This is a genomic window from uncultured Corynebacterium sp. (assembly GCF_902489365.1).
In the GTDB taxonomy this organism is placed as follows: Bacteria; Actinomycetota; Actinomycetes; order Mycobacteriales; family Mycobacteriaceae; genus Corynebacterium.
Genome location: NZ_CABTZR010000004.1, coordinates 1 through 54852, shown reverse-complemented (window position 1 = coordinate 54852; position 54852 = coordinate 1). Strand labels below are relative to the sequence as shown.

The 54852-nt window shown below is 62.4% G+C and carries 62 protein-coding genes and 1 pseudogene (1 of these 63 only partly in view); 49 read left to right on the top strand and 14 right to left on the bottom strand.

Annotation, left to right across the window (positions count from 1 at the left end):
- On the bottom strand, positions 1-568 hold the 5' portion of the coding sequence (locus tag RDN59_RS01395; RefSeq protein WP_308606232.1) for a class C sortase. Its footprint begins 335 nt before the window's first position; 568 of the gene's 903 nt are visible here — the first part of the coding sequence; its start codon is at positions 566-568; the stop codon falls past the left edge of the window.
- A 63-nt stretch (positions 569-631) separates the two neighbouring features.
- The gene (locus tag RDN59_RS01390) at positions 632-2290 is read right to left on the bottom strand and encodes a SpaH/EbpB family LPXTG-anchored major pilin (protein ID WP_308606231.1); all 1659 of its coding nucleotides are present in this window, start codon (positions 2288-2290) and stop codon (positions 632-634) included.
- Between RDN59_RS01390 and RDN59_RS01385 the strand changes: the two genes are divergently transcribed.
- From RDN59_RS01385 to RDN59_RS01365, 5 genes are all read left to right on the top strand, one after another.
- Positions 2291-2614, top strand: a complete 324-nt coding sequence (locus RDN59_RS01385) for a hypothetical protein (protein ID WP_308606230.1) — start codon at positions 2291-2293, stop codon at positions 2612-2614.
- Between the two features lie 181 nt (positions 2615-2795).
- Positions 2796-3164, top strand: coding sequence for a 50S ribosomal protein L14 (gene rplN / locus RDN59_RS01380; protein WP_070527799.1), 369 nt, complete (start codon positions 2796-2798; stop codon positions 3162-3164).
- Between the two features lie 4 nt (positions 3165-3168).
- Positions 3169-3483, top strand: a complete 315-nt coding sequence (gene rplX / locus RDN59_RS01375) for a 50S ribosomal protein L24 (protein ID WP_005527724.1) — start codon at positions 3169-3171, stop codon at positions 3481-3483.
- 1 nt (position 3484) lies between these two features.
- On the top strand, positions 3485-4036 hold the full coding sequence (rplE, locus tag RDN59_RS01370) for a 50S ribosomal protein L5 (RefSeq protein ID WP_046648471.1): 552 nt from the start codon (positions 3485-3487) through the stop codon (positions 4034-4036).
- A gap of 164 nt (positions 4037-4200) precedes the next feature.
- Positions 4201-4986 carry a formate/nitrite transporter family protein gene (locus RDN59_RS01365; protein WP_308606229.1) on the top strand — a complete coding sequence of 262 codons (786 nt, stop codon included), beginning with the start codon at positions 4201-4203 and terminating at the stop codon, positions 4984-4986.
- On the opposite strand, the gene fdhD is transcribed toward RDN59_RS01365, so the two are convergent.
- Together fdhD and RDN59_RS01355 are read right to left on the bottom strand one after the other, a co-directional pair.
- Complete coding sequence (gene fdhD / locus RDN59_RS01360; protein ID WP_308606228.1) at positions 4955-5806, bottom strand: formate dehydrogenase accessory sulfurtransferase FdhD; 852 nt, start codon at positions 5804-5806, stop codon at positions 4955-4957. The genes RDN59_RS01365 and fdhD overlap by 32 nt on opposite strands.
- Positions 5803-6051, bottom strand: a complete 249-nt coding sequence (locus RDN59_RS01355) for a DUF6457 domain-containing protein (RefSeq protein WP_308606227.1) — start codon at positions 6049-6051, stop codon at positions 5803-5805. The genes fdhD and RDN59_RS01355 overlap by 4 nt, the downstream gene beginning before the upstream one ends.
- A gap of 310 nt (positions 6052-6361) precedes the next feature.
- Here RDN59_RS01355 and rpsH point away from each other — a divergent pair, with 310 nt between their 5' ends.
- The 6 genes from rpsH to rplO are packed head-to-tail and all read left to right on the top strand — an operon-like array spanning position 6362 to position 9010.
- Positions 6362-6745: a 30S ribosomal protein S8 gene (gene rpsH / locus RDN59_RS01350; protein WP_049157329.1), complete on the top strand. Its 384-nt coding sequence runs from the start codon at positions 6362-6364 to the stop codon at positions 6743-6745.
- A 14-nt stretch (positions 6746-6759) separates the two neighbouring features.
- Positions 6760-7296: a 50S ribosomal protein L6 gene (gene rplF / locus RDN59_RS01345; protein WP_049157327.1), complete on the top strand. Its 537-nt coding sequence runs from the start codon at positions 6760-6762 to the stop codon at positions 7294-7296.
- Between the two features lie 3 nt (positions 7297-7299).
- Positions 7300-7701, top strand: a complete 402-nt coding sequence (rplR, locus tag RDN59_RS01340) for a 50S ribosomal protein L18 (protein WP_046648465.1) — start codon at positions 7300-7302, stop codon at positions 7699-7701.
- Between the two features lie 40 nt (positions 7702-7741).
- Positions 7742-8368, top strand: coding sequence for a 30S ribosomal protein S5 (gene rpsE, locus RDN59_RS01335; protein WP_158397055.1), 627 nt, complete (start codon positions 7742-7744; stop codon positions 8366-8368).
- 3 nt (positions 8369-8371) lie between these two features.
- Positions 8372-8557 (top strand): 50S ribosomal protein L30, encoded by a 186-nt coding sequence (gene rpmD / locus RDN59_RS01330; RefSeq protein WP_010189565.1) that lies wholly within the window; start codon positions 8372-8374, stop codon positions 8555-8557.
- Between the two features lie 3 nt (positions 8558-8560).
- Entirely contained in the window at positions 8561-9010 is a 450-nt protein-coding gene (rplO, locus tag RDN59_RS01325; RefSeq protein WP_308606225.1) for a 50S ribosomal protein L15, read from the top strand.
- 170 nt (positions 9011-9180) lie between these two features.
- Here the strand turns inward: rplO and RDN59_RS01320 are convergent, their stop codons facing one another.
- On the bottom strand, positions 9181-10662 hold the full coding sequence (locus RDN59_RS01320) for an FAD-binding oxidoreductase (protein ID WP_308606224.1): 1482 nt from the start codon (positions 10660-10662) through the stop codon (positions 9181-9183).
- A gap of 16 nt (positions 10663-10678) precedes the next feature.
- Positions 10679-11986, bottom strand: a complete 1308-nt coding sequence (locus RDN59_RS01315) for a class I SAM-dependent methyltransferase (RefSeq protein WP_308606223.1) — start codon at positions 11984-11986, stop codon at positions 10679-10681.
- A 381-nt stretch (positions 11987-12367) separates the two neighbouring features.
- Here RDN59_RS01315 and secY point away from each other — a divergent pair, with 381 nt between their 5' ends.
- From secY to eccB, 12 genes are all read left to right on the top strand, one after another.
- Positions 12368-13693: a preprotein translocase subunit SecY gene (secY, locus tag RDN59_RS01310; RefSeq protein WP_071410146.1), complete on the top strand. Its 1326-nt coding sequence runs from the start codon at positions 12368-12370 to the stop codon at positions 13691-13693.
- Complete coding sequence (locus RDN59_RS01305; protein WP_046648459.1) at positions 13693-14238, top strand: adenylate kinase; 546 nt, start codon at positions 13693-13695, stop codon at positions 14236-14238. The genes secY and RDN59_RS01305 overlap by 1 nt, the downstream gene beginning before the upstream one ends.
- A 16-nt stretch (positions 14239-14254) precedes the next feature.
- Positions 14255-15049: a type I methionyl aminopeptidase gene (map, locus tag RDN59_RS01300; RefSeq protein ID WP_308606222.1), complete on the top strand. Its 795-nt coding sequence runs from the start codon at positions 14255-14257 to the stop codon at positions 15047-15049.
- 51 nt (positions 15050-15100) lie between these two features.
- Positions 15101-15892, top strand: coding sequence for a L,D-transpeptidase (locus RDN59_RS01295; protein ID WP_308606221.1), 792 nt, complete (start codon positions 15101-15103; stop codon positions 15890-15892).
- A gap of 276 nt (positions 15893-16168) precedes the next feature.
- On the top strand, positions 16169-16387 hold the full coding sequence (gene infA, locus RDN59_RS01290; RefSeq protein WP_003854422.1) for a translation initiation factor IF-1: 219 nt from the start codon (positions 16169-16171) through the stop codon (positions 16385-16387).
- 188 nt (positions 16388-16575) lie between these two features.
- Positions 16576-16944: a 30S ribosomal protein S13 gene (gene rpsM, locus RDN59_RS01285; protein ID WP_039673764.1), complete on the top strand. Its 369-nt coding sequence runs from the start codon at positions 16576-16578 to the stop codon at positions 16942-16944.
- 3 nt (positions 16945-16947) lie between these two features.
- The gene (rpsK, locus tag RDN59_RS01280) at positions 16948-17352 is read left to right on the top strand and encodes a 30S ribosomal protein S11 (RefSeq protein WP_010189540.1); all 405 of its coding nucleotides are present in this window, start codon (positions 16948-16950) and stop codon (positions 17350-17352) included.
- Positions 17353-17373: 21 nt separating this feature from the next.
- The gene (gene rpsD / locus RDN59_RS01275) at positions 17374-17979 is read left to right on the top strand and encodes a 30S ribosomal protein S4 (RefSeq protein ID WP_010189536.1); all 606 of its coding nucleotides are present in this window, start codon (positions 17374-17376) and stop codon (positions 17977-17979) included.
- Between the two features lie 69 nt (positions 17980-18048).
- Positions 18049-19059: a DNA-directed RNA polymerase subunit alpha gene (locus RDN59_RS01270; protein ID WP_010189530.1), complete on the top strand. Its 1011-nt coding sequence runs from the start codon at positions 18049-18051 to the stop codon at positions 19057-19059.
- A 78-nt stretch (positions 19060-19137) separates the two neighbouring features.
- Positions 19138-19617 carry a 50S ribosomal protein L17 gene (gene rplQ / locus RDN59_RS01265; protein ID WP_308606220.1) on the top strand — a complete coding sequence of 160 codons (480 nt, stop codon included), beginning with the start codon at positions 19138-19140 and terminating at the stop codon, positions 19615-19617.
- A 217-nt stretch (positions 19618-19834) separates the two neighbouring features.
- Positions 19835-20695 carry a tRNA pseudouridine(38-40) synthase TruA gene (gene truA / locus RDN59_RS01260; RefSeq protein ID WP_308606219.1) on the top strand — a complete coding sequence of 287 codons (861 nt, stop codon included), beginning with the start codon at positions 19835-19837 and terminating at the stop codon, positions 20693-20695.
- Positions 20696-20748: 53 nt separating this feature from the next.
- Positions 20749-22008 (top strand): type VII secretion protein EccB, encoded by a 1260-nt coding sequence (gene eccB / locus RDN59_RS01255; RefSeq protein ID WP_308606217.1) that lies wholly within the window; start codon positions 20749-20751, stop codon positions 22006-22008.
- Positions 22009-22192: 184 nt separating this feature from the next.
- On the opposite strand, the pseudogene RDN59_RS01250 reads toward eccB, so the two are convergent.
- Both RDN59_RS01250 and eccD read right to left on the bottom strand, forming a co-directional pair.
- Positions 22193-23161 (bottom strand): annotated as a pseudogene (locus tag RDN59_RS01250) (S8 family serine peptidase); the annotation flags it as partial.
- Complete coding sequence (gene eccD, locus RDN59_RS01245) at positions 23158-24489, bottom strand: type VII secretion integral membrane protein EccD (protein WP_308606216.1); 1332 nt, start codon at positions 24487-24489, stop codon at positions 23158-23160. The gene eccD and the pseudogene RDN59_RS01250, both read right to left, overlap by 4 nt.
- A 129-nt stretch (positions 24490-24618) precedes the next feature.
- Here eccD and eccCa point away from each other — a divergent pair, with 129 nt between their 5' ends.
- From eccCa to RDN59_RS01205, 8 genes are all read left to right on the top strand, one after another.
- Positions 24619-28341, top strand: coding sequence for a type VII secretion protein EccCa (gene eccCa / locus RDN59_RS01240; RefSeq protein ID WP_308606215.1), 3723 nt, complete (start codon positions 24619-24621; stop codon positions 28339-28341).
- Positions 28338-29450, top strand: coding sequence for a type VII secretion-associated protein (locus RDN59_RS01235; RefSeq protein WP_308606214.1), 1113 nt, complete (start codon positions 28338-28340; stop codon positions 29448-29450). The genes eccCa and RDN59_RS01235 overlap by 4 nt, the downstream gene beginning before the upstream one ends.
- Before the next feature lie 174 nt (positions 29451-29624).
- A complete protein-coding gene (locus RDN59_RS01230) occupies positions 29625-29942 on the top strand; it encodes a WXG100 family type VII secretion target (RefSeq protein ID WP_046648440.1) in 318 nt (105 codons plus the stop codon).
- Positions 29943-30013: 71 nt separating this feature from the next.
- Positions 30014-30301 (top strand): WXG100 family type VII secretion target, encoded by a 288-nt coding sequence (locus RDN59_RS01225; protein WP_071407385.1) that lies wholly within the window; start codon positions 30014-30016, stop codon positions 30299-30301.
- Between the two features lie 436 nt (positions 30302-30737).
- Positions 30738-31181, top strand: a complete 444-nt coding sequence (rplM, locus tag RDN59_RS01220; protein ID WP_308606246.1) for a 50S ribosomal protein L13 — start codon at positions 30738-30740, stop codon at positions 31179-31181.
- Positions 31181-31717, top strand: coding sequence for a 30S ribosomal protein S9 (rpsI, locus tag RDN59_RS01215; RefSeq protein WP_308606213.1), 537 nt, complete (start codon positions 31181-31183; stop codon positions 31715-31717). The genes rplM and rpsI overlap by 1 nt, the downstream gene beginning before the upstream one ends.
- A 109-nt stretch (positions 31718-31826) precedes the next feature.
- Entirely contained in the window at positions 31827-33245 is a 1419-nt protein-coding gene (locus RDN59_RS01210) for a hypothetical protein (RefSeq protein ID WP_308606212.1), read from the top strand.
- A 9-nt stretch (positions 33246-33254) separates the two neighbouring features.
- Positions 33255-33923, top strand: a complete 669-nt coding sequence (locus RDN59_RS01205) for a hypothetical protein (protein ID WP_308606211.1) — start codon at positions 33255-33257, stop codon at positions 33921-33923.
- Here the strand turns inward: RDN59_RS01205 and RDN59_RS01200 are convergent.
- Genes RDN59_RS01200 through RDN59_RS01190 form a run of 3 tightly spaced genes read right to left on the bottom strand, consistent with a single transcriptional unit; the run spans position 33920 to position 35651 of the window.
- The gene (locus tag RDN59_RS01200) at positions 33920-34600 is read right to left on the bottom strand and encodes a hypothetical protein (protein ID WP_308606210.1); all 681 of its coding nucleotides are present in this window, start codon (positions 34598-34600) and stop codon (positions 33920-33922) included. The two genes, RDN59_RS01205 and RDN59_RS01200, sit on opposite strands and share 4 nt — an antisense overlap.
- Complete coding sequence (locus RDN59_RS01195; RefSeq protein WP_308606209.1) at positions 34597-35151, bottom strand: hypothetical protein; 555 nt, start codon at positions 35149-35151, stop codon at positions 34597-34599. The genes RDN59_RS01200 and RDN59_RS01195 overlap by 4 nt, the downstream gene beginning before the upstream one ends.
- A complete protein-coding gene (locus RDN59_RS01190; protein WP_308606208.1) occupies positions 35148-35651 on the bottom strand; it encodes a hypothetical protein in 504 nt (167 codons plus the stop codon). Before RDN59_RS01190 ends, RDN59_RS01195 begins: the two co-directional genes overlap by 4 nt.
- Positions 35652-35850: 199 nt before the next feature.
- Here RDN59_RS01190 and glmM point away from each other — a divergent pair, with 199 nt between their 5' ends.
- The 5 genes from glmM (at position 35851) to RDN59_RS01165 (ending at position 39973) form a co-directional block, all read left to right on the top strand.
- The gene (gene glmM / locus RDN59_RS01185; RefSeq protein WP_308606207.1) at positions 35851-37194 is read left to right on the top strand and encodes a phosphoglucosamine mutase; all 1344 of its coding nucleotides are present in this window, start codon (positions 35851-35853) and stop codon (positions 37192-37194) included.
- A gap of 139 nt (positions 37195-37333) precedes the next feature.
- Positions 37334-37645 (top strand): hypothetical protein, encoded by a 312-nt coding sequence (locus tag RDN59_RS01180; RefSeq protein WP_308606206.1) that lies wholly within the window; start codon positions 37334-37336, stop codon positions 37643-37645.
- Positions 37645-39378, top strand: a complete 1734-nt coding sequence (locus tag RDN59_RS01175) for a zinc metalloprotease (protein ID WP_308606205.1) — start codon at positions 37645-37647, stop codon at positions 39376-39378. The genes RDN59_RS01180 and RDN59_RS01175 overlap by 1 nt, the downstream gene beginning before the upstream one ends.
- A complete protein-coding gene (locus RDN59_RS01170) occupies positions 39378-39650 on the top strand; it encodes a hypothetical protein (RefSeq protein ID WP_308606204.1) in 273 nt (90 codons plus the stop codon). Before RDN59_RS01175 ends, RDN59_RS01170 begins: the two co-directional genes overlap by 1 nt.
- A gap of 98 nt (positions 39651-39748) precedes the next feature.
- Complete coding sequence (locus RDN59_RS01165; RefSeq protein WP_308606203.1) at positions 39749-39973, top strand: hypothetical protein; 225 nt, start codon at positions 39749-39751, stop codon at positions 39971-39973.
- Between the two features lie 55 nt (positions 39974-40028).
- Here RDN59_RS01165 and RDN59_RS01160 read toward each other — a convergent pair whose 3' ends face one another.
- Positions 40029-40862: a dienelactone hydrolase family protein gene (locus tag RDN59_RS01160; protein WP_308606202.1), complete on the bottom strand. Its 834-nt coding sequence runs from the start codon at positions 40860-40862 to the stop codon at positions 40029-40031.
- Positions 40863-40983: 121 nt separating this feature from the next.
- On the opposite strand from RDN59_RS01160, the gene glmS reads away from it, so the two are divergent.
- The 9 genes from glmS to RDN59_RS01115 all read left to right on the top strand — a co-directional run bounded on the left by glmS (position 40984) and on the right by RDN59_RS01115 (position 49453).
- Positions 40984-42855 carry a glutamine--fructose-6-phosphate transaminase (isomerizing) gene (glmS, locus tag RDN59_RS01155; RefSeq protein ID WP_308606201.1) on the top strand — a complete coding sequence of 624 codons (1872 nt, stop codon included), beginning with the start codon at positions 40984-40986 and terminating at the stop codon, positions 42853-42855.
- A gap of 25 nt (positions 42856-42880) precedes the next feature.
- On the top strand, positions 42881-43984 hold the full coding sequence (gene alr / locus RDN59_RS01150) for an alanine racemase (RefSeq protein ID WP_308606245.1): 1104 nt from the start codon (positions 42881-42883) through the stop codon (positions 43982-43984).
- Positions 43974-44438: a tRNA (adenosine(37)-N6)-threonylcarbamoyltransferase complex ATPase subunit type 1 TsaE gene (gene tsaE / locus RDN59_RS01145; protein ID WP_308606200.1), complete on the top strand. Its 465-nt coding sequence runs from the start codon at positions 43974-43976 to the stop codon at positions 44436-44438. The genes alr and tsaE overlap by 11 nt, the downstream gene beginning before the upstream one ends.
- 1 nt (position 44439) lies before the next feature.
- Entirely contained in the window at positions 44440-46032 is a 1593-nt protein-coding gene (locus RDN59_RS01140; RefSeq protein WP_308606199.1) for an aspartate:alanine exchanger family transporter, read from the top strand.
- 97 nt (positions 46033-46129) lie between these two features.
- The gene (locus RDN59_RS01135) at positions 46130-46675 is read left to right on the top strand and encodes a hypothetical protein (protein ID WP_070517436.1); all 546 of its coding nucleotides are present in this window, start codon (positions 46130-46132) and stop codon (positions 46673-46675) included.
- Positions 46675-47367, top strand: a complete 693-nt coding sequence (tsaB, locus tag RDN59_RS01130; protein WP_308606198.1) for a tRNA (adenosine(37)-N6)-threonylcarbamoyltransferase complex dimerization subunit type 1 TsaB — start codon at positions 46675-46677, stop codon at positions 47365-47367. The genes RDN59_RS01135 and tsaB overlap by 1 nt, the downstream gene beginning before the upstream one ends.
- Positions 47364-47900: a GNAT family N-acetyltransferase gene (locus RDN59_RS01125; RefSeq protein WP_308606197.1), complete on the top strand. Its 537-nt coding sequence runs from the start codon at positions 47364-47366 to the stop codon at positions 47898-47900. The genes tsaB and RDN59_RS01125 overlap by 4 nt, the downstream gene beginning before the upstream one ends.
- Positions 47894-48946 carry a tRNA (adenosine(37)-N6)-threonylcarbamoyltransferase complex transferase subunit TsaD gene (tsaD, locus tag RDN59_RS01120; RefSeq protein WP_308606196.1) on the top strand — a complete coding sequence of 351 codons (1053 nt, stop codon included), beginning with the start codon at positions 47894-47896 and terminating at the stop codon, positions 48944-48946. The genes RDN59_RS01125 and tsaD overlap by 7 nt, the downstream gene beginning before the upstream one ends.
- A gap of 78 nt (positions 48947-49024) precedes the next feature.
- Positions 49025-49453, top strand: coding sequence for a hypothetical protein (locus RDN59_RS01115; protein WP_101735840.1), 429 nt, complete (start codon positions 49025-49027; stop codon positions 49451-49453).
- A gap of 34 nt (positions 49454-49487) precedes the next feature.
- On the opposite strand, the gene RDN59_RS01110 is transcribed toward RDN59_RS01115, so the two are convergent.
- Positions 49488-50123, bottom strand: a complete 636-nt coding sequence (locus RDN59_RS01110; RefSeq protein WP_308606195.1) for a response regulator transcription factor — start codon at positions 50121-50123, stop codon at positions 49488-49490.
- Positions 50120-51250 (bottom strand): histidine kinase, encoded by a 1131-nt coding sequence (locus RDN59_RS01105; RefSeq protein WP_308606194.1) that lies wholly within the window; start codon positions 51248-51250, stop codon positions 50120-50122. The genes RDN59_RS01110 and RDN59_RS01105 overlap by 4 nt, the downstream gene beginning before the upstream one ends.
- Before the next feature lie 112 nt (positions 51251-51362).
- Here RDN59_RS01105 and RDN59_RS01100 point away from each other — a divergent pair, with 112 nt between their 5' ends.
- From RDN59_RS01100 to groEL, 4 genes are all read left to right on the top strand, one after another.
- On the top strand, positions 51363-51968 hold the full coding sequence (locus RDN59_RS01100; protein ID WP_308606193.1) for an ABC transporter ATP-binding protein: 606 nt from the start codon (positions 51363-51365) through the stop codon (positions 51966-51968).
- Positions 51952-53226 carry an FtsX-like permease family protein gene (locus RDN59_RS01095; RefSeq protein ID WP_308606192.1) on the top strand — a complete coding sequence of 425 codons (1275 nt, stop codon included), beginning with the start codon at positions 51952-51954 and terminating at the stop codon, positions 53224-53226. The genes RDN59_RS01100 and RDN59_RS01095 overlap by 17 nt, the downstream gene beginning before the upstream one ends.
- Positions 53227-53365: 139 nt before the next feature.
- On the top strand, positions 53366-53665 hold the full coding sequence (groES, locus tag RDN59_RS01090) for a co-chaperone GroES (protein ID WP_167595557.1): 300 nt from the start codon (positions 53366-53368) through the stop codon (positions 53663-53665).
- 18 nt (positions 53666-53683) lie between these two features.
- Positions 53684-54852 (top strand): chaperonin GroEL (gene groEL, locus RDN59_RS01085; RefSeq protein WP_308606191.1); only part of this gene is annotated, 1169 nt, incomplete at its 3' end.

Genomic DNA, 54852 nt, shown 5'->3' with positions numbered 1-54852 from the left:
TGAGGTAGACGCGATCGCCTTCGATGACTTCATCCAGGTCGTCGAAAAGCGTGGCGTGTGCCAGTCCCGTGTGGGCGGTGAGCACCGAATGCATGCCCTCGCCACCGACTGGTAACGGAGAGCCGTAGAGGTGCCCAATGCCTCGCTCCAGCACCTCCGGCTCCGTGCCGTGATAGACGGGGAGCTTGACATTGATGCTGGGGATAGCAATAACGCCCATGGGATCTTTCGGATTACCGGTGACGTTGAGTTGCTCTAGATAGTCCTGGTAGGGGCGGTTATCTTTAGCCACGCGGGCCAGCCAGGGGTCAAGGATTGGTGCACCGGCGTTTTGCTTGTTGTAGGCGTGTGCCGCCTCGATGAGCTCGGTGAAATCCCTGTCCTTGACCGTCGAGTTGCGGTAGGCATCCGCGACGTTGGCCTGCCTCTCATTCTGGTAGTAAGTGGTGACCACCGGATAGAGCAGCACAAGCAGGCTGGCGATGAGAAATAGGACGGAGAGGATCGAGCGGCCACGGCCGCGCGATGTCTCCGCGGGGGAGGATCCGGCATCAGGTGCGCTGCTCAAGGGCAAATCCCCTCCCTTTCCTTCCTATGTTTTCGTCACGTCGCGCGAACCGCGCGAAGTCGCTTAGGCCTTCTTGCGCGACAGGGCGATGCTGATGGCAGCCAGTGCGAGGCCAAGAGCGATGATGAGCCAGATGCCCATGCCACCGGTCAGCGGTAGGCGATCAAGGATGCCGCTGGTCTTCGCGTTCTGGATGTCGGCGGTGGCGTTGTAGCGAACCTCGTTCACCGGGGTTTCGGTGTCATCGGCTTCAACGGGAGCGGTGAAGGTCAGGAGCACAGGTGCGGAGGAAAGCGCGTATCCAGCGGGGGCCTTGGTTTCCACCAAGCAGAACTGGGTGGTGTTCTCGAAGCCCTTAATGCTGGTCCAAATGTCATCCTCGGTGCCTGCGGAATCCACGCGGTTGTAGGTGAGATCCTTGATGAGCAGGGAGCCCTGATCGCTGGTGGTCCAGGTGTCCGTAGCGTCATCCCCAGTGCCGAGCGTGAGGGCGTCGCCCACTACCTTGCCGTCGGCATCGCAGCGGTGCAGCTGGAACTCGGCACCGGCCAGCTTGGTCTGCTCATCGGCGGCATCGAGCTTGTTGACAGCAATGTCCGCGAAATTCAGGGTGGCCGGAACGGTGTCGTTGTCGCCACCGGTGGACGTACCCGGGTTGGAACCATCGCCGGGGTTCTCAGGGTCCCAGGGCTCGGAATCCGGAATCTGGTCCGGCACGGCCCAAGCAACGTTGTCGAGGGACTCTGGAATCTGATTGACGGGCGCGTCAAAAGTAACGGAAAGCTGCTTCGCCTCAACGGGATTGGTGCCGTTCAGCTCGGCCGGGTTGACCTGCACGCGCAGTACCCAGCGGCCATCGACCTGGTAGGCCTTGGTGGTGAACTGGGTGTCCTGAAGGTCGGCACCGCCGAAACTCACCTTAATGTTGGTGGGCTCGCCCAGCGCTGCGGGCAACTTATCGGTGATGGTGAAGGCCTTAGGCAGACCGGTCCCGGGCTGTGACTTGCCTTCCTCGTCCTGGGAGGGCGCGGAGACGACCGGGACGGTCGAGTCAACCTGGTACTGGATGGAATCACCCACGTGCAGGCCGGGGCCGGTGTTGTTGTCGATGATCTGGTTGATCTTCTTGGTGGGGGCTTCCGTTACCTGGTTCTTGGGGTAGACGTGCACCGTATCGAGCCAGCCATTGCCCTCTGGATGGGTCATGGGAACTGTTACCAGGAAGGGAGCGGACGGGGTCACGGCCTTGCCGTTCGAATCCACCTGGTTGGAAGGCTCCTCTACCAGGTAGAGACCCGCAGGCAGGTCGGAAAAGGTAGCGGTGCCATCGCTGCTAGTGGTCTCGGTCGTGGTCGTGCCCTTGGTGAAACCTTCAGGAAGGGCACCGTTGTCCTGGAGCTGGACGCCGGAGATGGCTGCCCAACCTGCTTGCTTCGTCAGGTCGATCGGATCGTTGCCCTTGCTCACACGCGAGACGTTGAAGGTGATGCCCACGCCCGGATCACCACCGACGGTCTTCTCGGTACCGTCGGCCTGGGTATCCTGCGGGAGGCCGAGGATCTTGTGGATCTGCAGGTTACCGGTTGCGGGAATGCCCTGGCTAACGGAGTTTGTCGGCGATACCGGCTGAGAGAGTGCAACAGGGGCGGCGCTGACGCCGCCGATGAGAAGCGACGTTGCGGCAACAGATGCGATGAGGGAACGGATGGCACGTGTGGTCATGTGACTCAGCTTTCGGGGAGAATGCGCGGTGCGCGAGAGAACTCTTGGTTTCTGTCGTCTGCATTGTATTCAAATGGCATCAGCCTGGCAATACTTAAGCACAGCTTAAAAACCACCCCTGCCAGCGTGTTATTTTCTGAAATCAGCCTGAAGAAGCGATCGACCCTTAGGGATCTGCAGGAAAATATGCAGTCTGGTGCATTAATTCACGCCGTGGGTGGCTATGAACATCTCCTTGGGGGTGAGCTGCCGCCGATCGGTGGTGCAAGCCGGTGGTGGAAGATTGACGCGACGATTTGGGGTCAAGGGAAGAGGCATGCTTGAATGTATGGGTTGCATATGGCCGGTCGGTGCAGCGCGATGCGTTTCCGAATCGCCGCACCGAGACCCTTCGACCGCTGTGAACAGCGAGTTCGTCGCACAGCCTGTGCCACGTAAGCAAGTAGACCAGGTGTGTCAAGGACGGAAATCTTGACGCACGTTAATCCAGGTCAGGAGACCCATAGTGATTCAGCAAGAATCGCGTCTGCGCGTCGCCGACAACTCCGGTGCACGAGAGATCCTCGTTATCCGCGTTCTCGGCGGCTCCGTTCGACGTTTCGCTGGCATTGGTGACATCGTCGTCGCCACTGTCAAGGAAGCCATCCCGGGTGGCAACGTAAAGGAAGGCGACATCGTCAAGGCCGTCATCGTGCGCGCCAAGAAGGAGACCCGTCGTCCGGACGGCTCCTACATCGCATTCGATGAAAACGCCGCAGTTATTCTCAAGGGTGACAACGAGCCGCGCGGTACCCGCATCTTCGGCCCGGTTGCTCGCGAACTTCGTGACAAGCGCTTCATGAAGATCGTTTCTCTCGCACCGGAGGTGATCTAGTCTTATGAAGATTCATAAGGGCGATATGGTGATCGTTATTTCGGGCCCGGACAAGGGCGCGAAGGGCAAGGTCATCGAGGCATACCCGAAGCGCGACAAGGTCCTCGTTGAGGGCGTCAACCGCGTCAAGAAGCACGTTGCTAACTCCGCTACCGAGCGTGGCGCCGAGTCCGGCGGAATCGTGACCCAGGAAGCTCCGATCCACGTGTCCAACGTTGCGATCGTTGACTCCGAGGGCAACCCGACCCGCGTGGGCTACCGTTTCGACGAAAACGGCAAGAAGGTCCGCATCGCACGTAGCAACGGGAAGGACATCTAACATGAGCGAGAACTACACTCCGCGTCTGAAGACCCGCTACCGCGAGGAAATCAAGAAGGCTCTGAACGAAGAGTTCAAGTACGACAATGTGATGCAGATTCCGGGCGTCACTAAGGTCGTTGTCAACATGGGTGTGGGCGACGCTGCCCGCGACTCCAAGATGATCAACGGCGCTCTCGAGGACCTTACCGCTATCACCGGCCAGAAGCCGCAGGTGCGTCGCGCTAAGAAGTCCATCGCTAACTTCAAGCTCCGTGAGGGCATGCCCATCGGTGCACGCGTTACCCTGCGCGGCGACCGCATGTGGGAGTTCTTGGACCGCCTGCTGACCATCGCGCTGCCGCGTATTCGCGACTTCCGCGGTCTCTCCGACCAGCAGTTCGACGGCCACGGCAACTACACCTTCGGCCTCACCGAGCAGACTATGTTCTACGAGATCGACATCGACAAGGTGGACCGCCCGCGTGGTATGGACATCACCGTCGTGACCTCCGCTACCAACGACGAGGAGGGCCGCAAGCTCCTGCGCGAGCTCGGCTTCCCGTTCAAGTAAATAGCGCTTGAATAATTCCCTCGGGACTCCGTGAAGGAGCTCCGGGGGAATTTTTGCGTCTGCGCCCTTTTTGGGGTGTCGTCTCCCCTGAGCAATGGGTATGTCTGACGTGGGGAGTAGACTACGAGCGTCTGAAAAGTCTGTGTTCCCCAGTGAGGTAAGAGATGTCCCTGAATGATGCTGCTGCGGCGGCCGTGACGAAGAAGGTCACGTTGCTCGATGAGTCCTTCGCCCGTTTCGCCGTGCGCTCCACCCTGGCGGGCGTGTACCTCGCTATCGGTACGGCTTTTGCTGCGGTGATGGGGATGGGCGTCGAAAAGCATGCGGAAGGACTAGGCTCGTTGGTCTTTGCCAGCCTCTTCGGCCTAGGCCTTTTTGCCATCGTTATCTTGGGTGCAGACTTGGCGACGGGCAACATGATGTTCATGATCTATGGCGCCGTAAAGAAACAGGTGGGGTGGGGCAAGGCGCTGTGGCTGCTGGTGGTCACGACGCTCTTTAACCTCGTTGGCGCGGTACTCTTCGCAGCGGCTATGGGCATGTCCGCCAAGTTGGGCGGCATCGACCCGAGTCACCTCATCGTTAACCTGGCGATGGGCAAGCTCACTAAGGATCCCGGCGGAATGCTGGTTGAAGCGATCTTGGCTAACTTCGTGGTCAACATGGCCATCGTCGGCGCTATCTTTGCCAAAGATATGGTGTCGAAGTTCTTCGTCATCGTGCCGATTATTGCCTGTTTTGTCGGCCTGGGGCTTGAGCACGTCATCGCGAATTTCTGCCTGATGACCTTGACCTTTTTCTGTGCCAGCCCGCTGCCCGAGGGCTTTACCCTTGGCGCAGTGCTGGCCAACTGGTCCATCGTGTGGGTGGGAAACCTCATTGGCGGCGGCTTCCTGATTGGCGGCGTGTACGCCTGGCTTAACTCCGGCCCGGAGGCGTATCGCGACTAAGTTCTCCCGAATAGAGGTTGAAGCGATCCCCTCGGGCAAAGCCCACGAGCGCCATTCCGGTCTCCCGGGCGGTTTCCACGGCCAGGGAGGAGGCGGCGGAGACTGCGACGAGCATGCCGAAGCCGGCCATAGCGGCCTTGTTGACCAGCTCGAAGCTTGCGCGCGAGCTCATCACCAGGATGAGGTCGCTGGCAGGCAGCGTGCCTTCCATGAGCAGGTGGCCAATGACCTTGTCCGCCGCGTTGTGTCTTCCGACGTCCTCGCGCACCACGACGGGCGCGCCGTCGAGAGTAAAGGCCCCAGCGGCGTGAATGCCGCCGGTCTTGCGGAACTGCTTCTGCTCCCGCTTGAGGGCCTCGGGCAGCTTGGCGACGACCCCGGGATCCACCGGCACCCGCGGAATCTCGTAGCGGCTCTGCTTCATGAGCACCTCGATGGACGAGGTGCCGCACACACCGCAGGCAGACGTGGTAGCCGTCAATCGCAGATCGGCAAGCGTGATCGCGTTGGGGTTAGCCAGCTCCACGTCGAGCAGATTATAGGGGTTGCGCCCATCCACCGAGGCGCCGGCGCAGTAGCGAGCCTCCCGGACGTCACTGACCTTCTCGATGTGTCCTTCGGAATGAAGAAAACCATGCGCCAGCTCGACGTCGTGGCCGGGCGTGCGCATGGTCGTCGTAAGCGTCTGGCCGCCGACGCGGATCTCCAGCGGCTCTTCGCCGGCGACGGTATCGCCACGGGTATCGACTTGGGTGACGTGGCCTTCCTCATCGAGGCGCACCTTGGTCACAGCGAAGGTGGCGTTGACGCGCCCGCTCATCGGTTGAGGGCCTCCTTCAAGGTGGCAATGTGCGCGCGGGCCTCATCGGTGTCCTTGGACGCGAGCCCCACCAGGTAAGCGGTTAGGGGAGCGGCCGGACGGGATTGGGTATGGGCCACGTCTTTGGTGAGGTCAAGCAGCTCTGTGACGAGGGCGGTGGCGTCGGCCGGGGACACGTCGATAAGCTCGGCGGCCTCTTGGAGCCACTGGTGTGCCGTGCGGATGGGGTCTTGTTCTTCACTCATAACCAACTATGCTAACGCGTTTTGGAAAACAGCATGTCAACGGGTAGAGTAAGCCGACGGACTTGCATTTTTCCACTCCTGCGCCGCGAAAACAGCACAGGAGGTGCGGAAACGTGCCAAGCCGGAAGAATTGAACACATCTACTTTGTTGTAGGCCCCTCGCCGTAGATAGCGGACCGTTGTCTGTATCAAAGGGTGGCGAGCGCCTCGCGGTATTGACCGCGGGGAGCGTGAGTAGCCCGAAATCACACGGAAAACGCTTTGGTGAGCATTACGGGAACCGCAACGAGAAAGGTTACAGGTCACTCATATGACTATGACTGATCCTATTGCCGACATGCTGTCGCGCGTGCGCAACGCATCTAATGCGCACCACGACGTCGTGTCGATGCCGACCTCCAAGATCAAGGCGAACATCGCTGAGATCTTGAAGCAGGAAGGCTACATCGCTGACTACTCCGTCGAGGGCCACGAGCTGACCCTCGAGCTTAAGTACAACAACCGTGAGCGTTCCCTCTCGGGTCTGCGTCGCGTGTCTAAGCCGGGTCTGCGTGTGTACGCAAAGTCCACCGAACTGCCGCAGGTTCTGGGCGGCCTGGGCGTGGCCATCATCTCCACGTCTCAGGGTCTGCTTACCGACCGTCAGGCTCAGGAGAAGGGTGTAGGCGGAGAAGTTCTCGCCTACGTCTGGTAAGGGAGGATTGACACATGTCTCGTATCGGTCTAGCACCTATCGCCGTCCCGAAGGGCGTCGAGATCACCATCAACGGCCAGGTTGTCAACGTCAAGGGTTCCAAGGGCACCCTCGAGGTTGAGCTGCCGGAGCCGATCACCGCAGCCGTCGAGGACGACGAGATCAAGGTCTCCCGTCCGGATGACGACCGCAAGAACCGCGCCCTGCACGGTCTATCCCGCTCCCTGGTCAACAACGCCGTTGTTGGCGTGACCGAGGGCTACACCAAGAAGATGGAAATCTTCGGTGTCGGTTACCGTGTCCAGCAGAAGGGTAAGGACCTGGAGTTCTCTCTGGGCTACTCCCACCCGATCCTCATCGAGGCTCCGGAGGGCATCACCTTCGCTGTGGATGGCGCAACCAAGCTCTCCGTATCTGGTATTGACAAGCAACTGGTTGGACAGGTCGCTGCGTACATTCGCCGCCTGCGTAAGGACGATCCTTACAAGGGCAAGGGTATTCGCTACGACGGCGAGCAGGTCCGCCGCAAGGTCGGAAAGACGGGTAAGTAAGCAATGGCTAACACTGAAAACGCAAAGCGCACCCCGGTTGGCAAGGACATTTCCTCGCGTCGTCGTGAAGCACGCGCGCGCCGCCACTTCCGCATCCGTAAGACCCTCCGCGGCACCCCTGAGGCACCGCGTCTGGTCGTTCACCGCTCCTCCCGCCACATGCACGTTCAGGTCATCGACGACCTGGCCGGCCACACCCTGGCTGCAGCTTCCTCCATGGAAGCCGACGTGCGTGCACTCGAGGGCGATAAGAAGGCCAAGGCTGCCAAGGTAGGCCAGCTCATCGCTGAGCGCGCCAAGGCCGCTGGCATCGAGCAGGTCGTCTTCGACCGTGCAGGCTACAAGTACCACGGCCGCGTTGCTGCGCTGGCCGACGCCGCTCGCGAAGGTGGTCTGCAGTTCTAATGATTAAGGCATACGGAAACATCAACGGAAGGAACGCCTAATGTCGGACCGTGAACAGCGTGACGGCGGACGCTCCGCCGAGAACAACAACGACCGTAAGGGTCGCAACAACGGCCGTCGTAACGACCGCCGCAACCACCAGGACAACGAGCGCGATAAGTACATCGAGCGCGTTGTGACCATCAACCGCGTCGCTAAGACCGTTAAGGGTGGCCGCAACATGTCCTTCACCGCTCTCGTCGTCGTCGGCGACGGCCAGGGCATGGTGGGCGTCGGCTACGGCAAAGCCAAGGAAGTCCCGGCCGCAATCCAGAAGGGTGCAGAAGAGGCTCGCAAGAACTTCTTCCGCGTTCCGATGATTGCTGGCACCATTACCCACCCGGTTGAGGGTCGCGACGCAGCTGGCATCGTCATGATGAAGCCGGCCGCTCCGGGTACCGGTGTCATCGCCGGCGGTGCTGCTCGTCCGGTGCTTGAGTGCGCTGGTGTGCAGGACATTCTGTCGAAGTCCCTGGGCTCCGACAACGCTCTCAATGTCGTCCGCGCTACCGTGGACGGCCTCAAGCAGCTGGTTCGTCCGGAGGAAGTTGCTGCACGTCGTGGCAAGTCCCTCGAGGACGTCGCACCGGCCCAGATGCTGCGCAAGCGCGCAGGTCAGGAGGCATAAGCAATGGCTCTGAAGATTACTCAGGTAAAGGGCCTTGTGGGCACCAAGCCGAACCACCGCGCAAACATGGAGTCGCTTGGTCTCAAGCGCATCGGTCACTCTGTAGTTAAGCAGGACACCCCGATCATCCGCGGTATGGTTCACAAGGTGCGTCACCTGGTCACCGTCGAAGAAGTGGCAGGGGAGTAAACCATGGCTGATATCATCAAGCTCCACGACCTGCGCCCGGCCGCAGGATCCAACAAGCCCAAGACCCGCGTCGGCCGCGGTGAGGCATCCAAGGGTAAGACCGCTGGTCGCGGTACCAAGGGCACCGGAGCTCGTAAGCAGGTACCAGCTGCTTTCGAGGGTGGCCAGATGCCGATTCACATGCGTCTGCCGAAGCTTAAGGGCTTCAAGAACCCGAACCACGTTGAGTACCAGGTAGTCAACGTTGCAGACCTCGCAGAGGCTTTCGCTGACGGTGGCGACGTCACCGTTGCAGACATCGTCGCTGCTGGCCTGGTTCGCAAGAACCAGCCGGTCAAGGTTCTGGGCAACGGCGACATCAACGTTAAGTTGAACGTCACCGCTGACAAGTTCTCCAAGTCTGCTGTCGAGAAGATCGAGGCTGCTGGCGGCACCGCCACCGCAACCAAGTAATTCTCTTACAGGCTCTGTGAGAGCCACCGCCCTCCCGCGGCGCCACCTTTCGGTGGCCTTCGGTAGGGCTTTGGCGTGTTCGGGGCAGCCCCGGGCCGCAAAAGGCATCTCTCAAAAGGTATTAATGCCTTTTGGGAGAAACCTTATGGCATGGAAAGTATGTGGGGCCGTTAGGCGTCGTTGACCGTCTTCTCGTAGAGACCCGGGAAGCGGTCGTCGGGGTCGGTCACGGCTTTGATGCGCTCTGGCAGGTCACCGCCGTAGAGCTCGGCGAATTGCTCGGGGGAGTAGAAGGCCTCTGAGTACAACGACTTGTGCCCACCTAACTCGCTGACTTTAGCCTCGATGACGCGGTTAAAGGCACCATTGCCCGGGGCAGAAGGGTCGACGTGATCGCCTTCCACGCCCGACCAAAAGCCCACGTTGATCCAGGTCTGTCCTGGGCGGAGGGGGTATAGCGGCCACGGGGCAGGGGAATCGGCGGCGAGCGAGCCAGTACCGATGAGGTCTTCGACGCCCTCGCGCAGCCGAATCGGGCACAGCCACACCGGTTGGATGTCGGAGGCGTGGAAAAACCAATCCAAGAACTCCGGCAGATTGTCCGGTGTGACCTCGATGTCCTGCACCACGCGCTCGCCGCGGGGCAGGCCCTTCGGCTTCTTGATGAAGTTGTACTCCAACTCGTACTTGCGGTCCAAACGCACGAGCTTCCAGTAGAAGGAGCTGCGACGCAGCTGTCGCGGCCACACCCTGCGCACACCTGGGTTCTGCGCGCCGAACGCGCGCGAGCACCAGAACCAATCCGTGTCCCAGCGCCAGATGTAGTCTCGCACCGTGAGACGGTCGCGTCGGATGCCACGGGCGTGCTGAAGGCTGCGGTAGAAAATCTTCTCCCGCGTGTAGTCCGAGGTTGGTCCCTCCTCGTCGGTGAAACGGGCCATGACGAGGTATGACTCCTCCGGTGAGAAGACCACGCCATCGAGGCCGTGGACCTCGACGTCGTCGTAGGTGCGGGTGCGGGAGACGTCGTCAAGCGTGCGCGCCAAAGACTCGAAGTCGCGGAAGCGCACCTCCCGCAGCTCCACATAGGGTTTCACCGCGCGCAGCTCAATTTTGAGGCGCACCGCATAGCCCAAGGAACCATAGGAGTTGGGGAAGAGGCGAAAGAGATCGACGTTTTCCTCGCGCGAGCACGTGAGAATCTCGCCCGTGCCGGTCAGGATATCCATCTCCAGGACGGATTCATGCGGGAGTCCATCGCGAAAGCTGGTGGACTCCACCCCCATGCCCGTCACGGCGCCGCCCAGCGTAATGGTCTTGAGCTGTGGCACAACAAAGGGCATGAGGCCGTGCGGCAGAGTGGCGTCGACGAGGTCCTCGTAGGTGCACATCCCCTGGACCTCGGCGGTCTGCGCGATGGGATCGACCTCAATCACACCACCCAGCCCGGACACGTCGAGGCCCGCCTGCTGCCCGCTACGCCCGCGGAACAGGTTCGAGGTCTTCTTCGCCAAACGTACGCGCTTATCTTTCGGCACCGTGTGGAAGCTACGCAGGAGCTTGTCGACGCCCTCCTCATGCGCCTTCCAGCCCACCGGCGGGACCTCTATTGCGTCGACGTTGCGATGATTGCGGATGAAATCGATCAACATAGAACTCCTTTGAGAATTAGAAGCGCGAATCTTCCCACCAGCGGCGCTCGGGCACGCCGGCGCGGGAGCCGGCATTTCCCAGTTTGACGCCCAAGAAGTGGTACAGGTTGATGATGTTGTGCTCGAAGCCCCACTCGGAGCCGGCCATGTAGATGGCCCACAGGCGGGCAGTGGGAAGGCCCACTAGCGAGCAGGCCTCCTCCCAGTTCTCCTTGAGGTTTTGGCACCAATCATGCAGCGTGCGCATGTAGTCGAAGCGGAGGGATTCCGTGTGGACGACCTCGAAGCCGGCATCCTGCATGGACTTGGTAATGGTGCCGGATCCGGAAAGCTCGCCATCGGGGAAGATGTAGCGGTCGATGAACCCGCCCTTCGGCGTCTTGTGGTTATCCGGGTAGGTGATGCAGTGGTTGAGCATGAGGCCGCCCGGCTTGAGCTTGCCGTGGAGGAAGCTGAAGAAGTCCGGGTAGTTCTTGACTCCGATGTGCTCCAGCAGTCCAATGGCGGAGATGGCGTCGAAGCCTACCTCGGTGACGTCGCGGTAGTCCAGGAAGCGGATCTCTGCGAGGTCTTCTAGGCCCTCTTGCTTGATCTTGGCCTGGCCCCACTCTGCCTGTTCCTTGGACAAGGTCACACCGAGTGACTTCACACCGCGTTTGGCGGCGTAGCGCACCATGCCGCCCCAGCCACAGCCGACGTCCAAGTGGCGGTCGCCTTCCTTGAGCCGCAGCTTGTCGAAGATGAGGCGGTACTTGTTTTCCTGGGCCCCATCCAGCGTGGCGTCGGGGGAGGGGTAGTAGGCGCAGGTATATGTCATCGAGTCGCCGAGGAAGAGCTCGTAGAAGTCGTTGCCCACGTCATAGTGGTCGGAGATGACCTCGGCGTCGCGCTCCTTGGAGTGTTTGGACAGACCCTCGTGGAGTTTGCGGCGCAGCCACGAGGCGCGCTCGACGTCGGGGACCGGCTGGATTTGAAAAGCACCCATCGAAGCCAAGGAACGCGCGACGCGAGCAAGGGTTTTCGCGTCTGGGCGGCAGAACTTGTCATACATGGCGTGCAGCGCATCGAAGATGCCGTAGGGGTGTGCCGGGTGTTCCCCCTCGACGGTGATCCCGTCGGTGACATAGGCGCGGGCAAAGCCAACATCGCCCGGGTGTGTGGCAATGTAGGCTAGGCCCTGCAGGTTATTAATTTTGACGGTGAACTGCGCGTCGGCTGGGCCGGTTGCGGAACCGTCGAAAGCTTCCCAGCGGAAGGGGTTGGGGCTGGGAACGAAGGTATCGATGATCTCAGCCACGGTCATTGGGGAGAATCGCTTACTCATAAAACTACATACTACTTTCGGATCAAGGTTAGGCAGATAGAAGACGGCCTTGCTCTGAGACGCCCCGGGACGCCGCTTGAGAGGTCGAAAAGACGTAGAAATCTTGTAAGGACATTGCCTTAGGGCAACACGGGCCATGGTAGGCCCAATGCGTTGATGGCGCTAAGGAGGAAACTAATCCGACAAGGATAAGCCTGGTTTTCGCGGGGCCAATGTGGCGAAAGGGGGTGGGACTGGTAGGGTAATGGGGTCGAAACTGTCCAACCGTTCCTATGAAGGACCTTAAGAGGGTTCTTATCTATTAGGAACAGATGAGATCCACCCCCGTGCGCGGCGAATTCGAACCGCACAGCAAGCGCGGTAGGCCAGGAGGATTGAGTAGTGTCCGCCATTTTGCAGGCTTTCAAAGATGCCGACCTGCGGAAGAAGATCATCTTCACTCTCGTGATGATTATTCTCTACCGCGTTGGCGCGCAGATCCCGTCGCCGGGCGTTGATTACGCCACCATCGCCGGCCGTCTTCGTGACCTCACGGAGGAGTCCGGCAACCTGTACTCGGTGATCAACCTGTTCTCCGGTGGTGCGCTGCTGCAGCTATCTATCTTCGCCATCGGCATCATGCCGTACATTACGGCGTCCATTATCGTGCAGCTGCTCACCGTGGTTATTCCACACTTCGAGCAGTTGAAGAAGGAGGGTCAGTCCGGTCAGGCGAAGATGACGCAATACACGCGTTACCTCACCCTTGCGCTGGCCCTGCTGCAGTCCGCAGGCATCGTGGCCTTGGCGGACCGCGAGCAGCTTCTGGGCCAGGGCGTGCGCGTCTTGGCGGAGGACCGCAACTTCTTCACCCTCGTCGTGCTCGTTATCACCATGACCTCTGGTGCGGTCCTGGTGATGTGGATGGGTGAGCTGATTACGGAGAAGGGAATCGGCAACGGTATGTCGCTGCTGATTTTCGCCGGTATTGCCACGCGCCTTCCTACCGACGGTGTCAACATCTTCCAGAACAATGGCGGTCTGGTCTTCGCCATGGTTCTCACGGGCCTCATCGTTCTCGTCGCGGGCATTACCTTCATCGAGCAGGGTCAGCGCCGTATCCCGGTGCAGTACGCCAAGCGCATGGTGGGCCGCCGTCAGTACGGTGGTTCTTCAACCTACCTGCCGCTGAAGGTCAACCAGGCCGGCGTTATCCCTGTCATCTTCGCCTCCTCGCTGATCTACATGCCGGTGCTCATCACCCAGATTGTCAACTCCGGCTCCCCGGGAGTCTCCGATAACTGGTGGCAGCGCAACGTCATTGCTCACCTGCAATCACCGAGTTCCTGGCAGTACATCGTTCTCTACTTTGTGCTCACCATCTTCTTCTCCTACTTCTACGTGTCGGTTCAGTACGACCCTGCGGAACAGGCCGACAACATGAAGAAGTATGGTGGATTCATCCCGGGTATCCGCCCGGGGCGACCGACCGCCGAGTACCTAGGCTTCGTGATGAACCGCCTGCTGTTCGTCGGTTCGATCTACCTCGCGGTTATCGCCGTCCTTCCGAATATCCTCCTGGATCTCGGAGTGGGCACTGCAGGTGCCAGCGGCACCTCCGCCTTCGGTGGTACCGCCATCCTCATTATGGTCTCGGTTGCCCTGACCACGGTCAAGCAAATCGAGTCCCAGCTTCTACAATCCAACTACGAAGGACTGCTTAAGTAATGCGTTACGTACTCCTTGGCCCTCCCGGTGCCGGCAAGGGCACCCAAGCCGCCCTCCTCAGCGAGAAGCTCGGCGTTCCGCACATCTCCACCGGTGACCTCTTCCGCGCCAACATTGGTGAGGGCACCCCGCTCGGTGTAGAGGCCAAGTCCTACATCGACGCTGGCAAGCTGGTGCCGACCGACGTCACCGCCCGCATGGTAGAGGACCGCCTTAACCAGGATGATGCCAAGGAAGGTTTCCTCCTCGACGGCTTCCCACGCACCGTGGAGCAGGCCGACATCCTAGCGAAGCTCCTCGACGACAAGGGCCTGAAGCTCGATGGCGTGCTGAACTTTGAGGTGTCTGAGGACGTCGTTGTCGAGCGTATGCTCGCCCGCGGCCGCGCAGACGACACCGAGGAGACCATCCGCACCCGCCTGGGCGTCTACCGCGAGGAGACCTTCCCGCTTATTGAGCACTACGGCGACGCCATCATCTCCGTGAAGGCTGAGGGGTCCGTTGAGGAGATCAACGAGCGCACCCTGAAGGCCATGGGCAAGTAATCTGCCTTTTTAAGCCATGGCTTTTCGACGACGCACTAAAATCATCCCCGCCCGCACCCCAGGAGAGCTCGATGCCATGCAGGCGGCCGGCGAGATCGTCGGCCGCGCCTTGCAGGCGGTACGCGCCGCCGCCGCGGTGGGCGTGAGCACGCTGGAACTCGATGAGGTGGCCGAGCAGACCATCCGCGATGCCGGTGCCGTGCCCACCTTCAAGGGCTACGGCGGGTTCCCCGGTTCCATCTGCGCCTCCGTGAACGACGTCATCGTCCACGGCATCCCGAGTAAGGAAATGCTGCTGGCTGAGGGGGACCTTGTTTCCATCGACTGTGGTGCCACGCTCGACGGCTGGGTGGGGGATAGTGCGTGGACGTTTGGCGTCGGCAAGCCCAGCGCCGAAGCGCAGGCGCTGAGCGACGCCACCGAATGGGTCCTCCACGAGGGGCTTAAAGCGATGGTTCCGGGCAACCGGCTGACCGACGTCTCCGCTGCCCTCGAGCAGGCGACCTACCGTGCCGAGGATAAATTCGGCGTCGAGCTCTTTATCGTCGATGGCTACGGCGGCCACGGCATCGGCCGAGAGATGCACGAGGAGCCCTACTTGGCCAACGAAGGCAAGGCAGGGCGCGGTCCCCTCATTCAGGAAGGTTCTGTGTTGGCCATTGAGCCGATGCTGACCCTGGGTACTGAGGACAGCGAGGTCCTCGAGGATGACTGGACCGTGGTAACCCTCGATGGCTCGTGGTCGGCGCACTGGGAACACACCGTCGCGGCGACGGAGAATGGTCCCCGAATCCTGACCCCGCGCTACTAAAATACGTCTCTCGGGTAGGAAATCATGGTCGAAAGGTTTATACTTCTTGCCATGTCTAAAATTCGCTCCCGCGCTGGTGCTCGTTCCCTACGCCGAGCCACCGCAATCGGCCTTCTGACCGCTACTCTCTCGGTCGCTCCGGCCGCACATGCACAGACGGTCCCCTCTATTGATTCCCTGTCCTCCAACGTCCAGTCCCAGCTTGATGAGTTCGCAGGCCAGACCCGTGAGAACGCGTGGGCTAGCCGCAACCAAATGCTGGAAGCACTGCAGAATGTTAACCCGCAGGCAGCCGATGCTCTTCGCCCAGTAATCGACGGCGCTATTGAGCTCGTCTTCCCCGGCCTCATCGAGCAGAAGAACGCGGAGATCCGCGCCGCCCGCGAAGCTGAAGAGCGCGCCCACGCTGAACAGGTCGCTCGCGAAAAGGCCGCTGCTGAGGAAGCAGCCCGTAAGGCTGAGGCGGAGCGTCAAGCGCAGAAGTTCAATACAGGCCCGTGCCCGGCGGATGCCCGCGTGTGCGTGGACCGCGACGGTCGCCGCACCTGGCTGCAGGACGGCAACGGCAATGTCACCTACGTTGCTCAGGGCATGTCCACCGGTAAGCCGGGGGAGGAAACCCCGGCCGGCACGTACTACATCAACCGTAAGGTGAAGGACGAGATCTCGTGGGAATTCGGTAACGCACCGATGCCGTACGCAATGTACTTCACGAACAATGGTCACGCCTTCCACGAGGGCTCCCCGGCCTACCAGTCCAATGGCTGCGTGCGCCTGACCCACCAGGATGCCGTGCGCTACTGGAACGATGTTCCGGTTGGTTCCAAGGTCTTCATCTACTAGAACGTAGCGGTGGGTGAGCCACCGCTACAGGCCTTCTACCTCCCGCGCTTGACAGTGACGGGAGGTTACTGCGTTTTCGCGGCGTGTCTTCGAGCGAAAACCTGCTGTGCTGCACTAACCGTATTTGGAAAACGGGTGCTTGCAGCGTATGCTTTAGTGCTGGTGTCTGTACGTAGCCGGATTGGCTGCTGAGGGCACCAGGCAGTAGACACCAAACATGCAGGTGGAGACGTCGCCAAGCGCGGCGTAAAGAACTCCATCAGAAAAGTAGAGGTTATGGCTAAGGAAGGCGCAATCGAGGTTGAGGGTCGCATTGTCGAACCCCTGCCCAACGCAATGTTCCGCGTCGAGCTCGACAACGGGCACAAGGTTCTTGCCCACATCTCGGGCAAGATGCGTCAGCACTACATCCGCATCCTCCCAGAGGATCGCGTTGTTGTGGAGCTGTCTCCTTATGACCTGACCCGCGGACGAATCGTCTACCGCTACAAGTAAAGACAGTAAGCCTCCTCACCCACGGGACGCGCCCTTGGTGCGTCCTTTTTTACCTCAGGCTGCGATGGCCTGAGCCCACGCTGCTAAGCATGCCCACAGTTTCCCCGGCACGGCCCGGGGCGAAGCGTATGCGTGGCGGGGGACGGATGAGGAGAAAACCATCGTAACAACCCGAAAGGACTAGCCATATGGCACGTCTAGCTGGTGTTGACCTCCCGCGCAACAAGCGCATGGAGGTTGCTCTCACCTACATCTATGGCATCGGGCCGTCCCGTGCCAAGGAACTGCTGGAAAAGACCGGCATTTCTCCCGACCTGCGCACCGACAACCTCGACGACGATCAGCTGTCGGCGCTGCGTGACGTCATTGAAGCTACCTGGAAGGTCGAGGGTGACCTCCGCCGCCAGGTTCAGGCTGACATCCGTCGCAAGATTGAAATCGGTTGCTACCAGGGCATCCGCCACCGTCGTGGCCTGCCTGTTCGTGGTCAGCGCACCAAGACCAACGCTCGTACGCGCAAGGGTCCGAAGAAGACGATCGCAGGAAAGAAGAAGTAAAACATGCCACCCAAGACTCGTTCCGGCGCGCGCCGTGGTGGTCGTCGCGTCGTAAAGAAGAACGTGGCCGCTGGCCACGCATACATCAAGTCCACCTTCAACAACACCATCGTGTCCATCACGGACCCGCACGGTGCTGTCATCTCCTGGGCATCCTCCGGCCACGTCGGCTTCAAGGGTTCCCGTAAGTCCACCCCGTTCGCAGCGCAGATGGCTGCTGAGAACGCGGCCCGCAAGGCCATGGACCACGGTATGAAGAAGGTTGACGTTTTCGTCAAGGGTCCGGGCTCCGGCCGCGAGACCGCCATCCGTTCCCTGCAGGCTGCAGGCCTCGAGGTTTCCTCGATCACGGATGCCACCCCACAGCCGCACAACGGCTGCCGTCCGACCAAGCGCCGCAAGGTTTAAGGGAAAGGAAGAGGTAAGAAAATGGCTCGTTATACTGGCCCCGCTACCCGCGTATCCCGCCGTCTGCGCGTCGACCTGGTCGGCGGCGACATGGCATTTGAGCGTCGCCCGTACCCTCCGGGACAGGCTGGCCGCAACCGCATCAAGGAATCTGAGTACCTGCTGCAGCTCCAGGAGAAGCAGAAGGCAAAGTACACCTACGGTGTGCTGGAGCGTCAGTTCCGCCGCTACTACGCCGAGGCTAACCGTCTCCCGGGCAAGACCGGTGACAACCTCGTCGTTCTGCTCGAGTCCCGTCTCGACAACGTGATCTACCGCGCAGGTCTGGCCAACACCCGCCGCCAGGCTCGCCAGCTTGTCTCCCACGGTCACTTCACCGTGAACGGCAAGAAGATCAACGTTCCGTCCTTCCGCGTTACGCAGTATGACATCATTGATGTTCGTGAGCGTTCCCAGAAGATGGAATGGTTCGAAGAGGCTCAGGACCGCCTGGTTGACGCCAACGTTCCGGCGTGGCTGCAGGTCGTTCCGGACACCCTGCGCATCCTCGTGCACCAGCTGCCCGAGCGCGCTCAGATCGACGTTCCGCTGCAGGAGCAGCTCATCGTCGAGCTTTACTCGAAGTAATCCTTCGACGCTTTTATCTTTACCACTTCTACCGGCGTCAAATAGCGGGCGCCGACAAGGAGAAACTCCATGCTTATTTCCCAGCGTCCTCAGCTCACCGAGGAATTCATCGACTCGTCTCGCTCTAAGTTCGTCATCGAGCCGCTCGAGCCGGGCTTCGGTTACACCCTCGGTAACTCGCTTCGTCGCACGCTGCTTTCGTCTATCCCGGGCGCGGCAGTAACCTCCATCAAGATTGACGGTGTGCTCCACGAGTTCACCACCATCAATGGTGTGAAGGAAGACGTTTCCGAAATCATCCTTAACGTCAAGGGCCTGGTTCTGTCCTCCGACTCCGATGAGCCGGTGGTCATGTACCTGAGCAAGGAAGGCCCGGGTGAGGTCACTGCAGGCGATATCCAGCCGCCGGCTGGCGTGGAGATCCACAACTCGGATCTGCACATTGCATCGCTGAATGAGTCCGCCAAGCTGGAGATGGAACTCGTCGTCGAGCGCGGCCGTGGCTACGTTCCGGCCGCCGCCACCTCGGGAGAAATCGGCCGCATTCCGGTCGACCAGATTTACTCCCCGGTGCTGAAGGTCTCTTACAAGGTCGAAGCTACTCGTGTTGAACAGCGCACTGACTTTGACAAGCTGATCATTGACGTCGAGACCAAGAACTCGATTTCCGCACGCGACGCCCTGGCTTCCGCCGGTGGCACCCTGGTCGAGCTTTTCGGCCTGGCACGCGAGCTGAACACCGCCGCTGAGGGCATTGAGATTGGCCCGTCCCCGCAGGAGACGGAGTACATCGCCGCCTACAGCATGCCGATCGAGGATCTGAACTTCTCCGTCCGCTCCTACAACTGCCTGAAGCGCCAGGAGATCCACACCGTCGGTGAGCTCGCTGAGTGCACCGAGTCGGACCTGCTGGACATCCGCAACTTCGGTCAGAAGTCGATAAACGAGGTAAAGATCAAGCTGGCTAACCTGGGCCTGGCCCTCAAGGACACCCCTGAGGACTTCGACCCGACCCAGCTTGAAGGCTACGACGCAGAGACCGGCGACTTCAAGGACCCGGCTTCCGACGATTCCGAGTAAAGAATTCCACTGAATCGTGACGGCGCGGCAACCGCGCCCCGTCGCGCGCTCAATTAATCCGCACACGAGGAGTACATAATGCCTACCCCCAAGAAGGGTCCGCGTCTCGGCGGCTCCGCCAGCCAGCAGAAGCACCTGCTGAGCAACATGGCAGCGAGCCTGTTCGAGCACGGCGCAATCAAGACCACCGACGCTAAGGCGAAGCTGCTTCGTCCTTACGCTGAGAAGATCATCACCAAGGCGAAGGCCGGCACCGTTGCTGACCGTCGCGCAGTTCTCAAGCTCATCCCGCACAAGGATGTTGTTGCCTACCTCTTCGACGAGCTGGCACCGAAGTTCGAGAACCGTGAGGGTGGTTACACCCGCATCATCAAGCTGGACAACCGCTCCGGCGACAACGCCCCGATGTCCCAGATCTCCCTCGTTCTCGAGGAGACCGTGACCTCCGAGGCTAACCGCGCTACCCGCGCTGCTGCCTCCAAGCAGGCTGAGGAAGCTAAGGCTGAAGAGGCTGAGGCTACCGAGGCTGAGGCTGAGGAGACCACCGAGGAGAAGTAACTTTTCTGAGGTCTAAGCAAGGCCCGCGCTCACCACTGTGGTGGGGCGTGGGCCTTTGTCGTTTTGCGTGCCCGAGCAAAGCGGGGAGCCGTGCTGGGGGATGTACCGTTTTAACAAATAGAGGCCTGAAAACTGCGATTTTTGGACCCTTATTTGTTAAAATGGACCACGGACGCAGTCCCCACGGCACGTCGAGCACACGGTATCATCAACCCCCATGAGTGAAAGCGTTCGCCTGCGACTGGACTTGGCCTATGACGGCACTGACTTCCACGGGTGGGCCCGTCAAAAGGACGGCCTTCGCACCGTGCAGCAGACCGTAGAAGAAAAGCTGAGCATGGTGCTGCGCCACCCAGTGGAGCTCACCGTGGCCGGGCGCACCGACGCGGGCGTGCATGCCAGCGGCCAGGTCGCGCACTTGGACACCACCCGTGCCGCACTGAGCCAGCGCAGCATTGATGGCGATCCCACCAAACTGGTCCGGCGCTTGGCCAAGCTGCTGCCCGTCGACGTCCGCGTGCACGCCTGCACCGAGGTGTCGCCAGACTTCGACGGACGTTTTTCCGCGCTGCGCCGCCATTACGTCTACCGCATCACTACGCATCCGCGCGGTGCGCTTCCCACCCGTGCCCGGGACACCGCGACGTGGCTCAAGCCAGTGGACTTGGAGCTGATGCAGGCCGCAGCCGACCAGTTGGTGGGGCTCAACGATTTCGTGGCTTTCTGTAAGGCCAAGCCACACGCCACGACCATCCGCGAGTTGCTCGCCTTCGAGTGGAAGGACGTCTCAACGCCCGCAGAACCGCAGCTCTATGAGGCACACGTTAGCGCCGATGCGTTTTGCTGGTCCATGGTGCGCTGCCTCGTGGGGTGCTGTCTGCGGGTAGGCGAAGGTTCCCGCGAGGTGGAGTTTGCGGCCCAGATGCTTCAGGAAACCAGCAGATCCTCCCAGATTCCCCTCGCCCCGGCCGCGGGGCTGAGCCTGGTTGGCGTGGACTATCCCGACGCAGACCAATTGGCTGCACGCGCGAAGATGACCCGCAGCCGTCGCGCTGCGGAGGACACGGAGTTGGGTTAATCTAGACCCCACTGCACCAGGGAGGGTGGTGCACTGATTCGGGGAGGATTTTCATGGCACGCGCGTTGCCTACTACCAAGGCCCAGGTATCGGGCCACAAGTTCTTGTTGCGCCGGCTCGAGCACGGCCTCGTTTTCGGTGATATCAGGATGATCCATGATCCGCTGAAGCGGCGAAGGCGTGCACTGCTCGGTGGAGTAGCCGCAGTCGCATTCCTTAGCCTCGGCTCTGGACTCATTGCGTGGATGCAACCGGATCCGCAACCCGGGGATGCGCCCGTGGTCCGTTCTGCAGAGGGACAGCTTTTAGCGCTGGTCAATGGCACCTACCACCCGGTGGCAAACCTGGCGTCGGCCCGGCTCATTGCCAACGAAGCGGTGGAGCCACATGCGGCCGGGGATAGCTTTCTAGACCAGATAAGCTTAGGCACCCCGCTGGGGATTGCGGATGCCCCGAACCTCCTTGCCGCTGCGACGGGGGAGGAGCCAAGCTGGTCAGCCTGCTTGGAGGAATCCACCGAAGGGGAGAACTGGCAGTCCAGCAGTCGCGTTGGCACCGTGACCGTGGTGGCGCACCACGCCGTTCCCGGCTTCGACGAAGAGCACGCCGCCGTGGCGGAATCCGAGGGCACTCAGTGGTTGCTCACCGGCCAAGGGCGCGTCGTGTTGCCCGAGGCCACGAGCACGCAAGGCAGGGTACTGCGCCGCGCCTTGGGGATGACCGCGGAGACGGCGGTGTGGAGCGTGCCGGCGGAGCTACTCAATGCCTTCGCCGAACTGGAGCCGCTGAGTTTCCCAGCCGTGCCACCTGAGATTCTGGATACCGGCGAACAGCTGTGGGCGCGAACCGAGCAGGGCGTTTTCTCCATAACCCCCACGCAAGCGGAGATGCTCGTCGGCATGGGCGCGCAGCGTCTGCCGGCACAGTCGCAGGAGGTTGCCGCGCTTGGCGACGTTCCACCGACCTTCAACCTCCCGGCTACCCGGATGGACTTCCTGTCTCCGGAGCGCGGCTGGTTGTGCGCGACGCACCAGCATGGAGCCGGTACGACTCGCCCGGTGTCAGCCACCGTGGACTTGCCGGGTGATTCGGCGGCGCAGCGTTTCGCCGGTCTACAGGCGGGCGTGGGCGTGGACAGCGGGCATGGCTACCATGTGGTCTCTGCCACCGGCAGGCGCCACGAGCTGGCTAGCGCCGGGGAGCTAAACGCGCTGGGCCTGGGGGAACCGGAGCGGGTGCCGTGGGAGATTCTGCGTCTGCTGCCGGAAGGTTCTGCCTTGAGCCGTGCGGCGGCCTTAAAGAATGAGCACTGATAACAGCTACAAGGACGAGGAACCCCAAGGCCCCGAGGAGTAGGCGCACCATAGGCCAGCCTTGGGCGGCCGGTGCCGCCAGTGGTGTCACCGCAAAGGAACGCTCCTCGCGGGTTTCGGCCGCAGGCCGAAAGGTCACCGCGGTGAGGGGATCGACTACCCCGTGGCCGGGCTCGGCGGAATCGATGATGCGTTGGCGCAGCTGCGCCGGGGACTCGTCGGGGTAGCGCTGCACCAACAGAGCGAGCGTTCCGCTGACCAGCGGCGCGGCGAAGGACGTGCCCTGAAACAGGGTATCCCCCTTGGCACTGGCCCAGCCGCCGCCGGGTTCCAAGGCGAGGGGAACGTTACCCTCTGCGCTGAGAGGTGCAGCGATGGAGTAATCCGCAAGGTCGTACGGCGTGGCTAGGGCGCCAACCGCGAGGACAGTATCCGCTACGGCGGGGAAGACCACATCACCTTGTTCACAGCCACCGGATGTCGCGTTTCCCGACGCCGCCACCACCACCGCCCCAGCGTCTTCTGCGCGCTGCAGCGCTGCGTCCAAGCCCGATCGATCCACCCGTGAGGCGGCATCCGGCGGGACGCAGGACACGACGGAGACGTTGATGACCTGGGCTCCCGCGTTCACGGCATCCTCGATGGCGGCAGCCAGGCTGGCCAGCGTTCCGGAACCGTGGTCTGCCTCCGCTGAACCATCGGGCCTTGCCGAGTTATCCGGCGCCGGTTGCCTGAAATGCGAACTGGTCTGCCGGATGGCGTAGATCTCCGCATCCGGGGCCACGCCGAGCTCTTTTCCCGCAATGACCCCGGCCACCACCGTTCCGTGCAGGTCACAGTCCCGCAGCGGGTCGGGCTCGTCTGGGGTCACGAAGTCCGCTCCCGGTGTCACGCGCAGCTGGGGGTGCGCGGCCACTCCGGTGTCGATGACCGCGACCTTCACCCCGGCCCCCGTGGCAAAAGAGTGCAGCCGCGCGCGATAGTCCGAGTATTGCGCGGAAGGCTGTGGCCCTTCCGCGGCGAGGGTAGCCTCCGCGCACGCGGTGTTTGGCTCGCGGGCAGCAGCTACCGGCCCGGGCAACACGCAGGACCCCCATGCCAGACCAGCGCCAAGAGCAGCGCTGGCGGCGCCGACTCTGGTCAGAGCTATCATGCGCCCAACCCCCTAATGAACTCGAAGAGCCCCGCTAGGTGCGCGGCGAGCGGCAGGCACGCGGCCAGTGCGAGGGCTTCGGCGCGCTCGAACCACACGATGGTGGTCGGTTCAATCTGCCGTAGCTTGCCTGCCCACACAGGTACTGAAAGCATGGCCACAACGATGAGCCCCGCGACGACGCTGAGCACCCATGTTTCCGTGGTTGGCGCAGAAAGCAGCTGCCACTCGCGCAATGGCACAGCCACCGCGGCACTAGCAGCGGCGAGGCCATAGATCCCCAGTGCCCACGCAGCAATGGGCCGAGCATGGCGTGCTGCATGCACGACGACCCCGCCAGCGATACTCACACACAGCGCTTGGGAGGCTCCCTGGGTTGCCGCCGCGTTGGCGTTCAATGCAGCGAGGAGCAGGGCAGGGATGCCCGCCACCGCGCAGCCCACCGCGATGCCCTCGTAGGCCTGCCCAGCGCGCCGGGCAGTAAGCGCGTTATCGGTGGGTACCTCGTCCGAGATGCTTAAGTCTTGCCCGGCGGTGGGAAGCTGCGGCACGCGCAGACCCGCCAGCCGCGTGGTCAGCAGGGGAGCGCCCGCCAACAGGCCCACGGTGGCGGCGAGGAGCGGAGCGGGGCCGAGGAGACCGACGAGCACGAGCAGGCACCACGTCGCGGCAGTAGCCCGGTACCGCAGCCCACCGATGCGTACCAGGTGGGAGAGCACCGCTGTCGTACCGACGGCGGTTGCGGCCCCCACGACGGGTGCCGCCGACACCGCGGTACCTGCAGGTCCAGCGACAAAAGCTGTGCCAGTGGCTAACCCGCCTGCCAGCCCCGCGGCGACGTGCGCGGCGGCGAGCAGAGATCCTCGCCGCGTCCATACCGCAAGAACGAGGGCGAGGAGCGCAGTGGCGGCGCAGCCGACCGTGGGGGACAGTGTTGCGGCAAGGAGCCCACCGCCCGCGATGAGGCCCGCCACACCCCACAGCCCAGCCAGGCCAGAAAGCTGTGTGGCGGAGACATCGGCGGCAAGTGCTTCCGCGGCATCGCGCACGATGGGCGCCGGCGCCGGTGCATCCGGGCTAAGCACCAGCACGGAGCCTTCTTCCACGCTGGTGCGATCCAGCGGGGTGGTCATCGATATGGTCTTGCCAGCCGCGGTAGTGGCGCGCCACAGGATGGGGGCTGGGGGAACGTCGACAAGCACGAGCAGCTCCCCCAGCACCTCCCCGAGACTAGAAGAAAGTGGCAGTGAGATATCCGCTTCTTTGCGGGTCTGGCCTGCGTGTATACGGACGGTGACGCGGACAGAATGCGCGAGTGCGCGAGTCATGGAAAATACCTCCCCCGAGAAAAATTTCTGGGCAACCCCTTGCCCATTGCCTCACATTGTGGCTTACTGGTGGCACGCTGTCCACCGCTTAAGGAGGCGGTGGAGTACTTCGGGGGGAAGGACTTTGACATGCGCGTACCTACACGCGTCGTTGACACCGGGTTGTCGTCATATCGGGAACCAGCGCCACCGCTGCCGCAGGGCAGCATTGATGCCGAGGCCGTGCCGGAGGCGGCCCGTGCCCAACCCGTTCCGTTGGTACGCCTGCTTATGCCGCTGGTGATGATCGCGGCCATGGTGGGCATGGTGGCGCTCATGGTTCTCGGCGCGGGCGATGCGCGCCGGATGAGCCCCATGAGCCTCATGTTCCCGCTCATGATGCTGGCCAGCATGGCCATGATGTTCAACCCGCAGGGAGGCGGGCAGGATCCGGACGAAACCCGCCGGACGTACCTGCGTCACCTCAAGGCGCTGCGCGAGGAGGCGCTGGAGCGCGGGGCGGCGCAACGCGCGCATGAGGAACACCGCAATCCTGAGCCTGGGCAGGTTGGCGCGTTGATTCCGACGTCGCGCCTCTGGGAGCGGGATGCGGATGCCCCGGATGCACTGGAGGTGCGGGTGGGAACTGGGCCAATGGCTCTGTGCACGCCGATCAATGTCCCAGATTCGGGTGCCGCGGAAGACCTCGACCCGGTGTGTGCGGTGAGCCTGCGCCAGACCGTGCGCGCGGTGGGAACGCTGGCGGATATGCCGGTGGTCATCCAGCTCCAAGCCTTCCCCATCGTGGGGCTTGCCGGTGCGGATGCGCACGGTATGGCCCGCGCGCTGCTGTTGCACCTAGCGGTGCTGCATGGCCCGGAAACCGTGGGCATTGAGTACCACGGGGAGAGCTGGGAATGGTTGAAGTGGCTGCCGCACTCGAGAGAACCAGAGAGCGCTCAGTTTCGTATCCGCGTCGTGGAGGAGGATCACCGGCATAGCGGTGTACTGGACAGAGAGGGAGCGCCGGGAGACGCCCCGACGACCACCATCGCCGTGGGGGTCACACCTCATTCGCCGCTTGGCCGCCGTGCGGAGGAAGAAGGCATTTACCTGCGGGCGGAAGGCGCGCTGTCCGTGGTCACCGCTGCGGGGGAGGAGGAACTGGGCAGCTGCGCGCTTGTCGACGTTCCCACGGCCCTCCTCCACGCCCGTACCCTTGCGCCCTATCACCGCCCCTTCGGCGGCGATGCTACGGCAACGCCACGGCACGGTCGCGATGCGGACCTCCCTGTGCTGCTGGGCCACCGGGATGTGGATGCGCTGCAGGCCTCCGGCATGTGGCATGGCCGCAGCCCGGCCGAACGCCTGCGCGTGCCCATCGGCGTAGACGAGTCCGGCCAATCGGTGGTGCTCGACCTGAAGGAGTCGGCGCAGGGTGGCATGGGCCCGCATGGACTGTGCATCGGTGCTACGGGCAGCGGAAAATCGGAGCTGCTCAGGACGCTCGTCGTGGCCCTAGCCGCCACACATAGCCCGGAGGAGCTCAACCTCGTGCTCGTGGACTTCAAAGGCGGCGCGACCTTTCTCGGCTGCGAGGAGCTACCGCACACCTCCGCCGTGATTACCAACTTGGAGGAGGAATCTACCCTGGTGGAGCGCATGTACGATGCCATCTCCGGGGAGATGAACCGCCGCCAAGAGCTGTTGCGCAAGGCCGGCAACTTTGCCAATGTGGGCGAGTTCAACGCCTCCGCTGCCGCGGTGGCGGAGCACGGGCCGCTGCCGGCGCTGGTCATCGTGGTGGACGAGTTCTCGGAACTGTTGGGCCAGCACCCGGACTTCGCCGAGCTCTTTGTCGCAGTGGGAAGGCTCGGCCGCTCACTGCACGTGCACCTGCTGCTGGCCTCCCAGCGCTTAGAAGAAGGGCGCCTACGGGGATTGGATTCGCACCTGTCCTACCGCATTGGCCTGAAGACATTCTCCGCCGGGGAGTCCCGCCAGGTCCTCGGTGTGCCCGACGCCTACCACCTCCCCGCCCAGCCGGGAGCCGGCTACCTCAAGACCGATGCCGATGCCCCCACGCGGCTCCAGGCCTCCTATGTGTCCGGCCCGGTGACGCGCCGGGTAGCCCTAGAAGATGATGCTTCCGCACAGCACACGGCGCGCCTGGAGCTTTTCACCGGGCACCGCGCTGCGGTAGAGGACGTGGACTATGCGGTACTCGTGGATTCCTCGAGCACCCTCCTGGACACCGTGGTGGCTGCTGCCCGGGACGAAGCCGCCGGGCGTGGCCAGTCAGCGCGGCGAATCTGGTTGCCGCCCTTGCCGGCCGTGGTGGAGCTGTCCAGTGTCGCCGCTGTGCAGGTAGAACCGCCCGGCGCGGGTGGCGAGCTGCGCGCCGAGGTGGGGCTTATCGACCGCCCCTACCACCAGCGCCAAGACCCGCTCACCGTGGACTTCACGACGGGTGGCGGGCACCTGGCGCTGTGCGGTGGGCCGCAGTCGGGCAAGTCAATGGCGCTGCGCAGTATCGCCTCCGGGATGGCCCTGCGGCACTCGCCGGATCAGGTGCGCTTTTATGTCATTGACTTGGGCGGCGGGCAACTGCAGGTTCTGGAACGGCTGCCCCACGTGGCCGGGGTGGCCGGCCGTGAGGAACCAGAGAAGGTACGGCGCATCGTCGACGAAGTCGCTGGTCTCGTGCGCCGTCCGGAATCCCGCCACACCTTCCTGATTGTGGATGGCTGGCACCACATTGGCACCTCCGGGGCGGATTTTGAAGATCTCGCCGAGCCGATTACTCAGCTGGTTGCAGATGGTGCGTCTTCCCACGTTCACGTCCTCATCGCAGCGGCGCGGTGGACCAGCCTGCGGCCGTCAATCCGGGACCTTATCGCGGCGCGCCTCGAGCTGCGCTTGGGCGAAGCCATGGATTCCCTCATTGACCGCAAAGCACAACAGAAACTCCCGGCAGCGCCCGGTCGGGGCATCACGCTGGCGGGGGAGAACCTGCTTTTCGCTGCGACGTCCCCGCAGGATATCGCTCATATCTGCGGAGTGCATGCGGACGCCCAGCCGGTCCCGCCGTTGAAGATGCTGCCCGCCTTGCTTACCGAGCTTCCACAACCGGTAGGCAGCCCACCGGCCGGGGTGGCCTGGGGAATTGGCGGGCCGGACCTGGACCTTCTGACGTGGGAGCCGACCACGCAGCCCCACCTGGTGTGTATTGGTTCTCAAGGTTCCGGTAAGTCGCAGTTCCTCAGCGTGATTCTCGCCGGTATCAGCCAGCTGAACCGGGAGGAAGCCCGCCTGGTGGTTATCGATGAGCGCCGGGCACATTTGGGGACGCTGGATGAGGAGATGGTGGCGGTATATGGGGCGTCGGCAAGCGCGGCCACCCAGGCCATCCTCGATACCGTCCGCACCTTAGAGCAGCGCCTTCCCGGCCCCGAGGTCACTCCCGCGCAGTTGGCCGCGCGGAGCTGGTGGGAGGGGCCGGATATTTACCTTGTCATCGATGATCTCGACTTGGTCAGCGACATTGCCCTGGCACCACTTGTGGAGATTCTCCCGCACGCCCGCGATGTGGGCCTGCACCTAGTACTCGCGCGCAAATCAGGAGGAATTGGGCGCGCGCTGTTTGGTCAGTTCCTCTCGGCAGTGCGCGACCTACAGCCGGCACTGCTGCTTCTCGACGCCGACCGCGACGAAGGCGCCATCTTCGGCATCAAACCGGTAGCGCTGCCGCCCGGACGCGGCCAATGGGTCGTGCGTGGGGCGCCCCAAGGCCTGGCACAGGTGTATGTGCCGGACCCCGACGCACCAGAAGAACCAACACACACCACATCCAGCAAGGGAGATAACCAATGACCGCGACTCATGCACTGCGCACACCGTCGACTACGCCAGAGACCACACTCGTTATCACGGTGCTCGACGCCGCCACGATCTATGAGGGGCCGGAGACGATCTACCGCTATGACCTACCCGGCACTGGCATCGTCGAAGGCTGGGCGCTCGACGCCGTCCTTGACCAGGCAGAAAAGGTCTGTGGGGCGGATTGGCCGGAGGTAAGCGCTGAGGTGGTAGCGGATCCATCCGGAACGGACATCACTGACGAGGCAGTGAGCATCCTGCGCCGCCAACTGACCGGCGCAGGCGCGACGGTAGTGGAACCAGAACCATCGCCGCCGGTGGTGAAACAAACACCGGCTCTTACCCGGGCGGTTGTGGATGGGAACGGCGAGGACCATGCAGACACCGTGACCGCTGAGCGGCCGCGAGCCACGTGCGCGCGACGCTCCCACCGCGCGGCACCGCACCGCCTTTCCGCGCTCGTGGGAGGCATCGACCCTTTCTATATCGCCATCGTGGTCATGGTGCTCGTCGTGGCCGGGGTGTCCTGGTGGGCCGTGGGACGCAAAGACGCAGCCCTAGCAGCCGCGACACCACACCAGACGGCGGTGAGTACCTCCAGTGCTGCCCATTCGCCGGGTACGGCCCCGACCCAGAGCTCGGATGCGCAGCCTGAGGAGGGCGCGGCGCACGCTTCGCCCGGGGATACCGGAAGCGCGCAGTTGCGTCCGGGCCAACAAGCCATCGACGTGGAAGGGATGTCCTTGGTCTTGCCCCAGGGTTTCCGTACCAGCGTGGAAGATGGGCTCGTTACCGCGGCCGGTGAGGATCCCAACCTGCGGATCCTTGTGGCTGCGGATCCGCTTTTCAACGTGCCCGTTGACGTCCTCTTCACGGAGATCAAGGAACAGATTGAATCCGATCCCGCCCTCCGCGACCCGGTGGAGGAGTCCGGGCGGCTGACCTATACCGAAGACCCCGGCGATGGCTCGCGGGTGACCTGGATGATGTGGGAGGACAAAGGCCACCAGATGTCCGTGGGCTGCCACACCAAGTTTGAACCCAACGTGGTGCAGAAGGCAGCGTGCCGAATGGCAGTGGAATCGCTGGTCAAGAAGGACTAAGCAGCGGGAAACCAGAAAAATTAAAAACTTTGAAACCGGTGGGAACCGATACGCCACTAACTCAGTCCAATAAGGGTGAGAAGGACACAGGGTGCTTCTCGGGGGGAAGAAACACACATCAGGCCCTTAGTAAGGGGCATGCCCCAGGTAGGGAACAAAGAAAGGGAGAGAACAATGACTCAAACGTTCCGCACAGAAGCCGACGTAATGGTGGCCACCGCCGGCCGCGTCGACTCCACCAATGACGAGGTACAGGGTGAGCTCACCCGTCTGCAGGGGGTTGTGGACTCCGTCCGCGCCAGCTGGGCAGGCCGCGCGCAGGTTTCCTTTGACAACCTGATGCAGCGCTACAACTCCTCCGCACAGCAACTGCGTGAGGCACTGACCGCCATCAGCGACAACATCAGGGACAATGCCCGCAACTTTGATTCGGTCGAGGCGGATAATGCCCAGTCCTTCGACAACGTCGGCGGCGCGGGCCTGGCCCTGTAAACAGAGCCGCAGCCTCCTACAGCCGCACGCACTGAAACACACACGAGCACACAGAAGATAAGGAACACGCAATGTCTGGAATTAAGTATCAGTTCGGCGCCATCGCCGGTGCCGCCGCCGACATCAACTCCACCTCCGGCCGCATCAACGGGCTCCTCGGTGACCTTAAGGCCACCCTGCAGCCGATGGTATCGAGCTGGGAGGGAGAGAGCGCTGCCGCATATAACGCGGCGCAGGCCAAGTGGGATAAAGCTGCCGCCGAGCTCAACACGGTGCTAGCTACCATCTCCACCACGGTGTCTCAAGGCAATGACAATATGAGCGACGTCAACCGCCGCGCCGCCGCTAGCTGGGGCTAAACCGTTCCAGCTGCGGGTCTTTCGCTAGGAGTGTGGGCGCAGTCTTCCATCACCATTCACAACCATGAGCGGTGGGTGGCGTGGAGGAAGGCGTGAAGGGCGAAGAGAGGGGTGTAGTGAATGGAAGGGCTGGACGCACCGCCTCACAGTCAGCACTTTCCGCCCACCTAGTGAAAGGCGCCGGTATCGCTTCTCATCAACGTTTCTGTCTCTACCCCCACCCCGAAGTATCTGGGGATGGAGGCGTTGGTGAGGGGCGATATCGGCGTTTTGGGTTTTCAAACAGCCTCATACTAGAGTGAAACACCTATGTGTCCGCACCCTCGTCTACGTGGGTGCGCGCGTGCTGCAGGTCTCCACCGGCCGCTGTATGTACCGCGTAGGGGCTTACATAGCGTTGGCCGGCAGTTCCGAGACAGACTTTCAAGGAGTCATTTTGTCTACTTTCCACCCGAAGAGCGGTGACATCACCCGCAAGTGGTACGTCATCGACGCTACTGACGTGGTTCTGGGCAAGCTTGCTTCCACCGTGGCTGACATGCTGCGCGGTAAGCACAAGCCCCAGTACGCACCGAACGTTGATTGCGGCGACCACATCATCATCCTGAATGCGGACAAGATCCACATTTCCTCCAACAAGCGCGAGCGCGAGATGCGCTACCGCCACTCCGGCTACCCGGGCGGCCTGAAGTCCATGACCCTTGGTCAGTCCCTGGACGCCAACCCGGTTCGCGTTATCGAGGAAGCTGTGAAGGGCATGATGCCGCACAACAAGCTTTCCAACGCCTCCATCAAGAAGCTGCACGTTTTCGTGGGCGAGGAGCACCCGTACGCCGGCCAGAAGCCGGAAACCTTTGAGTTGAAGCAGGTGGCACAGTAATGACCGAGCAGAACATCGACAACAATGTAGCCGACGCTGCCGACATCGCTGCAGCAACCGCCGCTACCGAGGAGTTCACCAACACCATCGGTGATTCCCTGGCAACCGACACCGAGGCTGAGGTTGAGACCGCTGCCCCGGCTATCCACGAGGGCCCGATTCAGACCGTTGGCCGCCGTAAGCGCGCCATCGCTCGTGTCCGCCTCGTCGCTGGTTCCGGCAACATCTCTGTCAACGGCCGTGCCTTTGACGAGTACTTCCCGAACAAGCTGCACCAGCAGGACATCCTGCAGCCGCTGACCATCCTCGAGCGCGAGGGCCAGTTTGACCTCAAGGTCACCGTCAACGGTGGTGGCCCGACCGGCCAGGCCGGTGCCCTGCGTCTGGCTATTGCCCGCGCACTGAACATCTACAACCCGGCTGACCGTCAGGCCCTGAAGAAGGCTGGCCTGCTCACCCGTGATGCTCGTGCCGTGGAGCGCAAGAAGGCTGGTCTGCACAAGGCACGTCGTGCCCCGCAGTACTCCAAGCGTTAATCTTCGCGCATACTGCATTTTTCGAAAGCCGCTGCTTCCCTTTCGTGGGAGGTGGCGGCTTTCCCCGTTCGGCCAGCGCACTGGTGTGATTCTCCTTATACTAAGCGGCGTGAAAGTCATTCTTGAGAGCGCGCGGGACGCACTATCGGTCCCCTTGGACGCAGCAAAGTTGCTGTGGCGGTACCTGCCGCAGCTGATCACGGTGATTTGCCTGTCGCTGGCCGTGCGCGCGGCGGTGCTGTGGTTGGCGGTGGTCATTTCTGAGTATTCGCCGTTGGCCGCCACGCTCATCTTCCCCTTTGCGCCTCTTTCTGTGATGACCGGCGTCATCGTGTGCTTTTGGATCATGCAGCCGTCCATGGAGTTCTTTGGCGGTGAGACCCGCTTCAGCAAACTGGATAAGACCACGCTGCTGACCGTCGGCGGCCTTCTCATCCCGTTCCTCACCGTGTATTCCTCCCACGGCCTGTTGCGCGATGACGCGCGGACCTTTGTCTACGACTCCGTGACTATCGAGGTGGCCACCAGCTTTCTCGATTATGATTTCGGACGCTCATTCATAAACTCCGGATGGCTGTTTGCCGGGTTCATCATCTCGATCGTGGTGCTGCGCAAACTTATTGGTGCGCTGCAGTTGGGGGAGCGCGCCTTCGGCGTGGCCACTGCGGCGGCGTACCTGGAGGTGCTGTGGATGGCCACGGCGTCGCTAAGCATCACCAGTAATTTTGAGAAGGTCCGTGTGTGGATTCTTAGCCGGCAAGGCATTGGCCCCGTGTGGGACTCAATTGTCACGGCAAAGGATTGGATCGTCGCCCACACCTGGGTCATTGGTGCGGTGATTGGGTGGCTGTGGAATAACGCGGCGCAAATCGGCAACTTTATCGTCGTGCCCTTCGCATGGCTGACCCTCGGCGCGGTGGTGTATAACACGAGCCTGACCAGAGAGAAGGACAGTTCTGAGCCGGACACGTCAGGCGAGGAGGACGCGGTACCGCCCCTGCAGACGGTAGCCGATGCCCCCATCGAAGGTCCCGCCGAACGAGGAAAGCTCTCCCCGCATGCCGAACAGAAGATGTGGGCCGATTATGGGCGCCGCTATTCGGAAGCCGCCTTCCGAACGACGCGAGACATGCTGGACAACGCCGCGCAACCACTCGTCGGTCCCTTCCGCAACGCTTGGCGCAATTTCAAGACGCTGGCAGTCGCCGGTGCAGTTCCCATGCTGACCTTCTGCCTCGTCTTCGTCTTGGCCTCGGGAGCGGAGCTGGGCGTCATTTATGCCCTGCGTGCCATCATCAAACCGCTGGCGCTGGGGACCATCACCATTGGGCTTGAGGCTTATGTGTTGGTCGTTGCCCGAGCCGTGTACTTCCTCGTTGCGCTCCCGCTGGTGGTAGCCGCGCTGGACCGCTTCCTCAACGCTGAGTACGCCGAGGCGGAGGAAGCAGATGAGAACGCCGACGAAAACCAAGGCGAAGAGACGGACGCGGAATCTGGGGTCCCAGCGAGCCCGGCGGGAGAGAAGTAGGTGGAATCGGTGACACAGACTGCTGAGCACACTCAAGCTGGCGACGTGGACCGCGCGAAAGCCACGACCGATCCTGATACCCACATCAGCGCGCGCACGCTCAACATCCTCACCCTGGTCGTCGCGGTGGTGTTGGTTGTTGGCGGGATTACGGTTGAGCAGATCAACAGGCGTGGGTCCGGCGAGGAGCTGGCGCGTGCGGACCTGCGGGAGGACCACATCGTGAACCTGCGCCCAGAGACCGCGGACGTCTTGCCGGAGGCCTTCATTGAAAAGATCGCCCTGTGTACCGAAGCACCGCTGCAATCCGAGAATGCTCTGCTAGAAGGAGCCCACGGCTATTCCTGCAAGCCGTGGCTAACCAAAGAACAGGACGTGGAAGGGCTCATGACATTCCATAGCCCGCGGAGCATTGTCATCGGGGAGGAGGCCGAAGAGATGTACAGAGCCTTGCCCGACTATCACGATGATGCCTTCCAGACGTCGACCCGCACTGTTCGCGAGGCGACTGGTTCCGCCCCGGAAGTCCTCGTCAACGAATGGGGCAAGGATGGATTCGGTGGTGGCGACATTTTCGTCTACTACCCAGAAGAGAAGATAATGGTGTCGTGGCCGTGGAACAAGACCGATCCGGGCGCGGAGGACGTTGAGGCGGTTGTCCGCGCAGAAGGCTTCTAAACGCCTGTGCGCAGGCGCACCTCGTAAGGGGCGCCCCAGGTGACGAATAATTCGGAAGGCTCGAAATCGGCATTGGTGACGAAGTAGTACGTCATCTCCCATTCAGCCGGCCGCGCGCTGGGCTCGGGGAGGATATTGGCATCCAATTCGAAAGGATTGATGGCCATCGGCCCCGCAGCCCCTTCGGGTTCACAGAGGTTGGGGAAGGCGGCGGGCATATCGGTCGGCACGTCCTGCGGGGACAGCACGAGGCGGACAGGTTGCTCGGTCCCTTGGCCGTCACGGAGCCCGACCTCGCAGCCTTCCAGTGGGCTTTCCGGATCCGCATGCCACTCCACGGTGGCCTTGTAGAGCGCGGTGTCCCCGGGGAGCGCAGGGGGATCCATGAGGTTTTTGTCGGCATAAAGGGAGTTGAATTCGGAGGAGTCTGCCTTGTCGATGGCGGCCAGGGTGACCGTCGCCGAGCGCCGGGCGGTGTCCCGGTCTAGCTGGTAATCAAAGCTGAACTCGGCGGGCTCTTGCTTGGTGGCCTCGACGGTCGAATGCACCGACAGCGGGCGGTATCCGTGCACCATGACGGAGGAGGAGGCTGCGACCATGATCGCGAGCGCCGGAAGAGTTGCTGCCCACCACCACGCCTTCGAGACCTTCTTAGTTGTTGTGTCTTGGGACGTCATGCTTTAACCTCCACGGCTGTGTGAAGTTCCTTGCCCATGGGGACCGGCTGTTGGTGGAAGTCGCCGAGGAGGTTCTCCACTTCCAGCGCCAGCGTGGCAGGGCCCAGCGAATCCTCTGGGAGTACAAAGAGACTGGTACAGGTCATGGGGAGGGAGACGACCTCGGCGTCGCATTGTGGCGTGGCTGTGCGGAAAACACGGCCCTCGGAGTCTTCCAGTTTCAGGCTCAGGGGGTAGGCGTGAGTACGCTCCAGCGTGAAATCGACGGCTACTTCATACAGCTCACTGAGCTCCTCGTTCTCGGGCAGAGTACCGGTGAATTCCGCGTAGTCGCCGGACGCCAGCGGGCGAGTGTGGACGTCTACCTGGCTAATGCGGGTGTGCCCGGGGATTTCGTCGGTGTACTCAAAGTGGGAGAATTCCACCTCGCGTGGATCGGGCATCTGGTCACTAATGAAGATGCCCAGGGAGGTGATCGCTGCGGCCACGGCGATCATGGGGACCTTCTTGCGGTTGAGCAGGGGCAGGGAGGAAGATTTGCGGTGGGTCATGCCAACTCCATCTCTGCTACGGGGGTGGGATCAAACCAGCGGTAGGACATGTCCAGGCTGGATTTGCGCACCGTGAGATTGTTGAGAACGAGCGCTGTTCCGGGGGCATCGTCGACGGTGATGTCGACAGCGAAGGGAACCCCAGGGTTGGGTCTGGCCACCGCCCCGTTCTCCAGTGACGGCGCGATGGAGAACTGCTCAAAGGGGATAGGCTCACCATTGCGGGTAAGGCTAAACATCTGTTGGTAGTCCGTGAAGGCGATGTCTTGGGTGTTGAGGAACGTGGCGGTGACGTGGACTTGGCCGGCCTCGACGCGGGGCTTAGCGACGACCACCTGAGCCTGTTGCAACTCCACCGTTTCGCCCGGAGCGATGACTGCAGGTTCCTCCGTTTCCGCGGGCTCGGTATTTCCGAGCAACAGAAATAGCGCTGCGACAGCGAGTAGCGCCATGTTGAATTTGGTGAGCACACCATCGGTGAGGACCTTAAGGAGTTTCACTCCTTTCGACTCCCTCACGCGAGCCAAACCGTTCACATCGGACATGGTAATTATTCAAGCAGAGGTCGGCCCAGCGCGCGCGCCAACTGGGGAAACTCCCCACCGGCCCGGTGCGCAGCGCAGTAGGCGGGAAGAAGCCTACTCAATAAGAATGAGCCGACCTGCGCCAGATAAGGGGGAGCGGGCATAATGAATAACTATGACTCGACTTTTTGGAACCGATGGAGTTCGCGGCCTCGCGAACAAGAAGCTCACTCCCATTCTGGCTTTGCGCCTAGGGCAAGCAGCAGCTGAGGTGCTGACCTCGGACCGTGAGTCCTATGAGCGCCGTCCGCTGGCGATTATCGGGCGTGACCCGCGCGTATCCGGTGAGATGCTGGATGCGGCGATTGCCTCGGGCTTGGCCTCGCGCGGCGTCGACGTCGTGCGCGTCGGCGTGCTGCCGACCCCGGCCATCGCGTTCCTCACCGATGATTTTGGGGCAGATCTCGGCGTGATGATTTCTGCCTCCCATAATCCGATGCCGGACAATGGCATCAAGTTCTTCTCCGCGGGCGGCAAGAAGCTGCCGGATGAGGTGGAAGACCGCATTCAGGCCGCCATGGACACCCTTGCCGAAGACGGCCCGACTGCGACCAAGATTGGCCGCATTATTTCGGAGGCCCCCGACGGCCGGGAGCGCTACCTCAAGCACCTGGCGGAGGTCGTCACCACGGATCTGAGCGGCATCAAGGTTGTTGTCGACACCGCAAACGGTGCTGCTTCCAAGGTCGCCCCGCAGGCCTATGAGGCAGCGGGCGCTGAGGTCATTGCTATCCACAACAAGCCCAATGCCTTCAACATCAACGAGGACTGCGGTTCGACACACATTGATAAGACTCAGGAGGCCGTCGTCGAGTACGGCGCCGATCTGGGCCTGGCCCACGACGGTGACGCCGACCGTTGCCTAGCCGTCGATGCCGAGGGCAACGTCGTTGACGGTGACCAGATCATGGCGATCCTCGCGGTGGGCATGAAGGAAGAGAACGACCTCCGCTTCAACACCCTGGTGGCCACCGTGATGTCGAACCTAGGCCTGAAGCTGGCGATGGAGGAGCAGGGCATCGAGGTCAAGGAAACCGCCGTGGGTGACCGCTACGTGCTGGAGGAGCTCAACCGCGGTGATTTCTCCTTGGGCGGCGAGCAGTCCGGTCACGTGGTGCTGCCGGATGATTGCACCACTGGCGATGGCACGCTGACAGGCTTGTCCATCATGGCGCGCATGGCTAAGTCCGGCAAGACTCTCAAGGAACTGGCCTCCGTGATGACGGTATTGCCGCAGGTGCTCATCAACGTGCCGGTGTCCGATAAGGCGGTCATCCTCAACGCACCCGAAGTCAAGGAAGCTATTGCCGCCGCCGAGGCAGAGCTTGGTGATACGGGCCGCGTCCTGCTGCGCCCCTCCGGCACGGAGGAGCTCTTCCGCGTCATGGTGGAAGCAGCTGAAAAGGAGCAGGCACGCAAGGTAGCGGGCAAGCTCGCTGCCGTCGTTGCTGCAGTTTAGTTTTACCCGCATAGTCGCAACCCTGGGCTTTTGGCCTGGGGTTTCGTATTTTTGTTAGTGGTGGGGAACCGAAGGGGACGTTTCTCAGTCCAATAAGAGCAGGAATCACTGTTTGTTGTGGACGAGAAGGAGGGCGCACATGCCCGACGTATTTTTTGATGAGGAGGAAGCCACGCGGCTTCTCGACGACGTCATGGACCAAGCCCGCGCCCAAAGTGACGCGCACCGCGGGGACAGGCCGAGCTTTGCCCCGTCTTCTGCGGGACGGGATTTTAGCGGGCATGGGGCGCAGATTCAGGCATTGCTGAGTCGGCTACACGAGCGCGGTGCGTGGCGCTTGGAGAACATATCGGCCACCGCAGGCGCTGCGCGTGAGCAGGTGCGGGCTTTTGGCGACGTCGACCGTGGCCTCGCTGGCCAATTCGGCAACCAGGAAACGGGGGTGAACTGATGTCCACGATGATCAAGTCGCTCTTGGGTGATTATTCACAGGTAGTCTCCCAATTTCAGGCTGCGAGCCTTGGCGGCTACTCCGGTCCCAGCACACCGATTGATTTGTTAGGGGACATGGTCGGTTCCGTCGACGGGATCAACCCAGGAGAGCTAGTGACGCATACCGCGTCGGCGATGGGCGCGCGACGTCCGCGGCGCGGCGGCAATGGTCTGCGGGATTTCCTCCTTGGCACGGTGCTGTCGCTGGCTGGGGGAGCAATCATGGATCACCTGCGCGGCGTGCAGGATGACTTTGAGAAGGAGAGGGACGAAGCCGATGACTTGGTGGAGTCCGCGCAGCAGTGCTCCGAGGCCATCGAAGACGTGGTTAGTGTTTCCGAATCTGCCGTAGCGGAGTTGATCTCTGCTGTAATTCCGCTGCTAAATATCTTGACCATGCTCTTGCAGCGGCACCCGTTGGGCAAGGCCATCGTCCCGGTTGTTTCGCGCATTGGCGGTGACCTGATCGACCAGACGAACGACACCATTTCGCAAACCTGCCGGGACCGCGACACTGCCATTGAGAATTGCTACGGCGAGTTTGAAAAGCGTTGCACCGAGGTATGCGAGCGGGAGCTGCCGGAAACCCCGCCTGAGCCTGAATGCGGTGGCGAAGAGAAGCCGCAGGAGTGCCCACAACCGGATCCTGAGCCCTGTGAACCGACGAAACCTGCGAGCCCCGCTGAACCAACGGCACCGGCGCAAGCCCAGCCAACGGCACCGGCGCCGACAGCGCAGCCCGCTGCACCGCAGCAACCAGTCGAGCCGGAACCAGACAAACCGGTGGCACCGCCAGAAAAATCTGAGCCAACCCAGCCCGCGGCGGTGACGGAAGAAGAATGCCCGCCGGCTGAAGATAAGCCTCAGCCAACGAAACCGAACACGCCGCATACCGTGCCGACTGAGCCCGCAGCGCAAGCGCAGCCCACACCCGATTCCACCGCAACAGAAGAAGAGCACAAGCCGTGCGGGTGCCACGCGGAGAAGGAGGAGCAGCAGTCTTGTACCTGCACTGAGCAGCCGCGCGACGTAGGAACCACCACGCCGGCCGACGCCGGGATTGAGGCACCCAGCGAGGTTGACGTGCCCACCGCACCCGTGCAAACGGAGGTGACTGACTGCCCGGAGGAGGCGGTACAGGAAGTCGAAGAGGCCGAGGAGCCTGACGAGCCTGTAGAAGCTGAAGACTGTGAGGAAGACAGCGGCGAGAGTCCTAACGCGGAAGCCTGTGAGTGCAAGCCGGAGGAATCCTGCTGTGGAAGTCTGGGAATCCTAGGCGTGGGAGTTGCCATTCTGGGGCTTGGTCTGCTGGCTGAAGCCGCGGCGGATTTCATTGAGAATCTGCCTGAGCCAGAGTCGGAACCTGTGCCTGAGCCCGAACCAGAGCCCGAGCCGCAGCCGGAACCGGAGCCGGGACCACCGGCGGCGCCAGAACCAGCCCCGGACAACGGAGTCACGCCACCACCGCCAGAGCTCGCTAACGTTCCGGAGCCAGAAGCCCCACCGGAGAAGCTGGCGCACATGCAGGCAGCGGAAGCGCCGGCACCGGTGCCAGCCCCGGAACCGGCCCCTGAGCCAGCCCCTGGGCCGGGCCCTGGGGTGGGAGCCGCACCAGAAATGACACCGGAAACGACACCGGATGAAAGCTCAGATTCCCCATCCGTACAGGCGCGAAAGGCAGGGCAGTGGTAATGCCGCACAATGATTTCGATGAGTTCGCACGCGGATTCCGTGAGCGCACAGCCGCACGGCTGCTGGAGTTTGAGAAAGCGATGGCCAAGGCACAGGACGAGCTTGAGAAGTCCGCTCAGCGCGCGGCCCAAGCTCAAGCGCACGCACATGCGCCGCACACACATACGCCGGGGCGAAACCCAGAGCCCAGGGGCGTGCCGCATAGTCAAGCGCAGGGGCAGGGCCGGGGCCGTCCGCGCGGTCAGGTGCAGTCGGTGCTCAGGCGCAGCTGAAGCAGCAGCGAGAAACAAGTCTGGTTCCTCGCAATCACAGGTGATACCGTGAGGTGACTGCCTACTGCACGTATCAACCAGGGTGAGGAGAATGCCGCATGACAACAGTGCCTTGGCTTTATGACGTCCTGTGGGGCGTTCTTCCCATGCTGTATCTCTTGGTGGCTTTTGTTGTGCTTGGCATTGAGATTAAATTCGACAGAGAAATGTCCCACATAAAGCTGTGGACGGCCGCTCAGTTGCTTCTGCCGGGCATTGCACTTATTGCCTGGTATTTTCTTGAAGTCCCTAAGCTAAAACAACTACAGCAGGACGACAACTGATCGTCCTGCTGTAGTTAGGAAAAGCCGCGCCGTGAAGCGTTATTTCGTTGGAGCTTTATTTGCTGTGCTCAAATCCGGCGCGTTGGGCCAAGTCCTCGCCGGTGAAGCTCTCAACGCCCTTCGCGGAGGCGTCGGCAGCCGCAAAGCCGTCATACTTGGATTCGCCAGCCAGGGTGGAAAGGAAGAAGCCGGTCACAAGGCCGCGGGCGGTCTCGACTGCGGAGCCCTGGAAGAAGCCGGAACCGAGTGCCAACTTGAAGAACTTATCCTCACTGAAACCGGACTGCGTGCCCTTGGCAATCTCCCGGTAGGCCACCGGTCCGCCCCACGCGTTGGCCAGCTTCGCGGGGTTGCCGGCACGGAAGATGTCATCCTGGCCCGCGCCGATAACGAGGCCGCGCGCCTTAACAGTGCGGGCAGCTTGAACGGCGGATGGTGAGGTATCAGCAGGGTAGAGGGCTGCGACGGCGCGGACCTTCGGGTTATCCACGGCAGCCAAGGTGGCTACGCCGCCGCCCATGCCATGGCCGAAGACACCCAGCTTGGAGGCTGACACCGAAATCTTGCCAGCGCCTAGCCTAACGCCGGCGGCAATCTGCAGGGCCGATTCGAGGTCAGCAGCCAGGTTACGGTGCTTGGCAAAGACACCAGTCTCCGTATCGGGAGCAACCACCACGATGCCCCAGCTGGCCAGGTGGCGCAGGGTGGCGTGGTAGTCCTTGATGTTCTTTGTCCAGTCGTGAGCAAACGCCACGGCGGGCAGGCCTTTGCCTTCAGCAGGGGTGTAGACCTTGCCTTCCAGCCCTGCATAAGACAGGTCCCCAACGAGGACGCGGTGCGGGCCGCGCTTGGACAACGTACCGAGATGCTTCTTCAAATTCGCAGACACGCTTTACAGAATAGAGGAAAGCGTAGACAAAGAGGTGGACATGTACCAGATAGGTGGGGGAAGGTTTTAAGCACGCTCCTTGCGGTTCGGCACGATAAATCATGCTGTAAAATTCCGTTCCATGTGTGGAATCGTTGGATACATTGGCCATAACACCGATGGTCGTGAGTACTTTGCCCTCGACGTTGTGCTGGAGGGCCTGCGCCGACTGGAGTATCGCGGCTATGACTCAGCAGGCGTCGCAATGTACGCCGATGGGGAGATCTCCTGGCGCAAAAAGGCTGGAAAGGTCGCTGCGCTGGAAGCTGAAATCGCTGCGCGCCCACTCAAGGATTCCGTCCTGGGCATCGGGCACACCCGCTGGGCAACCCACGGTGGTCCAACCGATCTGAACGCCCACCCGCACGTGGTGGACGGCGGCAAGCTCGCCGTCGTGCACAACGGCATCATCGAGAACTTCGCCGAGCTCAAGAGCGAGCTGGAGGGCAAGGGCCATAACTTTGTGTCCGAGACCGATACTGAGGTTGCCGCCACCCTGCTGGCGGATGTCTTCCACAACGAGGCCCACGGCGACCTCACCAAGGCCATGCAGTTGACCGGCAAGCGCCTGGAAGGTGCGTTCACCCTCTTGGCTATTCATGCCGAGCAGGCAGACCGAATCGTGGCTGCGCGCCGCGATTCGCCGCTGGTCATCGGTTTGGGCGAGGGCGAGAACTTCCTCGGCTCGGATGTCTCCGGCTTCATCGACTACACCAAGTCCGCCGTGGAGATGGACAACGACCAGGTCGTGACCATCACCGCGGATGACATCGAGATCACCGACTACGACGGCAACCCGGCCCAGGGCAAGCCTTTCGAGATCAAATGGGACGCCGCTGCTGCTGAAAAGGGCGGCTTTAACTCCTTCATGGAGAAGGAAATCCACGACCAGCCAGCGGCCGTGCGCGATACGTTGCTGGGCCGCCTCGACGAGACTGGCAACCTGGTCCTCGATGAGATCCGCATCGAGGAGTCGGTGCTCAAGTCCATCGACAAGATCATCGTCATCGCCTGCGGCACCGCCGCTTATGCCGGACACGTCGCGCGCTACGCCATCGAGCACTGGTGCCGCATCCCGTGTGAGGTGGAGCTGGCTCACGAATTCCGCTACCGCGATCCGATCGTCAACGAGAAGACCCTGGTCGTGGCCCTGTCCCAGTCGGGCGAGACCATGGATACTCTCATGGCCGTGCGCCACGCCCGCCAGCAGGGCGCCAAGGTGATTGCTATTTGCAACACCCAGGGTTCCTCCATCCCGCGCGAGTCCGACGCCGCTTTGTATACCCATGCCGGCCCGGAGATCGCCGTGGCCTCCACCAAGGCCTTCCTGGCACAGATCACCGCGACCTACCTGCTGGGCCTCTACCTGGCGCGCCTGCGCGGCAACATGTTCTCCGATGAGGTCAACTCCGTCTTGAATGACCTGCGTGCGATGCCGGATAAGGTCCAGGCAGTCATCGACAACGAGAAGCAGGTCTACGATCTGGCCAACGCTATGGAGAACGCTAAGTCGGTGCTCTTCCTCGGCCGCCACGTCGGCTTCCCAGTCGCGCTGGAGGGCGCGCTCAAGCTCAAGGAGATCGCCTACCTGCATGCCGAAGGTTTCGCTGCCGGCGAGCTCAAGCATGGCCCGATCGCGCTCATCGAGGAGGGCCAGCCGGTCTTCGTCATCGTGCCTTCCCCGCGCGGCCGCGATTCCCTGCACGCTAAGGTCGTCTCCAACATCCAGGAGATCCGCGCCCGCGGTGCTATCACCATCGTCATCGCGGAAGAAGGCGACGCGGCCGTCGAGGCCTACGCCAACCACACCATCCGCATCCCGCAGGCGCCGACGCTGATGCAGCCGCTGCTGGCTACCGTTCCGCTGCAGATTTTCGCCTGCGGTGTAGCCACCGCCAAGGGCTATGACGTGGACCAGCCGCGCAACCTGGCGAAGTCCGTGACCGTCGAATAGCGCTGAGCCCTCAAGTGGCACAATGGTGGGTATGTTAAAAACCACCGTTGACCTCAACGCTATTGCCCACAATGTTGCTCGCGTGAAGGAGGCGGTGGCCCCGGCCCGCCTCATGTGCGTGGTCAAGGCGGATGCCTATGGCCACGGCATCGAGCGCTGCGCACCGGTCATGGCGAAGGCGGGGGCAGACGCCTTCGGGGTGGCCACCTTAGCTGAGGCAGTAGCTTTGCGGAAGGTGATCGACACCCTCCCCATCGCTGCTTGGCTGTGGGAGCCAACAGAGGACATCGCCCCGGCCCTCGCCGCTGGTATCCAGATCGGCATCCCTTCGCTGGCGCACGCCCAAGCACTCATTGCCGCCGAGACTCCCACCGAAGTCTTCGTGATGGTGGAGACGGGGATGCACCGCTCGGGCGTCGACAAGCATGCGTGGGAGGAGACCTTCCGCCTGCTTGCCGACGCCCCCCACATCACCGTCCTCGGCCTCATGTCCCACTTTGCTTGTGCGGACGAACCGGAGCACCCACACAATGATCATCAGGAGGCGGAGTTCCGCCAGGCCCTAGCGCTTGCCCGCGACGTGGGCCTGGAGTGTCCGCTGAACCACCTTGCCAATTCGCCGGCGGCATTGACTCGCCCCTCAGCACGTTTTGAACAAGTGCGCGCCGGTGTGGCCCTGTATGGGCTCGAACCGGTGGACGGGCTCGACCATGGGCTGGAACCAGCCATGACGTGGGAGGCTTCCGTCGTTGCCGTGAAGCCGATTTCGGCGGGGGAGTCCACATGTTACGGCCTGACCTGGACCGCGGATAGTGACCGCGAGCTCGCCACCGTCAGCGTGGGGTATGCCGATGGCCTGCCGCGCGCCTTCCAGGGAGCGCTGCAGGTAGGCATTGGTGGTGAGCTCTACCAGCAGGTGGGGCGGGTCTGCATGGACCAGATCGTCGTCGACCTCGGCGCGAACCCTCACGGCGTGCGCGCCGGAGACACTGCCGTTATCTTTGGGCGCGGCGGTATGAGCGCTACAGAATTAGCCGCGGCCGCTGGCACGATCAACTATGAAGTGGTGTGCCGCCCCACCGGACGCACCACGCGCACCTATTGTGAAGGAGCTAACGATGCGCAGTGATTTTCCGCACGAAGGGCGCCGCGTGGCTGCCACCCCGGAGGATGCCCAGGCCTTTGGTGAAGAGTTAGGCGCGGCGCTGGAAGCAGGGGACTTGGTGATCCTCGATGGCCCCTTGGGCGCCGGGAAAACCACCTTTACGCAGGGCATTGCCCGCGGAATGCAGGTGAAGGGGCGGGTGACCTCGCCGACCTTCGTCATCGCGCGCGAGCACCCTTCCCGCGTGGGCGGGCCGACGTTGGTGCACGTGGATGCCTACCGCCTGCTCGATCATTCGGATGATCCGTTGGGGGAGCTGGACAGTCTAGACTTAGACACCGAAATTGAGGACGCCGTCGTCGTCGCCGAGTGGGGTGGGGGCTTCATGGAGCGCCTGTCTGATGCGTATCTCGCCATCACAATTAACCGCGACTCGGAGGATGACGTCCGCGTCTTTACATGGAAATGGGTGAATTAACGTGCTGGCTTTTCTTGCTGAACAGCCCCTGCTGACGCTCTTTCTGATCATGGCGGTGGGACTGGCCGTGGGCAAGATCAATGTCTTCGGCATTTCGCTCGGCGCCGCCGCGGCGATGTTCGTGGCTTTGGGCCTGTCCGCGGCGAACCCGGACATCGTGGTCCCCGCCTTTGTTTATCAGTTCGGTCTGGCCATCTTCGTTTACGTCATCGGCCTGAACTTCGGCCGCAGCTTCTTCGAAGATTTCCGTCGGCGTGGATGGAAGATGTCCATGGTGGTCATCGTCTTCTTCTTCATTCTGGCGGGGCTGACAACCCTAGCGATGCGCCTCTTTGATCTGGACCCTGCGATCAGCGTGGGCACCCTTGCAGGTTCGCTGAGCTCGACGCCCGGTATGGCCGCGGTCGTCGAGGCCCTAGGCGGCGATAGCACCCCGGTGGTGGGCTATTCGCTGGCCTACCCCGGCTGCATTATCGGCACCATTCTGGTGGCCGCGATCGGTGCGAAGATGCTGCGTGTGAACCACGTTGAGGATGCCCGCGCCGAGGGCATGATTGCCGAGCCACTGGAGTGGCGGGCGGTGCGCCTGAACCGCGACTTCGATGCCACGGTGGGGGAGCTGCAGGAAGTAACCGGCGAGCGCGTCATCGCTACCCGCCACGTCAACAATCCCCACAACCACAACCTGGCCTACCCGGAGCTGCCGCTGCGCGCCGGCATGGAGCTCTTGCTCAACGGCACGGCACCAGCGCTCGATAGCGCGATTTCCCAGCTGGGTGAGGAGATCCACCTCAACCTTCACGAGGAAGATGGCCTGGTCTACCGCCGCCTGACCGTGTCCAGCCCACGTGTTGCCGGCTATCAGCTCAAGGACTTGGACACTGTCAAGGAAGGCTTCCTCATCGCGCGCGTGCGCCGCGGCGACTCCGACGTCGTGCCGAACGAGGAAACCGTCCTGCACTACTCGGACCGCGTGCGCGTTATCACCGCGCCGGGCAGGCTTGACGACGTCCGCCGTTTCCTCGGCGACTCCGAAGCCAAACTCGGCAACGTCGATCTCTTCCCCTTTGCCCTCGGCCTCTTTATTGGTCTGCTCTTCGGCGCTATCCCGATTCCGCTGCCGGGTGGCACGACGCTGTCCTTTGGCTTCGGTGGCGGCCCCATCGTCGTCGGCCTCATCCTGGGCGCGCTGGGCCGCTCGGGCCCGATTAACTGGCAGCTGCCTTTCCACGCCAAGCAGACTATCTCCACGCTGGGCTTGACCTTGTTCCTGGCGGGCGTGGGTACGTCGGCAGGCGGCCAGTTCCGTGATGCCTTGTCGGATCCGACCTCCCTGAAGTACATAGGCGTGGGCATTGTGCTGTCGCTGGTCTCCGCCATCGGCATCGTCGCGGTATCCATGCTGGTGCTGGGCCTGAAGTTTGATGAGTCGATGGGCATCGCCGCCGGCATGACCACGAATCCGGCGATCATGGCCTACCTCAACCCCCAGACCGGCACCCAGCTGGCAGAACGCGGCTATGCCACCGTGTATCCCACGACGATGATCGGCAAGATTCTCATGTGCCAGGTCCTGGCCCTGCTGATCGTTTGATCTCTTTTCGGCGCCCGAAGGGCCGGTCAGGGCCGCGGCAGGGCGGTCGCGTAGGATATCCCCGTACTGAACTCCCTATTATTAGGAGCACATCCCCATGAATAAAATCGGCCAATTCATCACGACCGTCGTCATCGGCGGCTTTGCCATCGTCCTTGGCTTGCTCATCGCGCTGTCCATGACCCGTTCGCCGGAGGAGCCTTCCTCGACGTTGGGTGAAGCCTTGGACACGTACCCGAAGAACCTGAGCTTCTCCGCGCTCTTGGTCCCCGACGTCTACGGCCAGGATTGGATTGCCGGTCTCGTCGTCTGCCCGGGTGCTACGGAGCAGCAGCTTGGGGAAGGCGGCGTGGATGTCGCCGGTATCGATTTCGTCGACGGCAAGGTGGCGGAGGATGAGAACTACTTTGTCACCGTCAGCGTCAATCAGGAGTACCAGGTGGAGAAGCTGAACCGCTCCCAGGTGGATCTCTGCTCCGGCGTCCTCGAGCAGGTAGAGATGGCCAAGGCTCAGGGCCAGGACGCTCCGCCGCTGCGCGGCATTCAGCCTGGCGAGCCGCTGCAGTTCCTGCGCGGTGATGACCAGATGTTGCAGCAGGGTGCTGACAATGAGGACGCTCCTGCCTGGCAGTTCGTGGGCTAATGAAGGTCCTCGCACTCGATACCGCCACCACGGATCTGGTCACGGGCATCGTTGACACCGACACCGGGGAGAGCATCGACCGCGTTATCAGCGGTACGCGCGCCCACAACGAGCAGCTCATCCCTACCATCGAAAAGCTGCTTGCCGACGCCTCCCTGACCTACCCAGATCTCTCCGACATCGTCGTGGGCACGGGGCCCGGGCCGTTTACCGGGCTGCGCGTAGGCATGGCTACCGCTTCCGCCCTGGGAGTGGCCCTTCACCTGCCGGTGCACGGAGTGTGCACCTTGGATGCCATCGCGCATGGGCGCGCGGGGGAGTGGCTGGTGGCCATCGATGCCCGCCGCAAAGAGGTCTACTGGGCCACCTATGACGAAGGGGCGCGCCGCAGCGGGCCAAACGTGTCGAAGCCGGAAACCCTTGATCTGAGCGCCGCCGGATTTTCGGGTCCGGAAACCGCGCGCCTAGTGTTCCCCGAGTCTATTGCCCCACGTTTGCCGGAGGGTATCGCTGACCTTCCCCGCGAGTGGGCCACACCGCGTGCCGCTGGTTTGGTGGCCTGCGCTGACCTGTCCGCTGAACCCGCGCCGCTCGTCCCGCTCTACCTGCGCCGGCCAGATGCCGTGGAACCACAGAGCAAGCCGCGCTCGGCCGCGCTCGTCGGCGGCATCGAGGACACTCCCGAATCATGAGGCTGCGCCCACTGACCCCCGCGGACGCGCCGCGCTGTGCTGAGCTCGAGAAGGTCCTCTTCCCTGGCGAAAGCCCATGGCCGGCGCATGCCTTCGAGCAGGAAATCGCGGCGGGCCACACCACCTACTGGGCGGTTGACATGAATGTCAACCGCGAAGACCACAAGGACAACCGCGTGGGCCACAAGGACAACCGCGAGGGCCACAACGACAACCGCGCGGAAGTTCTCGGCTACGCCGGTGTCGGACGGATGGGACCCGCCGCCTGGCCGGAGTACGAAATCCACACCATCGGCGTCGACCCCGCCGCCCAACGGCGCGGCATCGCGCGGCTGATGATGGACGCCATCGTCGAACTTGCAGATTCCCACGACGCGCCCATCTTCCTCGAAGTGCGCGTAGGCAACGATCCGGCCATTCGCCTCTACGAGGCCTATGATTTTGTCATCAACGGCCTGCGCCGCAACTACTACCAGCCCTCCGGTGCGGACGCCCACACCATGTACCGACCACGAAAGAGTGAAAGATGTTAATCCTCGGCATCGAGTCCTCCTGCGACGAAACCGGCGTGGGCATCATCGAGCTGTCTGACAACGGCCACATGGAGATCCGCGCCGATGTCGTCGCCTCCTCCATGGAGCAGCACGCCCGCTTCGGCGGCGTAGTTCCGGAGATCGCCTCCCGCGCCCACCTCGAAGCCATGCCGCAGGTGATGAAGGCGGCGTTGGAGGAGGCGGGCGTCGAGAAGCCAGATGCGGTGGCCGCCACCGTGGGGCCCGGACTGGCTGGCGCGCTCCTCGTCGGGGCGTCGGCAGCCAAGGCCTTTGCTTCCGCGTGGGGCGTTCCCTTCTACGGCGTCAACCACCTCGGCGGGCACGTCGCGGTGGCCAACCTGGAGGGCGAGGAGCTGCCGCACTCGGTGGCCTTGCTCGTCTCCGGTGGACACACGCAGCTGCTTGAGGTGGAAGCCGTGGGCAAACCCATGAAGGAGCTGGGCACCACGCTTGACGACGCCGCCGGCGAAGCCTACGACAAAGTCTCCCGCCTCCTGGGCTTGGGGTATCCGGGAGGGCCGGTCATCGATAAGCTGGCCGCCCAGGGAAAGCCCACCATTGACCTGCCGCGAGGTTTGTCCAAGGCCGAGGATCTGCGCGGGCCCAACCGCCACAACTTCTCTTTCTCGGGGCTCAAGACCGCGGTGGCACGCCACGTGGAAAAGGCCGAGCGCGAGGGCGCGACGGTCCAGGTAGAGGATCTGTGTGCCTCCTTCCAAGAAGCGGTGGCGGATGTGCTGACCGCCAAGGCCGTGTGCGCCTGCCAGGACACAGGCGCCAAGGTGCTGCTGCTCGGCGGCGGAGTGGCGGCGAATTCGCGGCTGCGCGCACTGGCGGCAAAGCGCTGCGAGTCTGCGGGCATTGAGTTGCGTGTGCCGCGCTTCAAGCTATGCACCGACAACGGCGTGATGATTGCGGCGGTGGCCGCCCAACTCATTCACGAAGGCGCAGAACCCTCCGGCCTGGCATGCGGAACCGATACGCAGCTTGAGGTGGAAGTGCCGCTCGTAGCTGCCGCGCGCTAGCGGATGCGCAACCCCCAGGGTGCAGGTAGTGTGATGACCGATAATTGCCTCGCTCGCACATAAGGAGCTCACACCGCTATGACCACTGGATTCCTCGTTAACCCCGATCTGTCCCGCCGCACCATCGAGTTTGAGCTCGAGCACGCAAATCAATTCCTCGGCGGCACCACCGAGGATCGCGTCTCCGTGGCCTTCCAGGATGATGGCCAGACCTACGCGGCGCTGTTTAACCCGAACGCCAAGGCTGAAGGCGCCGACCCGAACCCGGTGGCCTCCCTGGCGCGCAATGCTGCCGCGACCGGCAATTCCGCCTTCTTGCAGGACCCAATCCGTTCCATCTGCGGTCCGGTCATCTTCGTTGCTGCAGACGGTGACGATAAGAACATCGACGAGGTCGTCGAGGCCGTTGAGCACGGTATCCGCGCGGTGAAGAATTACCGCGAGGACAACCCGGAGGAGTACCAGCTGTGGCGCGCGGCTGTGCTGAACTCCCACCGGCAGGTCTAATTCCAGCCTTTGTTTGTAGGGCCTGAGCGCTTTTCTAGCGCTCGGTGTGCCGCAGCCATGTCAATACGGCCTTCACCCGTCGGTTGGAGTCCTCGGGTCGAAACCCGAGCTTTATAAATACATTGGAGACGTGCTTGCTTACTGCTCCGGAGGTAAGGACGAGTGTGTCCTCAATGTCTTTATTACTCAATCCTTGGGCCATAAGCCCCAGTACCTCCCGCTCGCGAGCGGTGAGCCGGGCTAAACCAGTGTGCCTTGCGGAAAGCAGCGCCGTGACCACCTCTGGGTCCACCACGGTGCCGCCGCGGGCGACATCGTTAAGCGTGCGCATGAATTCTTCAACATCAGAAACGCGCTCCTTGAGTAGGTACCCGAATCCGCCGTGCTCCAGGAGGTGGTCGAGATAGCTTGCCGCTACGTATTGGCTGAGCACCACTACGGGTTGGGCGGGGTTGGCTGCCCGCAGATCATGCACGGCTTGAAGCCCGTCATCGGTCATCGTGGGTGGCATGCGCACATCGCTGATAATGAGGTCGAAGTCTTCCTGCCCTGCGATGGCGCGCAGTGCTTCGGCATCTGTGACTGCCGTGACGCTATGGCCTAACGCACTGAGTAGTTGCTCCAGCCCTGCGCGCAGGAGCGCGGAATCTTCTGCGAGTAATAGCTTCATTTCGCCTCCTTCAGCGGTAGTTTGACCAGCAGCTGGCCGCCGCCTTCACCCGTAGCATTGGCGCTAGCAGCATCAAAGGTCACCGTGCCGCCGAGTGCAGCAGCACGCTCGCGCAGCCCGGCGAGGCCCGTGCCCGAACCCACAGCTGCACTCTCACCGTCCGGCTCTTTGTCCGTGGGTCCCGTGCCATTATCTACGATTTCTAGGCGCAGCATATCCCTAAAAGCGACCATTACCGCGGCTTCGGTGGCTGCGCCGTGCTTAGAGGCATTTGTGAGCGCCTCGGCGACTGCATGGTAGGCCAGCAGCGCTGTGGTCTCGTCAATCGAGCTCTCAGCGCCCTCTACGCGAAGTGTGGTCTCAAGCCCGGAATGGGCGAGTAACTCGTCGAGGGCGGGGATAAGTCCGTCATCGAAAAGCACCTGCGGCGCAATGCCACGCACTGTCGCCCGCAATGAAGCCAGGGCCAAAGAGGCATTATGTTCTGCGTCAGTCAAGGCCTGCTGTGCTTGGGACGGGGCTTGTAGTTTTGCCGCGGCCAAGTTGAGCTTGAGTGCGGTGAGGTACTGCTGCGGGCCATCGTGCAGTTCGCGTTCGATGCGGCGGCGCTCGCCGGAGAAGGCATCAATGAGTGTGGCACGCGAGGCTGCCAATTCCTCAGCCGAAGGACTCAATGCCAGCCGCGTTAGCGTGGTCGACGCCAAGACCAAGAGGCGGTTGAGGCCTACCAATAGAGCCACCAGCACTGCCGCGGCCAGCCAGCAGGTGAAGAAAATCAGCGGACGGTTGGAGGTGGACCACTCGCCAACGGAGAACTCAGCCTTAGGGACGAATGGCGCTATCACTAGCACACCCGCTGTGAAACCCAGGGCCGTCCACGCGGTAAAACACGCAGCTGAAATCAATAACTGCAACACGAGGTGATAGAACTGCTGCCAATCAAACCATCGATCTGCGCGCCGGGGTGGAATTTCCACGCCCATCCACTTTGCGCCCAACCGGCCGACAAACTCCGCGGCGCGACCCACCAACGGGATCCACGGCAGCATCAACACCGAAATCACCAAGGTTGGGATACACAGCACGCCGAGGAGGAGGCCCCACGCACAGGCTTTGAGGGTTCGCATAGTCTTCGACCCTATCCGCCATGCCGGTGGAAGGGCAGTGGAGCTAGCTCCACCATTTTCCGGGTAGCCCGCCCCATGTCATTGCTTTGCGTGGCCGAGTGGAATCAGAGGCATGTTAAAAGCAGAAAACCTTAGTAAGCGCTACGGCCGCCGCACCGTACTCAATCGCGTCAGTGTGTCCATCGCCCCAGGCGAATTCGTGGCCATCATGGGGCCGTCCGGAAGCGGCAAAACCACGCTCCTGAACCTGCTATCCGGGCTAGATAAGCCCACGTCCGGCCGAGTCAACGCGCCGGGGCGCAAGCAGCGTGCATTTGTATTCCAAGACTATAACCTCCTGGAATCCCTCAACGCGCAACGCAATGCCACCTTGACCGCACGCTTTTCCGGACGGCGCCCTACACGCGGCCGGGTGGCAGAGGTCTTCGACTCGCTCGGTCTCGCTGGATTGGAGAGTCGCCTGCCCGCGCAGCTGTCTGGTGGGCAGCAGCAACGCGTGGCCGTCGCCCGGGCACTGCTGGCCCAAGCGCCCTATATCTTCGCGGACGAGCCTACGGGCGCGCTTGACGACGCCACCGCATCCACCGTCCTTTCCCACCTGCGCGCCGCCGCCCGCGATGGCGCCAGCGTGGTCATGGTGACTCACTCGCACTTCGCCGCTGAGGCGGCTGACCGGATCATTTCCTTAGAGGAGGTGGCCCATGCTGGTGTGGCTTAAGGACTTACAGTCCAATTGGCTATCGTGGCTGGCCGTGGCGCTGACCCTGGTGGTGTCCTCTGGCTCCTGCACCCTGGCGCTGGCCATGCTGGTCGCTTCCTCCGGAGCCGAAGAAAACCCCGCTGGGCCTCTGGGCGGCACGGTGCTGGCAATGTCACTGTGCGTGGTGGTGCTGGTGACGCTGTCTCAGATGCGCCTTATTATCGCCGAGCGTGAACCGGTCTATCGTTCTTGGCGCATGGTGGGCATGCCGGGATGGATGATCCTGTTTTTCATTCTGGGCCAAGTCGCGGTGGTCAGCGCTGCCGCCGGATTACTCGGTGTGCTGCCGGCCCGTCCACTGCTCGCACCGTGTGTGCGTGCCCTGCGCAGTGACGGCATCCCCATGCCAGATATTGCCATAACCGGCCAGGTTGTTGTCATTGCGGTAGCCGTCTGCATGTCCGCGGCCCTAGTTGGCGCGCTCCCTCCACTGCGCCGAGTCTTTCGCAGGCGCGCCACCGCACACCCGTCGTGGCTCATGGTGAAATTCCTGCTCGCATCCGCGGCCATCGGCGGCGCGGTCTATGGATGCCTGCACATCGATGATCCCGGCGACCTCCTTTCGGCCGAGATGGGCTTGGTCATCCTCGTCGCGCTCTTCTTGCCCTGGCTTATGCCTGTTCTGGATCAATGGACCCGCGCGGCCGGCGTCGCTGGGGCTAATGTGCGCGTGCGCCGGTCCTTTTCCACCCCGCACATCGTGCCGTGGGTGCTCGTCGGTGGCTTTATCGTCGCCGTCGGCTCGGGCCTGCGCTTTGGGAACGACGCAGGCGCCGGCGGCACCTTGTCCTCCTGGCAAGTCTTCGTCGCCCTTTTAGGGCCTGTCTTTGCCCCTAGCATCGTGGGCGCAGTGCTTACTTCGCTGCTGATGCACGGCCGCATCGCAGCCGATATTCGTGGCCTTACCTTGGCAGGTGCTGCCCCTTTGGCTTGGATGCGCGTGCAAGTAGGGGAGGCGGCTTGCCTCGCCTTGACTGCGGCTGGCGTGGTCTGTGCGCTGTGCTTGGCGACGCTCCTCCCACTCCACCGCCTCCTTACCCCACAAGAGGCACTCGGTCGGACAATCCTGGAGGAGCTATGGTGGCCGTCCTTCGCCGTAATATTCGGCGCAATGTTTATCGCCCTGGGCGTCGTCAAGCTGGCGCTGGCCGGCTTTGTACACGCACGAGCGGCGTCGTTCGCGGAGGGCGAACGGGTTAGCGGCCCACAACGTTGAGGGCTAGCAGTCGCGAGGGTAGAGTGCTAGGCAGGTTGTTTTGACCCACAGTTGTTCACCCGCGACGACGGCTGTGCTGGACACCCACAACCGGCACGCGCACGTCCATGTGGACGTGCACTAGGAACAATTCGGAGGAATCATCATGGCAAACATCAAGCCGCTGGAGGACAAGGTCCTCGTCCAGATCGTTGAAGCTGAGACCACCACTGCGTCCGGTCTGGTTATCCCGGACTCCGCGAAGGAGAAGCCGCAGGAGGCTACCGTTGTAGCCGTTGGCCCGGGCCGCACCAACGACAAGGGCGAGGTTGTCCCGGTTGGCGTTAACGAGGGTGACACCGTCATCTTCTCCAAGTACGGCGGCACCGAGCTGAAGTACGACGGCCAGGAGTACCTCCTGCTGTCCGCTCGTGACCTGCTCGCTGTTATTGAGAAGTAAAAGTAGGCGATTAACCCTATGCCAAAACTGATTGCATTTGACCAGGAGGCTCGCGAGGGCATCCAGCGCGGCGTGGACACGCTTGCCGACGCCGTCAAGGTCACCCTCGGCCCCCGCGGCCGCAACGTCGTGCTGTCCAAGGCCTTCGGTGGCCCGACCGTCACCAATGACGGTGTGACCATCGCCCGCGACATCGACCTCGATGATCCGTTTGAGAACCTCGGCGCCCAGCTGGTGAAGTCCGTGGCTGTCAAGACCAACGACATTGCCGGTGACGGCACCACCACCGCCACCTTGCTGGCCCAGGCACTCGTCTTTGAGGGCCTGCGCAACGTTGCCGCTGGTGCTAACCCGGTGGAGCTCAACAAAGGCATCGCGGCGGCCGCTGAAAAGGTCGTCGAGGAGCTCAAGAAGCGCGCCACCCCGGTGAACTCCTCTGCGGAGATCTCCCAGGTCGCCACCGTCTCCTCCCGCGATGCTGAGGTCGGCGAGATGGTCGCTGGCGCCATGGACAAGGTGGGCAAAGACGGCGTCGTGACCGTCGAGGAGTCCCAGACCATCGAGTCCACCGTGGACGTGACCGAGGGTATTTCCTTCGACAAGGGCTACCTCTCCCCGTACTTCGCAACGGAGGAGGAAACCTACAACGCCGTGCTTGACGACGCCGCAATTCTCCTCGTCCGCAACAAAATCTCCTCCCTGCCGGACTTCCTGCCGCTGCTGGAGAAGATCGCGGAGTCCTCGCGCCCGACGCTCATCATTGCCGAGGACATCGAGGGCGAGCCGCTGCAGGCGCTCGTGGTGAACTCCATCCGTAAGGTCCTCAAGGTCGCCGCCGTGAAGTCCCCGTACTTCGGCGAGCGCCGCAAGGGCTTCATGGATGACCTGGCTGTTGTCACCGGTGCTACCGTCGTCGACCCGGAGGTTGGCATCAACCTCAAGGAAGTTGGCCCGGAGGTACTCGGTTCCGCCCGCCGCGTCACCGTGTCCAAGGAGGACACCGTGATTGTGGATGGCGCCGGTACTGCTGAGGCCGTCGAGGAGCGCCGCGAGCAGCTGCGCCGCGAGATCGAGCGCACTGATTCCACCTGGGACAAGGAGAAGCTCGAGGAGCGCCTGGCTAAGCTGTCCGGTGGCGTTGCCGTCATCCGCGTTGGCGCCGCTACCGAGACCGAGGTCAACGAGCG

Excerpts from the sequence above, each read along its gene's own strand:
- RDN59_RS01115 (WP_101735840.1), top strand. The coding sequence starts at position 49,025 with ATGACCACTGGATTCCTCGTTAACCCCGATCTGTCCCGCCGCACCATC.
- tsaB (WP_308606198.1), top strand. The coding sequence starts at position 46,675 with ATGAAGGTCCTCGCACTCGATACCGCCACCACGGATCTGGTCACGGGC.
- RDN59_RS01105 (WP_308606194.1), bottom strand. The coding sequence starts at position 51,250 with ATGCGAACCCTCAAAGCCTGTGCGTGGGGCCTCCTCCTCGGCGTGCTG.
- glmS (WP_308606201.1), top strand. The coding sequence starts at position 40,984 with ATGTGTGGAATCGTTGGATACATTGGCCATAACACCGATGGTCGTGAG.
- RDN59_RS01315 (WP_308606223.1), bottom strand. The coding sequence starts at position 11,986 with ATGAGTAAGCGATTCTCCCCAATGACCGTGGCTGAGATCATCGATACC.
- rplX (WP_005527724.1), top strand. The coding sequence starts at position 3,169 with ATGAAGATTCATAAGGGCGATATGGTGATCGTTATTTCGGGCCCGGAC.
- RDN59_RS01295 (WP_308606221.1), top strand. The coding sequence starts at position 15,101 with ATGTCTAAAATTCGCTCCCGCGCTGGTGCTCGTTCCCTACGCCGAGCC.
- tsaE (WP_308606200.1), top strand. The coding sequence starts at position 43,974 with ATGCGCAGTGATTTTCCGCACGAAGGGCGCCGCGTGGCTGCCACCCCG.
- eccB (WP_308606217.1), top strand. The coding sequence starts at position 20,749 with ATGGCACGCGCGTTGCCTACTACCAAGGCCCAGGTATCGGGCCACAAG.
- rpsM (WP_039673764.1), top strand. The coding sequence starts at position 16,576 with ATGGCACGTCTAGCTGGTGTTGACCTCCCGCGCAACAAGCGCATGGAG.
- RDN59_RS01135 (WP_070517436.1), top strand. The coding sequence starts at position 46,130 with ATGAATAAAATCGGCCAATTCATCACGACCGTCGTCATCGGCGGCTTT.
- RDN59_RS01175 (WP_308606205.1), top strand. The coding sequence starts at position 37,645 with ATGTCCACGATGATCAAGTCGCTCTTGGGTGATTATTCACAGGTAGTC.
- rplR (WP_046648465.1), top strand. The coding sequence starts at position 7,300 with ATGGCTAACACTGAAAACGCAAAGCGCACCCCGGTTGGCAAGGACATT.
- RDN59_RS01320 (WP_308606224.1), bottom strand. The coding sequence starts at position 10,662 with ATGTTGATCGATTTCATCCGCAATCATCGCAACGTCGACGCAATAGAG.
- rplE (WP_046648471.1), top strand. The coding sequence starts at position 3,485 with ATGAGCGAGAACTACACTCCGCGTCTGAAGACCCGCTACCGCGAGGAA.
- RDN59_RS01165 (WP_308606203.1), top strand. The coding sequence starts at position 39,749 with ATGACAACAGTGCCTTGGCTTTATGACGTCCTGTGGGGCGTTCTTCCC.
- rplQ (WP_308606220.1), top strand. The coding sequence starts at position 19,138 with ATGCCTACCCCCAAGAAGGGTCCGCGTCTCGGCGGCTCCGCCAGCCAG.
- RDN59_RS01195 (WP_308606209.1), bottom strand. The coding sequence starts at position 35,151 with ATGACCCACCGCAAATCTTCCTCCCTGCCCCTGCTCAACCGCAAGAAG.
- RDN59_RS01270 (WP_010189530.1), top strand. The coding sequence starts at position 18,049 with ATGCTTATTTCCCAGCGTCCTCAGCTCACCGAGGAATTCATCGACTCG.
- rpsD (WP_010189536.1), top strand. The coding sequence starts at position 17,374 with ATGGCTCGTTATACTGGCCCCGCTACCCGCGTATCCCGCCGTCTGCGC.
- RDN59_RS01390 (WP_308606231.1), bottom strand. The coding sequence starts at position 2,290 with ATGACCACACGTGCCATCCGTTCCCTCATCGCATCTGTTGCCGCAACG.
- rpsE (WP_158397055.1), top strand. The coding sequence starts at position 7,742 with ATGTCGGACCGTGAACAGCGTGACGGCGGACGCTCCGCCGAGAACAAC.
- rplO (WP_308606225.1), top strand. The coding sequence starts at position 8,561 with ATGGCTGATATCATCAAGCTCCACGACCTGCGCCCGGCCGCAGGATCC.
- RDN59_RS01365 (WP_308606229.1), top strand. The coding sequence starts at position 4,201 with ATGTCCCTGAATGATGCTGCTGCGGCGGCCGTGACGAAGAAGGTCACG.
- eccCa (WP_308606215.1), top strand. The coding sequence starts at position 24,619 with ATGCGCGTACCTACACGCGTCGTTGACACCGGGTTGTCGTCATATCGG.
- RDN59_RS01200 (WP_308606210.1), bottom strand. The coding sequence starts at position 34,600 with ATGACGTCCCAAGACACAACAACTAAGAAGGTCTCGAAGGCGTGGTGG.
- truA (WP_308606219.1), top strand. The coding sequence starts at position 19,835 with ATGAGTGAAAGCGTTCGCCTGCGACTGGACTTGGCCTATGACGGCACT.
- glmM (WP_308606207.1), top strand. The coding sequence starts at position 35,851 with ATGACTCGACTTTTTGGAACCGATGGAGTTCGCGGCCTCGCGAACAAG.
- eccD (WP_308606216.1), bottom strand. The coding sequence starts at position 24,489 with ATGACTCGCGCACTCGCGCATTCTGTCCGCGTCACCGTCCGTATACAC.
- fdhD (WP_308606228.1), bottom strand. The coding sequence starts at position 5,806 with ATGAGCGGGCGCGTCAACGCCACCTTCGCTGTGACCAAGGTGCGCCTC.
- RDN59_RS01355 (WP_308606227.1), bottom strand. The coding sequence starts at position 6,051 with ATGAGTGAAGAACAAGACCCCATCCGCACGGCACACCAGTGGCTCCAA.
- RDN59_RS01095 (WP_308606192.1), top strand. The coding sequence starts at position 51,952 with ATGCTGGTGTGGCTTAAGGACTTACAGTCCAATTGGCTATCGTGGCTG.
- RDN59_RS01225 (WP_071407385.1), top strand. The coding sequence starts at position 30,014 with ATGTCTGGAATTAAGTATCAGTTCGGCGCCATCGCCGGTGCCGCCGCC.
- rplF (WP_049157327.1), top strand. The coding sequence starts at position 6,760 with ATGTCTCGTATCGGTCTAGCACCTATCGCCGTCCCGAAGGGCGTCGAG.
- RDN59_RS01180 (WP_308606206.1), top strand. The coding sequence starts at position 37,334 with ATGCCCGACGTATTTTTTGATGAGGAGGAAGCCACGCGGCTTCTCGAC.
- RDN59_RS01100 (WP_308606193.1), top strand. The coding sequence starts at position 51,363 with ATGTTAAAAGCAGAAAACCTTAGTAAGCGCTACGGCCGCCGCACCGTA.
- RDN59_RS01235 (WP_308606214.1), top strand. The coding sequence starts at position 28,338 with ATGACCGCGACTCATGCACTGCGCACACCGTCGACTACGCCAGAGACC.
- rpsH (WP_049157329.1), top strand. The coding sequence starts at position 6,362 with ATGACTATGACTGATCCTATTGCCGACATGCTGTCGCGCGTGCGCAAC.
- RDN59_RS01230 (WP_046648440.1), top strand. The coding sequence starts at position 29,625 with ATGACTCAAACGTTCCGCACAGAAGCCGACGTAATGGTGGCCACCGCC.
- rpsI (WP_308606213.1), top strand. The coding sequence starts at position 31,181 with ATGACCGAGCAGAACATCGACAACAATGTAGCCGACGCTGCCGACATC.
- RDN59_RS01170 (WP_308606204.1), top strand. The coding sequence starts at position 39,378 with ATGCCGCACAATGATTTCGATGAGTTCGCACGCGGATTCCGTGAGCGC.
- rpsK (WP_010189540.1), top strand. The coding sequence starts at position 16,948 with ATGCCACCCAAGACTCGTTCCGGCGCGCGCCGTGGTGGTCGTCGCGTC.
- RDN59_RS01305 (WP_046648459.1), top strand. The coding sequence starts at position 13,693 with ATGCGTTACGTACTCCTTGGCCCTCCCGGTGCCGGCAAGGGCACCCAA.
- map (WP_308606222.1), top strand. The coding sequence starts at position 14,255 with ATGGCTTTTCGACGACGCACTAAAATCATCCCCGCCCGCACCCCAGGA.
- tsaD (WP_308606196.1), top strand. The coding sequence starts at position 47,894 with ATGTTAATCCTCGGCATCGAGTCCTCCTGCGACGAAACCGGCGTGGGC.
- RDN59_RS01125 (WP_308606197.1), top strand. The coding sequence starts at position 47,364 with ATGAGGCTGCGCCCACTGACCCCCGCGGACGCGCCGCGCTGTGCTGAG.
- infA (WP_003854422.1), top strand. The coding sequence starts at position 16,169 with ATGGCTAAGGAAGGCGCAATCGAGGTTGAGGGTCGCATTGTCGAACCC.
- RDN59_RS01110 (WP_308606195.1), bottom strand. The coding sequence starts at position 50,123 with ATGAAGCTATTACTCGCAGAAGATTCCGCGCTCCTGCGCGCAGGGCTG.
- rpmD (WP_010189565.1), top strand. The coding sequence starts at position 8,372 with ATGGCTCTGAAGATTACTCAGGTAAAGGGCCTTGTGGGCACCAAGCCG.